The 57,671-nt window shown below is 33.9% G+C and carries 39 protein-coding genes (2 of these 39 only partly in view); 12 read left to right on the top strand and 27 right to left on the bottom strand.

Annotation, left to right across the window (positions count from 1 at the left end):
• The 5 genes from typA to HW275_RS09220 all read right to left on the bottom strand — a co-directional run.
• Nucleotides 1-1,325, bottom strand: the 5' portion of a protein-coding gene (gene typA / locus HW275_RS09240) for a translational GTPase TypA (protein WP_178936244.1). It extends 487 nt beyond the left edge of the window; 1,325 of the gene's 1,812 nt are visible here — the first part of the coding sequence; its start codon is at nucleotides 1,323-1,325; its stop codon lies beyond the left edge, outside the window.
• A gap of 337 nt (nucleotides 1,326-1,662) precedes the next feature.
• Nucleotides 1,663-2,649 carry a metallophosphoesterase gene (locus HW275_RS09235; RefSeq protein WP_178936243.1) on the bottom strand — a complete coding sequence of 329 codons (987 nt, stop codon included), beginning with the start codon at nucleotides 2,647-2,649 and terminating at the stop codon, nucleotides 1,663-1,665.
• 35 nt (nucleotides 2,650-2,684) lie between these two features.
• Entirely contained in the window at nucleotides 2,685-4,106 is a 1,422-nt protein-coding gene (locus HW275_RS09230; protein WP_178936242.1) for a phospholipase D-like domain-containing protein, read from the bottom strand.
• 11 nt (nucleotides 4,107-4,117) lie between these two features.
• The gene (locus tag HW275_RS09225; protein WP_178936241.1) at nucleotides 4,118-5,746 is read right to left on the bottom strand and encodes an AAA family ATPase; all 1,629 of its coding nucleotides are present in this window, start codon (nucleotides 5,744-5,746) and stop codon (nucleotides 4,118-4,120) included.
• Nucleotides 5,747-5,941: 195 nt separating this feature from the next.
• Complete coding sequence (locus HW275_RS09220; protein ID WP_178936240.1) at nucleotides 5,942-15,088, bottom strand: autotransporter-associated N-terminal domain-containing protein; 9,147 nt, start codon at nucleotides 15,086-15,088, stop codon at nucleotides 5,942-5,944.
• Between the two features lie 3,027 nt (nucleotides 15,089-18,115).
• Between HW275_RS09220 and HW275_RS09215 the strand changes: the two genes are divergently transcribed.
• Nucleotides 18,116-18,637: an autotransporter-associated N-terminal domain-containing protein gene (locus HW275_RS09215; RefSeq protein WP_178936239.1), complete on the top strand. Its 522-nt coding sequence runs from the start codon at nucleotides 18,116-18,118 to the stop codon at nucleotides 18,635-18,637.
• A 43-nt stretch (nucleotides 18,638-18,680) separates the two neighbouring features.
• Complete coding sequence (locus HW275_RS09210) at nucleotides 18,681-26,672, top strand: autotransporter outer membrane beta-barrel domain-containing protein (protein ID WP_178936238.1); 7,992 nt, start codon at nucleotides 18,681-18,683, stop codon at nucleotides 26,670-26,672.
• A gap of 218 nt (nucleotides 26,673-26,890) precedes the next feature.
• On the opposite strand, the gene HW275_RS09205 is transcribed toward HW275_RS09210, so the two are convergent.
• From HW275_RS09205 to HW275_RS09195, 3 genes are all read right to left on the bottom strand, one after another.
• Nucleotides 26,891-27,472: a hypothetical protein gene (locus HW275_RS09205; RefSeq protein WP_178936237.1), complete on the bottom strand. Its 582-nt coding sequence runs from the start codon at nucleotides 27,470-27,472 to the stop codon at nucleotides 26,891-26,893.
• A gap of 75 nt (nucleotides 27,473-27,547) precedes the next feature.
• Nucleotides 27,548-28,147 carry an ACP phosphodiesterase gene (locus HW275_RS09200; protein ID WP_178936236.1) on the bottom strand — a complete coding sequence of 200 codons (600 nt, stop codon included), beginning with the start codon at nucleotides 28,145-28,147 and terminating at the stop codon, nucleotides 27,548-27,550.
• A 270-nt stretch (nucleotides 28,148-28,417) separates the two neighbouring features.
• The gene (locus tag HW275_RS09195; protein ID WP_178936235.1) at nucleotides 28,418-29,170 is read right to left on the bottom strand and encodes a nitroreductase family protein; all 753 of its coding nucleotides are present in this window, start codon (nucleotides 29,168-29,170) and stop codon (nucleotides 28,418-28,420) included.
• Between the two features lie 255 nt (nucleotides 29,171-29,425).
• On the opposite strand from HW275_RS09195, the gene HW275_RS09190 reads away from it, so the two are divergent.
• From HW275_RS09190 to HW275_RS09180, 3 genes are all read left to right on the top strand, one after another.
• On the top strand, nucleotides 29,426-30,472 hold the full coding sequence (locus HW275_RS09190) for a phosphomevalonate kinase (protein WP_218975116.1): 1,047 nt from the start codon (nucleotides 29,426-29,428) through the stop codon (nucleotides 30,470-30,472).
• Nucleotides 30,473-30,572: 100 nt separating this feature from the next.
• On the top strand, nucleotides 30,573-31,580 hold the full coding sequence (fni, locus tag HW275_RS09185) for a type 2 isopentenyl-diphosphate Delta-isomerase (protein WP_178936234.1): 1,008 nt from the start codon (nucleotides 30,573-30,575) through the stop codon (nucleotides 31,578-31,580).
• 74 nt (nucleotides 31,581-31,654) lie between these two features.
• A complete protein-coding gene (locus tag HW275_RS09180; protein ID WP_178936233.1) occupies nucleotides 31,655-32,317 on the top strand; it encodes an HAD family phosphatase in 663 nt (220 codons plus the stop codon).
• A 359-nt stretch (nucleotides 32,318-32,676) separates the two neighbouring features.
• Here the strand turns inward: HW275_RS09180 and frr are convergent, their stop codons facing one another.
• From frr to recA, 19 genes are all read right to left on the bottom strand, one after another.
• Nucleotides 32,677-33,234 carry a ribosome recycling factor gene (frr, locus tag HW275_RS09175; protein ID WP_178936232.1) on the bottom strand — a complete coding sequence of 186 codons (558 nt, stop codon included), beginning with the start codon at nucleotides 33,232-33,234 and terminating at the stop codon, nucleotides 32,677-32,679.
• A 68-nt stretch (nucleotides 33,235-33,302) separates the two neighbouring features.
• Nucleotides 33,303-34,028 (bottom strand): UMP kinase, encoded by a 726-nt coding sequence (gene pyrH, locus HW275_RS09170; RefSeq protein ID WP_178936231.1) that lies wholly within the window; start codon nucleotides 34,026-34,028, stop codon nucleotides 33,303-33,305.
• A gap of 96 nt (nucleotides 34,029-34,124) precedes the next feature.
• Nucleotides 34,125-35,009, bottom strand: coding sequence for a translation elongation factor Ts (tsf, locus tag HW275_RS09165; RefSeq protein ID WP_178936230.1), 885 nt, complete (start codon nucleotides 35,007-35,009; stop codon nucleotides 34,125-34,127).
• A gap of 24 nt (nucleotides 35,010-35,033) precedes the next feature.
• Nucleotides 35,034-35,987: a lipopolysaccharide assembly protein LapB gene (locus HW275_RS09160; RefSeq protein WP_178936229.1), complete on the bottom strand. Its 954-nt coding sequence runs from the start codon at nucleotides 35,985-35,987 to the stop codon at nucleotides 35,034-35,036.
• A gap of 169 nt (nucleotides 35,988-36,156) precedes the next feature.
• Nucleotides 36,157-36,942 carry a 30S ribosomal protein S2 gene (rpsB, locus tag HW275_RS09155; protein WP_178936228.1) on the bottom strand — a complete coding sequence of 262 codons (786 nt, stop codon included), beginning with the start codon at nucleotides 36,940-36,942 and terminating at the stop codon, nucleotides 36,157-36,159.
• Nucleotides 36,943-37,177: 235 nt separating this feature from the next.
• A complete protein-coding gene (locus tag HW275_RS09150; RefSeq protein WP_178936227.1) occupies nucleotides 37,178-37,765 on the bottom strand; it encodes a viral A-type inclusion protein in 588 nt (195 codons plus the stop codon).
• Between the two features lie 29 nt (nucleotides 37,766-37,794).
• The gene (gene guaB, locus HW275_RS09145) at nucleotides 37,795-39,270 is read right to left on the bottom strand and encodes an IMP dehydrogenase (protein WP_178936226.1); all 1,476 of its coding nucleotides are present in this window, start codon (nucleotides 39,268-39,270) and stop codon (nucleotides 37,795-37,797) included.
• A gap of 224 nt (nucleotides 39,271-39,494) precedes the next feature.
• Nucleotides 39,495-40,244: a 3-oxoacyl-ACP reductase FabG gene (gene fabG, locus HW275_RS09140; protein WP_178936225.1), complete on the bottom strand. Its 750-nt coding sequence runs from the start codon at nucleotides 40,242-40,244 to the stop codon at nucleotides 39,495-39,497.
• Nucleotides 40,245-40,295: 51 nt separating this feature from the next.
• A complete protein-coding gene (locus HW275_RS09135) occupies nucleotides 40,296-41,306 on the bottom strand; it encodes a M48 family metallopeptidase (RefSeq protein ID WP_178936224.1) in 1,011 nt (336 codons plus the stop codon).
• Nucleotides 41,307-41,323: 17 nt separating this feature from the next.
• Nucleotides 41,324-41,836: a type IV pilus biogenesis/stability protein PilW gene (locus HW275_RS09130; protein WP_178936223.1), complete on the bottom strand. Its 513-nt coding sequence runs from the start codon at nucleotides 41,834-41,836 to the stop codon at nucleotides 41,324-41,326.
• A 3-nt stretch (nucleotides 41,837-41,839) separates the two neighbouring features.
• Nucleotides 41,840-43,081, bottom strand: coding sequence for a peptidase T (gene pepT, locus HW275_RS09125; RefSeq protein WP_178936222.1), 1,242 nt, complete (start codon nucleotides 43,079-43,081; stop codon nucleotides 41,840-41,842).
• A gap of 265 nt (nucleotides 43,082-43,346) precedes the next feature.
• A complete protein-coding gene (locus tag HW275_RS09120; RefSeq protein WP_178936221.1) occupies nucleotides 43,347-43,676 on the bottom strand; it encodes a DUF2628 domain-containing protein in 330 nt (109 codons plus the stop codon).
• Nucleotides 43,677-43,949: 273 nt separating this feature from the next.
• Nucleotides 43,950-45,116: an alanine racemase gene (gene alr, locus HW275_RS09115; protein ID WP_178936220.1), complete on the bottom strand. Its 1,167-nt coding sequence runs from the start codon at nucleotides 45,114-45,116 to the stop codon at nucleotides 43,950-43,952.
• 45 nt (nucleotides 45,117-45,161) lie between these two features.
• The gene (locus HW275_RS09110; RefSeq protein WP_178936219.1) at nucleotides 45,162-45,743 is read right to left on the bottom strand and encodes a hypothetical protein; all 582 of its coding nucleotides are present in this window, start codon (nucleotides 45,741-45,743) and stop codon (nucleotides 45,162-45,164) included.
• Between the two features lie 13 nt (nucleotides 45,744-45,756).
• A complete protein-coding gene (locus HW275_RS09105) occupies nucleotides 45,757-46,278 on the bottom strand; it encodes a hypothetical protein (RefSeq protein ID WP_178936218.1) in 522 nt (173 codons plus the stop codon).
• Between the two features lie 112 nt (nucleotides 46,279-46,390).
• Nucleotides 46,391-46,984, bottom strand: coding sequence for an XTP/dITP diphosphatase (locus HW275_RS09100; RefSeq protein WP_178936217.1), 594 nt, complete (start codon nucleotides 46,982-46,984; stop codon nucleotides 46,391-46,393).
• Between the two features lie 49 nt (nucleotides 46,985-47,033).
• On the bottom strand, nucleotides 47,034-47,780 hold the full coding sequence (locus HW275_RS09095; RefSeq protein WP_178936216.1) for a 1-acyl-sn-glycerol-3-phosphate acyltransferase: 747 nt from the start codon (nucleotides 47,778-47,780) through the stop codon (nucleotides 47,034-47,036).
• A 21-nt stretch (nucleotides 47,781-47,801) separates the two neighbouring features.
• On the bottom strand, nucleotides 47,802-48,410 hold the full coding sequence (locus tag HW275_RS09090; RefSeq protein WP_178936215.1) for a regulatory protein RecX: 609 nt from the start codon (nucleotides 48,408-48,410) through the stop codon (nucleotides 47,802-47,804).
• Nucleotides 48,400-49,554, bottom strand: a complete 1,155-nt coding sequence (gene recA, locus HW275_RS09085) for a recombinase RecA (RefSeq protein WP_178936214.1) — start codon at nucleotides 49,552-49,554, stop codon at nucleotides 48,400-48,402. Before recA ends, HW275_RS09090 begins: the two co-directional genes overlap by 11 nt.
• 273 nt (nucleotides 49,555-49,827) lie before the next feature.
• Between recA and HW275_RS09080 the strand changes: the two genes are divergently transcribed.
• From HW275_RS09080 to HW275_RS09050, 7 genes are all read left to right on the top strand, one after another.
• A complete protein-coding gene (locus HW275_RS09080; RefSeq protein WP_178936213.1) occupies nucleotides 49,828-52,293 on the top strand; it encodes a glycogen/starch/alpha-glucan phosphorylase in 2,466 nt (821 codons plus the stop codon).
• Nucleotides 52,294-53,123: 830 nt separating this feature from the next.
• A complete protein-coding gene (locus HW275_RS09075) occupies nucleotides 53,124-54,299 on the top strand; it encodes a chorismate mutase (protein WP_178936212.1) in 1,176 nt (391 codons plus the stop codon).
• Nucleotides 54,300-54,501: 202 nt separating this feature from the next.
• Nucleotides 54,502-55,317, top strand: coding sequence for a shikimate dehydrogenase (gene aroE, locus HW275_RS09070; RefSeq protein ID WP_178936211.1), 816 nt, complete (start codon nucleotides 54,502-54,504; stop codon nucleotides 55,315-55,317).
• Nucleotides 55,250-56,158, top strand: coding sequence for a hypothetical protein (locus tag HW275_RS09065; RefSeq protein WP_255460054.1), 909 nt, complete (start codon nucleotides 55,250-55,252; stop codon nucleotides 56,156-56,158). The genes aroE and HW275_RS09065 overlap by 68 nt, the downstream gene beginning before the upstream one ends.
• Before the next feature lie 32 nt (nucleotides 56,159-56,190).
• On the top strand, nucleotides 56,191-57,060 hold the full coding sequence (locus HW275_RS09060) for a hypothetical protein (RefSeq protein WP_255460053.1): 870 nt from the start codon (nucleotides 56,191-56,193) through the stop codon (nucleotides 57,058-57,060).
• Between the two features lie 14 nt (nucleotides 57,061-57,074).
• Complete coding sequence (locus tag HW275_RS09055; protein WP_178936210.1) at nucleotides 57,075-57,263, top strand: DUF4250 domain-containing protein; 189 nt, start codon at nucleotides 57,075-57,077, stop codon at nucleotides 57,261-57,263.
• Between the two features lie 54 nt (nucleotides 57,264-57,317).
• Nucleotides 57,318-57,671 carry the 5' portion of a shikimate kinase gene (locus tag HW275_RS09050; protein ID WP_178936209.1) on the top strand. It continues 141 nt past the right edge of the window, so the window shows 354 of its 495 coding nt (coding positions 1-354); it begins with the start codon at nucleotides 57,318-57,320; the stop codon falls past the right edge of the window.

The following is a 57,671-nucleotide window of genomic DNA, read 5'->3' as shown; positions in this document are numbered from 1 at the left end:
ACTTTAAATTCAAGTCTTGTGTAGCCATCGCTTCCTTGATTCATATTTACCATTTCACCTTTTCTGAGTCCTAACTTTTCAATTACAACTCCTACAAACTCATCAGCAACATCAATAATCGCAAGTTCAATTGGCTCCATTTTCTGTCCATTTTCTTCCTTGAAGATAACTTCCGGTTTTGAAACTGCCACTTCGTAGCCTTCCCTTCTCATATTTTCAAGCAAAATGGATAATTGAAGCTCTCCTCTTCCTTTTACAATAAAGGCATCTGGCGAATCTGTCATTTCAAGCCTCATGCTCACGTTATGATTTACTTCCTTTTGTAACCTTTCCAAAATATTTCTTGAAGTTACAAATTTCCCATCCTGCCCTGCAAACGGCGAATCATTTACCATAAAAGTCATCGCAAGCGTTGGCTCATCAATGTCAATTAACGGCAATGACTTAGGATTTTCCTTGCTTGCCACAGTTTCTCCTATGTCAATTTGTTCAATTCCTGCGATTGTTACAATGTCTCCAGCAAACGCTTCTTCCATTTCAACTTTTTTAAGCCCGTCGTATCCATAAATTCTAGTAACTTTCCCATTTACCAAGCTGCCATTTCTCTTAATCAATGTAATTTCCTGGTTTTTTTCAATTTTTCCGTTATAAATTCTTCCAGTTCCTAATTTTCCTACATATTCATCATATTTTGTATTTGTAATAAGCATTTGCAAAGGTTCATTTACATCCCCTTCAGGATCATCAACGTGCTTCATAATTTCATCATAAAGCGGTTTCATATCCTTGTCTTCATCTTCTAGTTCCAGTTTAGCATATCCATTTTTAGCCGATGCATAAACTACTGGGAAATCAAGCTGAATATCATTTGCCCCTAAATCCACAAATAAGTCAAAAACTGAATCCACAACCGCATCAGGATCTGAATTTGGTCTGTCAATCTTATTAACTACCACAATTGGACGAAGCCCATGCTCTAATGCCTGTTTCAATACATATTTAGTCTGTGGCATAACACCCTCAAATGCGTCTACCAAAAGTAAAACTGAATCCACCATTTTCAAGATTCTCTGCACTTCCCCACCAAAATCCGCATGGCCAGGAGTATCCACAATATTTATCTTATAACCATCATAATGAAATGAAGCATTTTTAGAAAAAATCGTAATCCCTCTTTCCTTCTCTAAATCATCACTATCCATAATTCTTTCATCTACTTTTTCATGTTCCCCAAATGTTCCTGCCTGTTTCAATAAAGCATCGACAAGAGTTGTTTTCCCGTGATCTACGTGTGCAATAATTGCAATGTTTTTAATTTTGCTCATTTTTTATTTTAACAAATTTTTTGTTAATTTTTCCTCCTTAAATTTAAAAGTTACTTATCCCCCTAAGGGGCGAGGAGTAGAGGTGAAATTCATGCCCTATCTATTCAAACTGTAATAAATAATTACAAAAAGAATAAATATCGCAATGAAATCTACCATCTCACTACCTCCTTTATATAACATTTTGTGAATTATGCCGAAATTCACCTAGATATTATAACAAAAAAGACTGGAAAAATCCAGTCTAATTTACGGCATATTTTTTTATTGTTATATAAAGTTCCCCTTAGAGGTTTGTTACACATTTATTATAACATATTTTATAAAAATGTCAATCCTAAAAAATTTTTTTACTTTGTAATTTCTTCTTTTTAATATAATTTGCAATATTCTTTCCAAACATTTTCTCATATTTTTTCCCAAAATCTGTTAAAACTTTTTTCTCTCTTCTATCTAATTTTTGTAAAATTATAATTTTCCCTTTTCCATTTTTAATTTTATACTTTTCAGAATTTAGAAATGGTTTAACTTCCTCATTCCAAAGTTCCAAAAATACCTTGCCTGAAACTTCACTAAACTGAATAAATTCATTTTCAAAAACATAAATTTTCTCTTTACTCTTCACTTCCACACAACCTAAAAAATGTGTAAAAAATGCCCCACAATCTATTCCGCTTATTTTATCAGTCTTTTGAGAAATCCTTCCATTTATATTAGGCGTATGACCAAAATATATGTTTTTACCCCTATATTCTTCAAGCTCCACATTTTCCATAAGCCAAAATTCTTCCCTAGTCCAAAGCACAGTTTCCCTTTCCTGTTCCACTAGAGCCGTCTGTAAATCAAGCCCTGCATGCACAAATATATTTTCATTTCCTAAAATTGCCAACGGACTATCTTCCAGCCATTTCACAAGCCATTCTATTTCCACCAAAAAATTCGCTTCGTGCCAGTCTTTTATACTTTTCTTTTTAAAATATTTAGAATTTCTATAAACTGAATATTCTGTTTCGTATCTAATTGGATAATCATTTTCCAAATCCTCAAGCAGCATATCCTCATGATTCCCCAAAATAAATTTCAAATTATACCCAAGTTTTATCATTTTCATACATTTCATATAAATTTCATACGACTTTTCCCCTCTATCACAAATATCCCCCATAATCACAAGCAAATCTTCCCTTTTCAAATCAATTTTCCCAAGCATTTTCAAAAACAAGTCATACTGTCCATGAATGTCCGACATTACAAAAATTCGATTATAATCGCTTTCATTTATTTTTTCTATCTTAATTTTATTTGTCTTAATTTCACTTTCCATAAAAATCACTCTTCTTTTTTTATATACAAATATTTTTAAAAAACTCCAAAGCCATTCATTTCGCTAAATCTAAATAACAGATCATTCATTAATTTCTCGTTTTTTTCCGTATCATAAGGTAATGTAAATTCTCCATCCCTGTTTGTCCACAGCCTGTCATAGTAGTTTAAAATATCCTTAGAAATTTGCTGATCGTATGCTGACATGATTTTTAGCTCGTTTTCCAGATTGAAGTTTCGCATATTTCTTCTTGTAAAGTTTGTGGAACCGCCGTAAGTTATCAGGTAGTCTTTTTTTAGGATGGAAAGCATTTTTACGTGGTACATTTCCTCGCCTTTGTTGTAAAACTTGACGTTTATGTCGTAATTGTGTTTTCTGGCGTATTTCATTAATTCTCCAGCTGATGCTTTGTTTGGGAAACCTGCTTTTGAATTATTCAGGATTATTTCAAATTTCACTCCACGTCTTGCCGCTTTTCTTATATCATTGATAATTCCCCTGTCTGCAAGGAAAAATTGGGCGATAATGACTTTTTCTCCAAACTGTGCATTTTTTAATTCTTCTGAAATATCCTTAGCAGTGGCTCCATTTGTAAAATATTGCAATTTTAGCTTGTCATTCGCTGAAAATGGGATTTTGCTGAAATCCTTGTCTGGAAGTTTTCGTCTTAGACTTCCGTCTTTTTTGGTAATTTTTGCAACTGGCTTTTCCCCTTCATAAATTTCCTTGATGATTGGAGATGAAAACTTAAATGCCACATTTGAGTGTTTTGAACCTTCTGCATGCGGATTTGCTGATGTCAGCATCGCTGTATTTTCATTCATAATCAATTTTCTATGATCGGCTTTTGCATTTAACGCCCTCAAAAGGCTGCGGATTGTAATTTTGTCAGTCCCTTCATAAAATGGATTTTTTATTTTCCCACGATTTTTTGGGTTTCCAAAAGGCTGGATAAACAGACGCCATGGAGCTGAATATACAAGCATAGGATCCCTTAATTTCGTCAAATCCACATACCCGATTTTTACACCAGCCTGCTCCAGCTTTTTATGAGTCTTATTGTCAAATGCCCCATAAAACGTATTACTTTCATCAAGTATCAAGTAAATTTCCACATTTGGATCCTTTTCCCTCTTCTCCAGTATCTTTTGTGCAAATTCCTCCGCAATTGGCAGCGGTTGCAACTTCTCCTTAACCCCTTTCCCAACATAGTCATTAAACACAAAAATATCCATCAGAAAAAAATCCTGTGCCTTATCCAGAATGTCATAAGCCTGCTCCCAAATCTGCCTCTCATACTGTGTTTCTCCGTCTTTCTTATACGTCAGATCATAATAAAAATCCACATTGTCTGCATTATAAACCTCACTTTTCATCGTTAGCCCTTCTGAAAGTGAAGTGCACGATACCGTTCCCAGCAGTAAAAATATAAATGTTAAAATAATTTTTTTATTCACACCAGCTCTCCTTAATAAGAAATTTTAACTCTCTTGCCACAAAAAGCCACCCCAATGAGAGTAATATCTTCAATGCCTCTTTCTCTCAAGACAACATCATATCTTTTTTCAATTATCTGTTCTATCGCCTCTCTTGAAACCTTTTCAAGAGTATTTTCATCCCTTGTAACTTTAAATTCCAATATAAAAGCCCTGTTATTTTTATTCTTTGGCTCTATCATAAGATCATATCTCCCAAGTCCCGATTCCTCATTGGATTTTACATAATAATGGTTGTCCAGATAAAACATCATTCCTAAAATTAGCCCTTGATAAAAATCCTCGTTTTTAGTATCATTGTAACTTGTCGATTTTAGCAAAATATCCTGAAGATATTTTTCAAAGTAATTAAATTTGAGCTTTTTAAGAGATTCCATCGCCTTTCTAAATAAACTTTCCCCAAAATTTACATCAATGAACTTCTGTCTGAAAAACTCCCTCACTTCCCTGTTTGGCAATCTTAAAGAATAGACATTCTCATAATCTTCCCCAATTTTCTCATCAATCGTTAAATATCCGCTAAATAAAAGCAGTTCCCAAATTTCTTCCTGATCAAGCAAGACAGACAAATCTGAATTTCCATTGATATTTTCCTCAACGCTTTCGCCCATAAATAATCTTTCCAAAGTTTCCATCGTATCTGTATCTATATTTTTCAAAATATCGTTAATTAGGAAATTCCCGGAAGTATCAACCCAATGTGAACCAATTTTTTTAGATTTCAAAAATTTTAAAATACTCCAAGGATTGTAAACCTCAGCATCACCAAATTTATATCCATTATACCAAGCCTTAACATCTGAAACTTCATATTTCACATCAAAATATTCAAGTATCTCTTCAACTTCATCCTGATTAAATCCAAAAAATTCAGCATAATCATTTTCTAAAATAGAATAAACGCTTAGATTATTCAAGTCAGAAAATATTCCAGCCTTAATAACTCTGATAATTCCAGTCATAACGCCCATTTTTAAATACTGATTAGTTTTCAATGCTTCTCCATAAAATATTTTAAAAAATGTAACAGCATCGTTATAATAGTGATGTTCATAAGCTGAAATCAAAGGACTGTCATACTCATCAATTAACAAAATAACTTCCTTTTTGTAATGCCGATACAAATAAGCTGTCAAATTCTGCAAAGCATTCTTATACTCGCCATCATCTTTTTTAAACCAGATTTTATTAAATTCTTTCAGCTCACTTTCATTCAAAGAAGCTCTGACAAATTCAAACTCGTTATAAAGATTACTAATTAAACTTCTCAAGTCAAACAAACATTCTTCCCAACAGTTACTTTTAATCCCCTTCAATGAAATGAAAATCACTGGATACTTTCCTTGTTCTGAAAAATATTCTGACTTTTCAATATCCAGTCCACTAAACAATTTCCTATTTTCCTCAGCATTATCAATATCAAAAAAATATTTAAGCATTGACATATTCAAAGTCTTCCCAAACCTTCTTGGACGTGTAAACAATTTCACTTCCGAAGCATCATCCAAAATCTCAGAAATAAATTCCGTTTTGTCAACATAGTATGCGTCGTTTTCCATTAATTTTTTAAAATCATCAATACCAATAGGAATCTTTTTCATCTGTTTTCCTCCTAAATAACTTATTACTGCTATTTTACCATTATTTTTATATTTATTCAATTTTAAATTATGATTCGTAATAAAATCTAAAAAAGAAGCAAAAAAAGAAAGACCGCCCGTAGGCAGCCTCCCCTTAAGTTTAAGCTGTTCTGCTCATCTCAAGCTTTCTTGAGCTCTTCAAGCCCGTACACTTTACTAGTACAGAACTCTCAGTCCCAGTCCGGCGTTGAAGTTGTGTCCCTTTGTTTCGTATCCTGTGTTTACTGTGAATCCCAGTCTTCCGTTATCCAGTCCTAGGTTAAGGTGCGACTTGAAGTTTCCTCTCTTGTCTTCCTTGTCCCCTCTGATTCCGAAGTAGTCTGTCCATGCTCCAACTATTCTTGCTTCATTTTCAACGTCGTTCAGTTTTCCGATTTCGTTTTCATAAGTGAAGCCCAGAACTGCTGTGAAGTTCGTATTCTTGAACACTGGCTGGCTGTATCTGAAGTCGATTCCTGCATTCGGTTTAACTGAGATGTAGTCGTCGCTCTTGACATTCAGCGCCATGTCCCCGTTTTCATGGATTGAAGAGAATCTTCCGTATTCAGCCTTGATTCCGATGTTTGGAACGATGCTGAAGCCGTCATTTATTACAAATGCCTTTTCAAGTCCAAGGTTTGCTCCCGCACCATAAGAATAGTAGTCAGCTTTTGCTCTGAATTCCTGATCTACTACCCAGAATCTACGCTTGATGTCGTTTCTTCCGAAGAATCCGTTTCCTCCTACATTAAGTACGAATGTTCCGTCACCGTCAAGAGGGATTGACTTGAACACTCCGACTTTGGCCATTGCCTGGTTTTCATAAGATTTAGACAGATCTTTGAATGTGTAGTAGTTGTTTACAACTCCCGCATACCATCCTGAAGCTTGTCCAAGTCTTACAGTCTCATCTTCGTGGACGTAGGCAAATCCACCTGAGTTGCTGTACCAGTCAGGTATTCCTGCAGTGTCAGTCTTGTACTCGTTTCTTTGTCCGAACGCCTTGAACTTGTTGGAATCCTTTGAAAGGTTGGTATCGCTTCTAAGCCCGTCAATCTCTCCGCCAAGGATATCAGATGTAGCCTTGATTCTTTGTTGGACTCCACCATAAATGTGCCCTCTCATCTGATCGAACGCCTGAGCCAGGATATGCCCTTCTCCGTTTCCTAGGCTGTTCAGTTTATTGAAGATAACTTTTTCAGCACTTTCCGGTCTTGCGATTTCATAGATGTTGTCCAGGTTGTTTGTGAAGTTTACAAGTGAAGTATCATCGTCATAGGCAAATGAGTGGTAAGGAACCTTACTCATATATACTTCTGACAATTGGTTATTTGCATCAAGTTTTGCTTTTACTTGCCAAGTTAAGCTTGCTGACAGCGGATTGACAATTGCCCCTCCTGCCAATTTAGCCAATGCATCGTTAAATGGTTTCAGGATATTGCTCTTAGTAACATTTCCGTTAACGTCAACTTTATCTCCAATTCTGATTGCCTTGGAGTTTGTATACAATGTAGCTTCCGGTCCGAAATACAAGTTTACTTCTGATAAATTAGGCAAGTATTGGATTCCGTCAATTGGGTTAGTATATCTGACTCCTGAAGTATCTACGTACATTCCGATGCTTGTAACTTCTGACAGCTGATCTTTGTAAGCGTGTTCCCATACAGGATTACCCCATTCATTTTTAGCGTGAAGATCAATTATTCTTGTTCCTCCAGTTTGAATGCTGCTTGAAACTGTTATTTTGTTAGCCCAGTCTCCTGTATTTGCCGCATCACTTTCAACATTGAATATTGGAGTGTCAATACCGTCTACAGTAATCTTAGTCATTGGCACAGCATCAGGCACTGTTATAGTTGTTCCTACACCTGTTGTTTTTACATTACCTGAAGCAACGTATTTGATGTTGGCTGTTACTCCTGATTCTGTTCCTTTATATGGGTTTGCACCAGAATCTTCGTTATCAGTCTTGACATCCATATTATCTGTAAGAATTCCTATTGAACCTGTTCCTGTAACTTTAATTGTACCATAGTTCTTGATGTATCCGTTATTGATTGCAACTACACCTTTGACGCTTTGTCCGTCTCCCATGATTGTACCGTAGTTTTCACCATGTGCTCCCTGATCCAGGTACATTCCTATCGAATTCTTACCTTGAAGATCGATAGTACCGTAGTTTACAGCCTTAGATCTTGCACCAGTTGCAAACATTCCGATACCTTCATCTTGTGATACTGTTATTGTACCTCTGTTTACAACGTATCCTTCATCCTCAGTTCTTACAAATTTTCCTTCATCGTTGTAAACGTTACGTCCTGCTGCCATACCTGCTGAGTATTTTTGATTTTCAGTATCTGACATTGATGTAATAATTGTTCCGTAGTTTGTTGATGCAACATTAGGGTTTGTTGAAACTATTCCCAAGTTTCCGTATCCTAGAGTCGAACTTGAAAGTCCATTTACAGTATTCAGGTTGTTTTGCGATCTCAAGTCGATTGTTCCAAAGTTGTCAACACTTCCTGCTGTGTAGTAAGCAGTATTGTAGTCACCGTTCATTGTTACGTTTGCAAATGAACTAGCCTTGGAGTTTTTATCAGCTGAGTAGTAATATACGGCATTTCCCTGTTCGTAAACTTCTTCCGGAATTCTTGGATTAGTTGGCGCTGTTGATGTAACAAGTCCACCTGCATTTTTATTAGCTGCCAGCACAATTGTTGGAGCATTAGTTGGTGTCAGGCTCGAAACTTTTCCGCTTGCATCAAGAGTATAGCTTCCATCTCCAATCTTAACAGTTGTTCCGTTAGTTCCGCCTGCTTCAGCATTTGCGTTTTTAGCCAGCACAATTCCGTAGGAGTATCTGTCAATATCCATATCTGCACTTACTTCTACATTTCTGCTTCCGCCGCTCATCAATGAGTTGTCTCCGATGTAAACCCCGTAAGCCGCATCAGTTGTTCTTCCTGGAAGCAGTTCTGAGGCTTGCGAATAAGCAGTCTGTCTATTAATTGGGTAACCTGACGGATTTGTTGTAATAGCTTTTCCTGTCGTAGTTTGAACATGTCCTAAAACAGTATCGTTACCTACCAGCAGTTTAGTTCCCTTCTGAACCTTAACTGTTCCGTCTCCCGAATAAATACCGTAGCTGTTGCTGTTTACAGTTATTGTGCTTGGTGTATGATCAGCTTTTTCGCCAGTTATAATGTTATATCCGTAAATTCCGAATCCACCGATATTTTTTCTTGAAGTAGTTCCTACTTTTATATCTCCATAGTTTTCAATCCAAGTATTTGCAGCTGTAGTGTGATCATTTGCCATGATACCTGCATTTACTTTCTTAAGATCAGCTTTTTCCACGCTTGAAGCATCTACATTTAATGAATCATTCAACTCAATATTTCCGTAGTTTACAAGTCTTCCCTTATTAACTACCGCACCGTAAGATCTTACGTTAGTCTTGGAAGTATCTTCCTTGATATCCCCATAGTTGTATACACTATCATTGGCATCAGTATTTACCAGCATTCCGGCAATACCTCTTGTAGTACCTTTACCTGCGGCAATTGTTCCTGGTGATGTCTGAGCTTTTTCTACAGCCAATGTCAGGTTAGTATCTCCATTATTGTTGAATTTAATATCCAAATAGTTTTTAGCAGTTGTACCGCCATATTTATTATTTGGATCTGTACTTCCAAAGATCATTCCAAATCCTTTTTTGTCATTGTAACCTTTGTAGTTATAGTTCAATGTTTTTGGAGTTCCTAAACGGTCAGCTTTTGATGAAACAATTGAATCATCAGTTACCCAGATTCCTGCCCCGTCACTTCCTGTATCTACTGTAAGCCCTGTGGAGTCAGTCTTGAATTTAATTTCTGCGCTTTCACCATAAATACCGATACCGTTTTGGTAAGTCAAGATGTCGGCAGTACCACCAATTCCATTGTTCTTAGTGTTCAATGTAATGACTCCACCTCTATTGGCAGCAGCTGTATCTTTATTTTTTTCAACTAATGCAATACCTACACCACGTAAATTTTTATTTTCCTGTGTAGTTGTGTTGGCAGTACCACCTGCTCCATGATTTACTCTGATTGCATCATCTTGAGAGGCGCTTTGGTTTTCATATAAGATATTTACATTTGATTTTTTGGCTGTCGCATTGTCAGTACTTCCGTTGTAGTATGTGGCAGCTCCACTTTGGTTAACATTTTCTGCATAAATACCAGTTGCCAGTTCCCCATCAACTTCAATAATACCATTTTTATTTTCAATATCTACTTTATTGTTTCCATATCTGTATCCGCCGTAACTTGCATGTTCTGTAACGTTGTTAGTAGAAATTCCTACAATACCGTAGTTTTTACCTGTTGGTGAAGATTCTACAGTAGTTTTTGCTTTTTTACTATTATTTAAACCTGTACCTGCAATTCCATCTTGTCCATTAGGATCATATTTACCAGTTACATAAATTGTACCTTCGTTATTTTTCAAAATACTGTCATCAGTTCCTGCGATACCAAATCCATGATCTACAACAACTTTAGCATTAGCCTTATTTTCAATTGTTCCATATGCCACATTGATACCTGTAATAGAATTAGTGTCGCTTCCTCCCCAAACACTTACAGTACCTTCATTAGTGTATCCTGATTGTGTATTGTCAGTTTTTACCCAATTTGAATTATCATCATTTAGTTTATCCCAACGATACAATGAGTTAGCCATATTCAGCCCTTGTCCAGCTAATAGAGATTTTCCATTCAGTGTTCCTATATCTCCATAAATTTTTACATTATTTTTGATATTTACTTTTGTACTTTCCATTTTGATATTATTAAATGGATCTACAGCTGTATCGTTTACAGACGTACCGCCATCTGCTTTTTCAGATTTTACACCGCTTACAGGATTTGAAAGTGCATAGTTTTCCAATTCTATCTTATCATTTTCTACATCCAATGTACTGTTAATTATAGTACTGCTAAATTTAGTTGCCTTTGATGTACTATCTTTATTTGTACTAGCTTTATTTACGATATTTGCCATTTCACCAGCATATTTGGCTATGCTACCTAAATATCCACCAGCAGATGTCTTGTCTTTATCACCATTCCATTTAAGTGTATTTTCAGCCTGATTGATTAATCCTAAGTCAATTTCTCCACCTTTAACAAGGTTTAAAGTAACTTCTGACATACCTCTATATCTTGCTCTATCCCAAGCTGTACCATTTGCTGCTGTACGTTGTTTGTCTTTGTAGTAATCAGAATATGAATTATTCCAATAATTGTTTATTGAACCTGTTCTATGCTGATATTCATTACCAGTTAGGAAATATCCATCATACATATCTATTTTAGTAGGATTATTGAATGTAATTCCTGCATCATCTGTTCCAGAAGTACGTTTTACATAGAATACTGGGACATTAGTATGGTCATTTGTTACACCCATTACAGCTCCTCTTCCACCTCTTGTTTCTCCAGCTCCTATTGTTGCTCCATCATTAGACGTTCCCGTTTTTACAGATGCACCTATATTATTTTGATGAACAATTTCTCCAGCAAATTCAATATATCCTCTATCTGTTGCAAACAATGCTCCATTTGTACCTGTAACTACTGTAGCAGCTGCACTACTATCTGAATCAAATATAACTACTGAACCATTATCATTACCAACAACTGGTCTTCCATTTCCTGAAGCATAAGCAGCCATTCCATAAATTAATGATTTTCCACCAGCATCAGCCACTAGTTTGTCTGAGCCTTCTTTAGTACTTTCATTAGCTGTTGTACCTTTTATAAGTACGTCTCCACCACCTACTGCATAGGCTCCGATATTTCCATAAGCTTTTTCAAAATCGATTGGATTTCTTCCAGAGGCTGGTCCATAAGGAACTGTTGTACCATTAATAGTTTGCGTATTAGTTGTGCTAAACAACATATTATCTGCTGCTGTAATTCCTTTAGTTACTTGGATTATTGAACCGATACTATCTTCTGTACCTTTCATAGATTTATATGTTACACCATTTGTTAATTGAGTTCTAGAAGCATCATCTTGAGAATAAGCAATTATTGATTGGTATCCTCCAGCCCTAGTTGTTCCATTTGCTACAACTTGTCCACCTTTGCTTGTTCTGTACGCAGTTCCTTGTTTAGAAACCATGTCTACAGGAGAATTGATTGTAATTTTAGTCGGTGCATTTCTATCAAATCCTGCATTAAAATTAGAACCAAATTTATGTTGACTATTATCAAAAATACCTTCAGAATAAGCTATGACAGTTCCTTTTGAAATATGACTATACGGTGTTGTATATCCCCAATAATTCACACCTTGAGTTGCTTTTGATTTTGCATAGTTAAATTCCCCGTCAGAAATTGTACTTCCTAAAATATTACCATTTGCCTGAGTTGTATTATTCGCAACTTTTACAGCCGAACCGTTAATTGCATACACAAGAGTTGTATTTTCTGCATTAGGTCCTACTCCTATATTAAGATTAGTAACATCTAAATCATCAAGTGTTGTTCCAGTTATTTCTCCAATTTGATCATGAGTATTTAACCCATTTCTTTGTCCTGAAGCAACATATACCCCAATATTACCTGTGGAATCATAATTATTTGAGTTACTATCTAAATTATTTCTTCCTATAATTCCTTGTACCGCTAAAGTTCCTCCAAAGAATCCTACATTTGCATTATTAGTTGGGTTACTAGATAAACCTGCGAAATAACCTCCATTTCCTGGTGCAAAATACGCAATTGTGTTATTATTCCCGTCAATTTCTATTTGTTTGAAATTAACTTCTCCTGCTTTTGCATAAGCAGTATTAGCAAATATAACATTATTATCATATCCTACAGCATTAGGGTCTATCTTACCTATTTTTACACGCCCGTATCCAGATGAACTATTTGTATTTATAGGATCGTTTCCGCTAAGAATAGTAAGTTTATCTGCATATCCTCTATTAAAATAACCAACATTATTATTAGATACAATTGTCATATCAAGCCCATATTTATCACTATTTCCAGGATGCAGATTTATTTCTCTAGTAACTACTCCACTATTCATTTGACCATTCATAATGTTAATTCCAACATTATAACCTCCACTTAAAGTCATATTTGTCCATTTAACAGGCGGATTAAGCGGATTACCTGTAAATTCAATTTCTTTATTGCTTGTTCCATTATTTACAATCTCAATACCAATTCCGTGTCCATTTACATTGAAGTCCGTATTTGGATCAACTGTTATCTTTTCTGCATTAATCATGTGAACACCTGCAGTTGTTCCATTTCCACCATTTACATTAAATGTTGAATTTCTGATAACTTCATTAGTAGAATGTGCATTATATGTAATACCTGTAGAACCAGCTCCGTTTACATGAAAAGTTGAACCTGATACAGTTGTATCATTAGTTGTATTTTTCAAAATACCATTACTGTTTTGTCCAGTTATTGTAAATCTTGAGCCACTTACTGTAGATAAAGTTGTTCCACTATGAGCATAAATTCCATTTCCACTACCTATAGTGAATATACTACCACTGACAGAACCTTTACCTTGTCGCAAATGAAATCCATCTCCACTAGTTATGTTAAAAATAGAATCTGTAACTGTATTTCCAGTTGCTGCAGAACTATCTACAAGAAGTCCATAACTTGAATTTTTTACATTAAATGTAGTAGATGTTACATTTGCATTTCCTGCTCCTGAAGCCATATAGATACCTGCAGTATAATTTCCATTTGCATTAAAAGTTGTCTTTCCATCTACTTTAACTTTTTTTCCTGAAGAAGTTACTAGAATTCCATTACTTCGATCCCCATTTATATTAAATGTTGTTCCTCTACCAGCATTTGATATATTAACATCTCCTCCAGTTCCTGAAACCAAAATAGCGTTACTGTAAGCTGGATTTATTGTAAAATTAGTTTCGTTATCTCTGTGCCCTATTTTAGGCGATGCTGTATCTAAATCATAGGCATACTCAGTTCCTGAACTTGTATTTTGTATACTTAAGTTTCCATTTGTAACTTTAACAACATTACGAGGTAACGTATAATTTCTAAACGTATCTATTGTAAAATTAGAATCAAATATAGTTAATCCAGCAGCATTATTAGCTAAAATCATATTAGAACGAAAAGTTGGGGTTTCATTACTAGGAGTTGCATCCCAGTGCCAGTTCCCATTTGCATCCTGAGACATATGTCCTCTTTGGTATGTCATATCACGTCCATGAAGTCCACTGCTAGAATTACTATTATAAGCAGCAGTAGACGTATCTCCATTTACAGTTACATAGTAATACCACGTATCTGAATAACTTGCATATCTGTTAAGGTATGGTGTATGAGCATCATAAGGACCATCATAGTGGTGGCCTTTTATCCCAGATTCAATATTCCCAGTAAAACTAGTTATATTGGGATGAAAACTTGGTGGTGATGTTTGCGGTAATTTTTCAACTTGTCCATGAGTATTATTATTCGCTCCATTATAGTAAGTATTATAGTAATCTGCTCCTGTAGTTGTAAATGTAGCACCGTCATTACTTCCACTCGTACCTTGACTAATAGTATTATAGCCTGTATTAGCATAAGCATCTGCTGTTGTTGGAGTAACACCTCTTGTAGTAAATGTTCTTCTATCTAAGTCATTTCTTGTAGTACCATAATTTCTTGCTGGTGGCGCCACAACATTTGGATTAAATGTCGGCGCATTTGGCAATGTCATCGCATCCATCTTAGTCACTTCAGTTGGCTCATAAGCCTTATAAACGTTAGCTGGATTAATAGTCAGAGCATCAGGCTCCTGATTTCTTGGAATATTCAAGTTAGTTGCCCCGTATAGATGCTTGCTTGGGTCAAACACATACTTGGTTAAATCGTTATCCCTTCTGTAGTATTCCAGGAACTTTCCTCCACGCCCCCTGTAGGTAGTTCCCCAGTCGTTGTTTGTATATCCTGTGCCGAACTGGAATGAAGCCCATGGGCTCTTGATAACCTGATCCCCCTGTTGAAGCAGTTTTGCAAGCTCACTCTCAGCACCTTTAAGAGATTTCTCATTCTCCTTTCTGGCACGTATGAAGGACTGACGCAGGTCAGTTATGGCATCATAGGTTGCAGCACTGACTTCCTGCTGCTCCGTAGCTGCATCGGCATTAAGCCTAGGCGCAAAAGTGAGAAGCCCGGTAACAAGGAAAGCGATTAGCAGGCTGTCAGAATAGTGCACGTCTTTACATCTTTTAACAAACGATCGCAAGTCTTTAGCAATCTGTCGTAAGTTATTACTCATATCTTCCTCCTTAAAATTATGAAAAATAGCCAGAAAACGACTATTAGTACAGTATAGTGTTTCATTCTGCCCCGAAAAGAATCTGATGGTGACAGAACAGCCTAGTAATGTTCAAAAACAGGGCATCAAAGCGGAAAGACAACTAGAAAAGCAGGCAAAAATGCAATGTGGCGGGCAAAAAGTCCTTAAGGGCGCCCATAAGTGATTTTTTTGCAGAAATAATTAATCTTTTGTTAAAATTGGTAAGTGAGTGATAGTGATTTCAACAAATAAAATATTAATTATTTTTTCATTTTTAAAAATTATACTCCTTATAATACTGGATATAAACTCTTAATTTGTCAAGAGAATGGTTAATATTACCAATTCGGCTTATATGCAATATTTTAAGTTCAAATAATTTTTAGATTCACGAATTTATTACCAAAAAAGCAACATTCAATTCGCTTACAACCCTTTTTTTACCTAATTTGCGATAAGAATTTTTCTAAAAAATAAATTTCTCATTTTTTAAATATCAAGTACGACAATTTAAAAATTTATATAGCAAAAGCAACATAATACATATTACAATAAGCAAAAACTTATTTTTTTATATCATGTTGAGTTAGTCCTCTTATTAATTTTTATAGTCATAAATGAAAAATGATAAAACTTAGTCCCTTTGTTTGAATAAAGTATGAAAATTCTTTATCTCAATATCATTTTTTCCAGTTTTCTAAATCTCTTCGCAAAGCCAATGTTTTTAACACAACGGATACAATAGCTCAACTTTACAAAACTTATTATTCCTCAAGATTTTCCTTTTTTTTATTTATAAGATTATTAAATCCGTATTATTTTACAAAGACTATTGAAACAATCTTAGTATACCCTATAAAAAAAAATATGTCAAGTTTTTTCGACAAAAAACACATTCTCAAAGCTGTCAATTAACCGAATGTTAATTTAAAATATCTCAATTTTCATTAGAAAATCATAATATTAAGTACAAAAAATAAGCATTTTTATTCAAAAAGTTAAAAAATAAAAACCAATTAAAACAATAATTTTAACAAAAATTAATAAAAAAATTTTTTATAAAATTGCATAAGAAAAATCAAAATTTGATGTTGACAATTTTGCGAAATATGATATAATATTTATGTATCAACCCTAAGGGTGAACTTATGATTATAAAATAAAAATTACTGACAAATTAAGCTAGATTTTCCTAGCTTTTTTTGTTATAATTAAAACTGAGTTTAATAAACTCATATTTTATCTATTAAAGAAAAACTTGTTGACAATTTTGCAAAATACGGTATAATATCATTGTAATAACCCTAAGGGTAACTTTGTATTTAAAATAAAAAATGTTGGCAAATCAGACTAGAATTTTCTAGTCTTTTTTGTTATAATAACAAAGAGTTCAGTAAACTCATATTTTATAATTGTAAGGAGGTTAGAGTAGTGAATAATGAAGATATTATCAGGCTTCTCATCATTCTATATATTATTTATAGAATAACTAGATAGCTAAAAAATCGGAATTTCACCTCTACCTCAGCCCCTAGGGCTTTGTCAAAAACTTATTGACAATTTTGTAAAATATGATATAATATTTATATAACAACCCTAAGGGTGAAACTTTTGTAAAAAAAGAAAAAATATCGGCAAATCAGGCTAGAATTTTCTAGCCTTTTTTGTTATAATAGTTTTGAGTTTCGATAAACTCACTTTTTTACAAAAGGAGGTTAGAGCAATGAACAACGATGATATAATCAGGCTTCTCATCATTCTATATATTATTTATAGAATAACTAGATAGCCAAAAAGTCGGAATTTCACCTCTGCCTCAGCCCCTAGGGCTTTGCCAAAAACTTATTGACAATTTTGTAAAATATGATATAATAAAAGTACCTTAAAACCCTAAGGGTAACTTGTAAATAAATAAAAATTATTGGCAAACTGAGCTAGATTTTTCTAGCTTTTTTTGTTATAATTAAACCTGAGTTCAATAAGCTCATATTTATTTGCAAGGAGGTACAGAGCAGTGAGTAATGATGACATTATTAGACTTCTTACAATACTTTATATCATCTACAGAATAACTAGATAGTCTAAAAAAATCAGAATTTCACCTCTAACTCACCCCCTTAGAGGCTTTGTCAAAAAAATGATTGACAATTTTATAAAATATGGTATAATAAAAGTACCTTAAAACCCTAAGGGTAAACTTAGATTGATTAAAAACTTGTAAATTAAGACTAGACTTTTCTAGTCTTTTTTAGTATAATTATTTTACTAGGATACAAGCCTAGAATCAATCTAAGGAGGTTAAGAGCAGTGAGTAATGATGACATTATTAGACTTCTTATAATACTTTATATCATCTACAGAATAACTAGATAGTCTAAAAAAATCAGAATTTCACCTCTACCTCACCCCTTAGGGGCTTTGTCAAAAAAATGATTGACAATTTTATAAAATATGATAATATAAAAATATCTAAAATCCTAAGGATAACTTTATAGATTAAGATAAAAATTATTGGCAAACTGAGCTAGATTTTTCTAGCTTTTTTTGTTATCAATAAAAATTAATACTAAACCTCATTAGAAACTTAAAGTTTTAATTCCTTGTTGAAATAGTATGTAATTCAAGAGTTATTAAATATTCGTTATGTAAATGAGGAATTGTATAATTTCTACATTATTTATATTTTTTTTATTTAAAATATCATTTCAAAACAGAACTCAAAAATCACTGACATTTCTAATCAAAAATATCTCTTTCTATTACCTTTACTTAATGTTTAGTTAATTATTTCTGAAAAAAAATCACTTATGGGCGCCCTTAAGGACTTTTTGCCCGCCACATTGCATTTTTGCCTGCTTTTCTAGATGTCCTTCCGCTTTGATGCCCTGTTTTTGAACATTACTAGGCTGTTCTGTCACCATCAGATTCTTTTCGGGGCAGAATGAAACACTATACTGTACTAATAGTCGTTTTCTGGCTATTTTTCATAATTTTAAGGAGGAAGATATGAGTAATAACTTACGACAGATTGCTAAAGACTTGCGATCGTTTGTTAAAAGATGTAAAGACGTGCACTATTCTGACAGCCTGCTAATCGCTTTCCTTGTTACCGGGCTTCTCACTTTTGCGCCTAGGCTTAATGCCGATGCAGCTACGGAGCAGCAGGAAGTCAGTGCCGCAACCTATGATGCCATAACTGACCTGCGTCAGTCCTTCATACGTGCCAGAAAGGAGAATGAACAGTCTCTTAAAGGTGCTGAGAGGGAACTTGCACAATTGCTTCAGCAGGGGGATCAGGTTATCAAGAGCCCATGGGCTTCATTCCAGTTCGGCACAGGATATACGAACAACGACTGGGGAACTACCTACAGGGGGCGTGGAGGAAAGTTCCTGGAATACTACAGAAGGGATAACGATTTAACTAAGTATGTGTTTGACCCAAGCAAGCATCTATACGGGGCTACTAACTTGAATATACCTCGTAATCAGGAGCCAAACTCACTGACTATCAATCCGGCTAATACATGAGCCTTATAAGAACTATACGCCTGAAAGACTGGATAATATTAAAATGCCGAATGCGGTAAGTTATAATCCTGTTATTTATACAAGTACTAGTTCAACATTAACTAGCTATGTTAAAGAGGCACCTAATGCTGGTTACACTTTGAATCTTCCAGATCCAAAAACTACTGTAACAAATGCTAAAAATTGGGGAAATATTGCAACTTTTGATAGAACGAATTCTACAATTCGTTCATACGATGGATGGGATTGGCAGACAAGAAACCGTCAACAAAGTAAATATGACACTGACTTGGAAGGACATTCAGCAACTAGTAGAGGACATATAGAAAATGGGAATATTGCTTCTGTTCCAGGAGAAGTCTATGGAGCATACCACGGTGTGACAAATTATACTTGGCTTCCTCAGACAAGTGGTAGTTCTGGTGTACAGTATTCCAATTTAAATAAACCAGCTCCAAATAACAATGCAGCAGGTTCTTCTTATAATAATTTAAATAATACTTATAATACACCGGGAAGTTGGCTTGATTCAAATGGAGGTACTCATTTAAGTAATGGTGATACTGGGTATGATGGAGTAGCTTCTACTTTTTCAGTTCCGTTTGCAGCCGAATGGAATGCACGTGGAGGCGGTGCAGGGACTATTGTAGAGGCTATTATAGATTATTATCACACTCATCCTAACTTAAATATAAACGCTGCTAATACAAATGTAGCTTATTATGGTAAGAAATATGATGATCAAACTGCAATTGCTCATGCAGCTGGTGTTGCAGCTGGTGGAGCACTTACTGGAACAGCTTACACAAATGCTTATAATACTGCATACAATGCTTCAATGGCTGGTGTTTTAGGAACTTCATACACCACATCTGGTACGGATACACCTATGACAAGAGCTGCTTATCTTAGACAACAAGTACACGATACAGCTGGAAATTTAACTGCAAATGCATGGACATTGTTTACGCAGGCTCTTGATGCTCATGGTGGTGGCACTTATGATTTACACAAAAATGCTGCAACTTCTGGAGGAGTATCTGCACGTAGTGAAGTATTATTAACTAATAAAACAATGAATACCAAATATCTAGATGTACATATTGGACATACTCCTTCTCTTGCAGGAAATTCATATTTAAAAGCTATTGATGGTGCTAATGTAACTTCTGAAGATGTTGATGTTTCAATTTATAATGGAAATGGAGCAGCTTATGTTACAAGTCTTGGACGTACTGGAAAGGCTACAATTACTTTTAGTAATGATAATACAAACTCAATAGCTAACTTTGATACTACAAATAGTGTTCAAGATAATGGTGGATTAACTGGGGAAGAAAAAAACGTTGCTTTTAATTTTCAGGATGGATTTAGTAATGAATCAAAATTGGTTAGCAGTGAAGTTACAGTAGCAGGTCCTGTAAATGTAAGATTTAGAGGAAATAATAATGTTGTGTATAATGTTATTTCTGCTCTTGGTAAAGCTACTATTATAAATGGTAAGGGTGCTACTGCTAGTGATACTGCTTTAAAAACTGATGATTTAATGCAGTGGGGAACACAAACAGGTGGACGTATATTTACAGCAGGAAATAACAATGTTGTGTATAATGGATATGCCGGTGTTGTAGATGCTGCTTCAAAACTTTATTTATCTGATGTGCAAATGCAAGGTAATAATAATATTATGGTTAATTTGCAAGGGCCAACTACACAACCTTATAATATCGGAAAAGCAGGATTCTTTAACGGAGAAATTCGATTACAAGGAGCATTCGGAGGAACTAATGCTGCCACTAACTCAGTAGCTGTTTATGCTGCAAGTGGACAAAATGCAGAAGGACTTGATATTGGAAGCCATATTTCTGGTGGAGGAGGAACTGCTTCAAAAGATGTTACAGTTCAAACTCTTAATGTTGCATATCAAAATAATGCTACAGGAGTATCTGTCTATACAATTAATGGTACAGGAGTATCTGTTGGAGATGCATCAAATACTAACAATATTACTGATGGTTTACATGGAACCACACCTACTCAAAGAGAGTATAATAAAATCAAACTTACAGATGTAAGTACAAATCATATAATGGGATATGCTGGTGGTGAGACAGATGATATTAAAGGCTCGTTAATTCAAGGAAAATTTGTTAACAAGGCTTCCAGAATCACTTTCTTAAAAGATGTTGATTCAATGTCTAAAGCTGGACGTGTATTTGTTGCACAAGATGGTGGTGAAATCAAAGCTGGTACTACAACGGCTAAAGTAATGGTAAGAGCTGCTGGTTCTGAGGCAGTTGTTGCTTATGCTGATGGTTATCAATCAGATCTTGGACGAAAAAACAGTGCATTTGATTCAAAAATAACTACTGTAGGAAAAATTGTTGCAGCAGACTGGCTGACATTAAATAATACAGATTACAATAAAAATTCTGCTGATGCAAATGCACGTGCATATAAGAATATCGCCGCATATGCAGTAAATGGTGGACAAATTGATATGGATGGAGAAGCCGCAAGCACTACATTTGCTGAAACAGGAGCAGATATTAATGCAGATAATTCATTAATTTTTGGTATTGGAGCTGTTGCTAAAAACAGAGGTAATGTAAAATTAAAAAATGTAACTATTGTTGATAATGAATATGGTGCTCTTTATGCAAGAAAAAATAGTACAATCGAATTTGAAGGAAACATTGTAAACCAAAATAACAATAGTACAACTGGTACAATTTCTGCAAGTGGAGATGGTACAGTAAATACTGGTACTAGACATGCACAATCAATAAGTACAGTAAATACACATACAAATGTTTCACCATTCTATGTGTATAGAGAAGATGATAGCGATCAATCAAATATAACATTTACTGGAACTACTAATATTGATATGTATGATGGTGTTCTATTGACTGGTAATAATTATGGAAATATTCGTAAACCAGGGGATTCTATCGTTAGAGAATGGGATTATGCGAAAGATATTACACGTCCAACTGACGTAACAGAAGCTAATATTTGGGATAAAGCTAAATACAGAGGTATGGGACAAGTAACTACTAATATCCTAACTGGTAATGTAACTATCGGAATAATTAATCAAGCAACAGAAGAACTAAAATGGGATAGTAATAAAATAGGAACTTCTGGTACTCCTAATAGTAGTTTCTTACAAGGAATTGGTAACTATGCGGGCGGAATGACAATAAATAACAAAGGTAGCCATTTAATAGATGTTACTTTAATCAATGATAAATTACAAATTGATGAAGATGTTAATGTAGAAGATATTGAAAAAACAGGAGCAACAGCTACACCAGCTACTGATAAAAATGATACTTTCAATGATATTAAGATGGAAAGTACATACTTGACAATAAATAACGGTAAAAAAGTTACAGGGGATGTACGTGAAAGAGATTTGAAAGATTCTAAAGGAAAAACTAATTATCAAGTTAAAAATGTTGGACTTGCAATGGGTAACTCGTTAAGCAGATGGAATGATGTTAAAAATGCTAATGATCCGATATGGAGAAAAACAAGAAAAGGTGAATCAGGATTTACTAACTTAGGAACAGTAAATTTCTGGGGAGGTTCTAAAGACACTACTGCTTCGTCAGCACCGATAACAGGACTTCTTGTAAACTTTGGAACTATCGTAAATGGTGATGGAAACAAAGTCGCTACTGTAAAAGTAGATCATGGTAATGCTATCGTTGGAACCGACGGAAGTATTCTTAAAAACCTTAAAAACTCTGAAATTATTGTAACAGGTAAATATGAACAACCTTCTCATGTTGCGACAAATGGGGATAACAGAAACAGATCTGCCGAAAACACTGCTACTGGTGAAAACTATGGTATTGTAGGTATTTCAGATACAAATGAAGTAACTTATAACTATGCTGATGAAATTAACCATAGAGGTGTGGACAACTCTGTTGCAATTAGACATGAAGATGCAAAAATCTATGTTGCAGGAGAAAAAGCAACTGGTATTTATGCAGAAAATAGAAATGATGGATTGGCAAGTGGTGTAACAATTGATTATATCAATACTACTGCTGGATCGACTGGTATTGATGTTTCAAATGCAGATGTAACAGCTCCTGATGCAAGAGGAGTAGGTATCGCATTAGTAAACAGCAATACAAACTATGCTAACGGATCTGCTAATGCTGGTGGAGTAATCAACCTTACAGGTGGAAGCAATGGAGCATTTACTGCATGGGGAACTAAAGCAACAACATTCACTCCAGGTGGACTTACTACTAATCTAGGTGGAAATGATATTTTCACAGGTAAAAATGGTGTAGGTATTTATGCTGAAAGTGCTGAAATTAACTTACTTTCTGATAAATTCACTGTAGAAACTGCTGATGATGGAGTAGGATTATGGGGAATGGATGACACTCATGTTGCAACAGGCGCAAACCACTTGAAGACATTCCAATACAACTATAATGGTGCAAACAATAAAAATGGATTTGCAATGGTATTTGGCGGAAGAAATACACAAGTTACAACAGCTTCTAATGACTTAGATATTAAATTTACTAATAGAGGTGACACTAAGGTAGACTTGGCATATGAACTGGCTGAATCTAAACTGACAACACCGACAGCAGGACGTGGAACTTACAAAGGGATTGCAGGTATCCTGGTAAATACTAACGATGCTGGAGATACTGTAATTAACAGAGGTAACATCGAGGAAGACAAGTCATCCGTTACCAATGTAAGGGCTTACGGTGCCATAGTCAACAAAGGTACATTTGTAAACTACGGTAACATCAAGCTTAACGACTCATTGAATGCGCAGGCTAACACGATCACTTCCGAAGATATGAAGAAAGTGAACGTAGGTATCTTTGCAAACTCTGCCAACGGCAATGCAGGCGGAACTTATACAACTATTGAAAACCACGGGGACATTACAATCGGGGATTCCACAAACGACAAGAACATAGGAAGCTGGGCTATCTACGGATATAACGTAAACACTGGCGCCAAGGCTGACGGAAGCAAGTCTCAGATTACAGTTAACAAGAACAACTACGGAATCTATTCCGGAGATGGAAACGTAAATATCCAACAAACTAAGATCTTGGTTGGAAATGACACTGTAATGGGACATGTTCAGACAACGTCGGGAGTTTCAACTGCACCAGGGGCATACCCAATCAGCAGACAGACTCAATATGCCAACCCTAACAACCTGTTGTCAAAACTGGACGCTCCAAGGGAAAGGGATTCAGTAATCGGAGTATACATTGACAACAACCAGACTAGAACAAATACCGCAAGGGACATCAATGTCAGCGCCGACATGGACATCGACAGATTCTCATACGGTATCGTGATGGCTGAAAAGAACGGAGGGGCTCCGACAAATGTAACAATCGGTTCGCCTACAGACCAGCCGACAATCAGACTGGCATACTCCACAAACAGCAATGCAGGTGGACATGTCAAGTCAACAAAACCTACAAACCCTAAAGTTCCGGAAGAAGTTTACGAACAGGGAAATTCTGTATACTACTACTCACTGGACACTGAGTCAAGAGGAAAATCTTTTGCCAACATAACAATGGACGGGGACTACAATACAGCTTATTACACTAAAGGTTCGATAGACAACTACGGAACAATTGACCTAAGATCCAAATACGATGTTGACAACCAGAACAATGATACGCTAGGATTTGGAAACGTCGGAGTGTTCTCAAGCAACATCAATGCGCCGTCAACTAACTACGGAACAATCACGACTGGTATGTCAGATACAATTAACATGAGATATTCAGCAGCGATGGCCGCAGGACGTAATGTCTATAAAACTGATGGCTCATTCGACAGAACACAGGAAGAAGGATATGTTGTAAACAGGGGAACAATCAACGTCAAGGAAAAAGAAGGTATCGGAATGTTCGCAACTGGACATGGATCTAAAGCCCTTAACTATGGAACAATTAATTTGCAAGGTGAAAGCTCAATCGGTATGTACCTAGATCACGGGGCAATTGGGGAAAACCACGGAACAATCACCGGTAATGCCAACAACTTGTCAGGAGTGGTTGCAATCAACGGTGGATACATCAAGAACTACGGAACAATCAACGTAACAGGAACAGGTTCCTACGGAATCGTAACTGACGGTTCAAGATTTATCGTTGATGCAAGCGGAAACCCTACAGAAGTTCTTAAATCAACAGATCCGAGATACACTTCGGCATCTGCGGTAACGGCAGGACAGACTAACGGAAAAGGTGGAACAGACCTTTACGGAGGAACTGAAAGCTCAATAGAGGAAGGAACAACAGGAAATCCTAAGACAACAGGAGTAGGAACAACAATAACTGCTCCGGACATCGTGCCATTGACTAAGATAAGCGTTGACGGCATTGACACTCCAATCTTCAATGTTGAAAGTGATGCGGCGACTCCAGGATCTTCAGCTAAGAACATAACTGTTACAAGCAGCATTCAGACTGGAGGAACAAGAATAATCGACCTTTCAGCTAAGAACGAATGGGGTAACCCGGTATGGGAACATGCCTACAGGGATCAACGGTCAGAAGTTACAAGCATCGGAATGTACGTAGATACTTCGGGAGTTAGATATACTAACCCGATCAACGGTATTGAAAACCTTCCTAAGCTGTCGAAAGTTAACCTGTACTTCGGACCGGAAGCTACATTGTATACAAACTCCAAGGCAATCAGAATCGGAGATAAATACGATGAAAATGGAAACCTCGTTGCGAAGAGCAATATCCTGAAACCGTTCAACGATGCGCTGAACAAGCTGCCGGGAGGAGCGAAGGTTAATGCATTGTCAGCAAGCTTAACTTGGCAAGTATTGGCAAAAATATCTGATGACAACCAATTGTCAGAAGTGTACATGAGTAAGGTTCCTTACCACTCATTCGCCTATGACAACGATACTTCGCTTGTAAACTTCACAAACAACCTGGACAACATCTATGAAATCGCAAGACCGGAAAGTGCTGAAAAAGTTATCTTCAATAAACTGAACAGCTTAGGAAACGGAGAAGGGCACATCCTGGCTCAGGCGTTCGATCAGATGAGAGGGCACATTTATGGTGGAGTCCAACAAAGAATCAAGGCTACATCTGATATTATAGGTGGAGAAATTGACGGACTTAGAAAAGACAACAATCTTTCTAAAGATTCCAACAAGTTCAAGGCGTTCGGACAAAGAAATGAGTACAAGACTGACACTGCAGGAATACCTGACTGGTACAGCAACTCAGGCGGATTTGCCTATGTCCATGAAGATGAGACTGTAAGACTTGGACAAGCTTCAGGATGGTATGCGGGAGTTGTAAACAACTACTACACATTCAAAGATCTGTCTAAATCTTATGAAAACCAGGCAATGGCCAAAGTCGGAGTGTTCAAGTCAATCCCTCTTGACGGTGACGGAACATTCGTACTTAATGTAGGAGGAAACGGATTCTTCGGAAGAAACGACATCAAGCGTAGATTCTGGGTAGTAGATCAGGAATTCAGAGCAAAAGCTGACTACTATTCTTATGGTGCAGGGGCAACCCTTGGACTTGAAAAGGCATTTGTAATAAATGACGGCTTCAGCATCGTTCCAAACATCGGAATCAAGGCTGAATACGGAAGATTCTCTTCAATCCATGAAAACGGGGACATGGCGCTGAATGTCAAGAGCGACGACTACATCTCAGTTAAACCGAATGCAGGAATCGACTTCAGATACAGCCAGCCAGTATTCAAGAATACAAACTTCACAGCAGTTCTGGGCTTCACTTATGAAAACGAAATCGGAAAACTGAACGACGTTGAAAATGAAGCAAGAATAGTTGGAGCATGGACAGACTACTTCGGAATCAGAGGGGACAAGGAAGACAAGAGAGGAAACTTCAAGTCGCACCTTAACCTAGGACTGGATAACGGAAGACTAGGATTCACAGTAAACACAGGATACGAAACAAAGGGACACAACTTCAACGCTGGACTGGGACTGAGAGTTCTGTACTAGTAAGAGGTACGGGCTTGAAGGGCTCAAGAAAGCTTGAGATGAGCAGAACAGCTTAAACTTAAGGGGGAGGCTGCCTACGGGCGGCCTTTCTTTTATAATGAAAAATTTTAACAAAAAAAAACTTATAAAATATTAAATTCTATAAGTTCCATAAATTATTTTTATTTTTTTATTAGACTTGTTCGGCAGCTTAGTATTCTTTATCTTTAAAAAGTTATTTATTTAGCAACTTGCCATTTATTATCGCTGCCTTTTTTAAATTTAACTGTTGAAGTGGCTAAATTAACCTTTTTAGTTTTTGACAGATAATCATACTGCAATTTTATATACTTATCAATATTAACTTCAATTTCATCCTTTGAATTATCAACTTTTGTCACATATTTACTGGCATTATCTCCCAAATATTTATCCAGAGCCTTTTCATCATATCCTTTTATCAAAAATACAACTTCACCTTCATTTCCATTTTCATTCACTTTGTAGACAGATACGTCAAACTGCTCAATAAGCATTGTATTTGAATCTTCCCATTGTTTCTTCAATGTTGCATTATTCATTTTAGCGACATATTTATCCACATCAGGATTTATAGATTTCAACATCTTTCTTGAACCGTAATTTGATATTTCCTGCAAGACTTTTGCATAATCTTTTGCAGCCGCATTTAATGAATCATATTTTTTTACTTCCACAGACTCTTTTGACGGCGCCGCATTCGCTATAACCGGTACAGCTGCCAATTGCCCCAGAACCATTAATCCCATTAAAATTTTTCTTGCTTTTGTAAACTTTATCATTTTTCTTCTTCCTCCAATTTTATTTAATCATATAAAAATCAAAATTATTATTTTAAAATAAACCAAGCCCAGCCTTTAACTATTCATCAAAAAATTTTTTATACTTTTCTCTTTTACATAAAAAAATTCTTTTATAGATTTTTCTTCAAAAGTGCTGTAATTTTTTTCCAGCTCCTTTACAGCCAACCTTAAAATTTCTCCCTTTCTGACTCTTTGAGAAATCCCATAAAATGCTCGCTCCAGAAAATCTATATTTTTGTAACTGGACATCACGTTCTCACTTTTAATCCATTTGAATGTTCCTGCGAATTTTTTTGGAAAAAAACTTTGATTCTCAGATATATTATACAATATTTTATTTTCAATATTATTAATATTTTCATTGAATAACCTATCAAAATTTTTGGCTAAAAAATGATCAATATACATATCCGACACAATCCCCTTAAAAATTCCAAATTTTTTCATAAGCAGCTTATTCAGAAAATTCTCATTCCTGTCAGAAATTCCGTCAATTATCCGATGTAAAACAATCCCCTCTTTCAATTTTTCAGGAAGCTCTATCTTATCAACCAGCCCCTTGTAAAAATCTCCAGCAAAATTCCCGTATAACGTCTTTTTGTTTTCCCGCTCATCAATTTCCAGCGAAATTAGTGAATGTGCTAAAAAATTCATAATTTCTATCTCTTTTCCCATTTACTTTTAAAAATATTCTAATCTGGTAATTTCATACTAAGCCCCATTTAAATAACAAATTTATTACAAACTTTTCTAATAAAGGATATAAACCTAATATTTTCAAATAATTAAAATATCTAACAAAATAATAAAAAATAATTTAGTTGAATTATTATGAATTAACTATCAAACAACTTTATTATAAAAATTTATACCTATTTTTAAACGGGGTTTAGCATCAGTTTTAAAAAATTCCATTAATTATTTTTAGTCCAATTCATCAGCAAATTTGAATCCTTGATCTTCCAAGTCCTGTTTTGATTTATTATAGAAATTTTCATAGATTCTTACAATCATTTCCTTGTATGATGGTAATTGTGGTGTTCCATTTTCTTCACGCCAAGCGACCGTATCTTTTTCGTGAAATTCTACACCTTCCTCCACTTTTTTTGCATCATAAGTATCTTCAAATACAAATGTGTCTAATGGAACTCTTGGTTTTACCCTAGTTAATTTTCTTTCCACAGGCACTCCAAGCGTGCTTCCTACTATCGGGAATACATATTCTGGTAACCCAAGCATTTTTATAAATTCCTTTGTTTCCTTTCTTATTGCCCCAATTACCGTACTTCCATATCCAAGAGCAAAAGCCGCTGTCTGCAACGCATTTACAATAATTCCCGCATCTACTGCGCCAACCAGAATTCCATCCGCAGATTTTGGAGCAATATTTCTCTTTCCAACAGAATTTGCCGCATAAACTCCACGATGAAAGTCAATTAATACAAATACAAAAGCGTCAGCCTCTGCAATATGCTTTTGCCCTCCACAAAGCTCCGCAATTTTTGCCAATTTTTCCTTATCTCTTATAACAATCAATGAAGTCTGCTGTCCATTAACTGAATTTGCCGCCCTTTGAGCAGTCGCAAGTATAGTCTGCAAATCTTCTTCCTTTATCTTTTCCCCTGTAAACTCCCTTACAGAACGTCTATTTTGCAATTGTCTTATCAATCCATTCATTTAAATCACTTCCCTTTTTCTAGTTTATTTAATTAATGTTATCACATTATATTTGTATTGTCAAACCATTTAAAATCATTCCATCCCTTTAAAATTGGAGTGATATAAACTAGGTAAAATCAGCATTTTGACATAATGACTATAATTTAAAAATTTAGCTTCAAATTGGTTTTACTATGACGTTTTTTATGGTATAATTGATTATTATAAGCATTTTTAATGCCTTACTTTTTATAAAAAATGAAAGAGAAAAAAATGTCAAAAAATAAAATAATAACCAACGAAACCTGCGGAAAACTCTATATCGCTGGAGAATATTCAATTCTAACAACTGGACAAAGCGCAGTCATAAAAAATATAAATATTTTTATGAATTCAAAAATAAGTTTTGCTAATAAATATACAATTTTTTCAGATATGTTTGATTACTCCATAACTCTTGAAAAAACGGCTTTTGATAAAAAAACTTTACAAAATTTTGATAAGAATTATTCGCTCATCTGCGAAACAGTATCTGTTATGAATGAATACTTAAAATTAAACAGCTTAGAAATAAAGCCTTTTAATCTTGAAATCACTGGAAAAATGGAAAAGGATGGAAAAAAATTTGGAATCGGCTCAAGCGGAAGCGTCGTAATTTTAACAATAAAATCTATCTTAAGCCTCTATAATCTCAAAATTTCAAAAGATATGATTTTCAAGCTGTCCTCCTATGTGTTGCTAAAACGTGGAGATAACGGCTCTATGGGTGATATAGCCTGCATTTCCTACGAAAGCCTGATTTTTTATAAATCTTTTGACAGAAAAAAAATTAGTGAACTAATAAAAAAAGAAACTTTAGACAAAGTGCTAAAAGCTGACTGGAACTATGAAATTTCCAAACTGAATTTTAACAAAAATAATTTAAATTGTGAATTTCTAGTTGGCTGGACAAAGAAGCCTGCTATTTCTGGCGACTTAGTAAATATTGTAAAAAGTTCAATTAATGAAAACTTTTTGAAAAACGTAGAAAATATTGTAAAAAAATTGAGGGAAGCTATAAAAAATGGTGATAAAGTAACAATAAGAAAATGTATCAGCGAAAACGGAATATTGCTTGAAAATTTAAATAAAAATATTTATAATAAAAAATTAAAAGATTTGGTAAACTCCACACAAAATCTCGATATCTGTGCCAAAAGCAGCGGTGCCGGCGGTGGGGATTGCGGAATTGCCCTTTCATTTAATGAAAACGATACAAAAACTATTATTGACAGATGGGAAAAATGCGGAATTGAATTGCTATATGCTGAAAAGTTATAAAAAATTTATTATTTAAATGGAGTTCAATTTACTAATCCCTTTACGTGTCAAAAAAGAAAAAATATATAATATATTAATTAAAAATAAAAATAGGAGAAATATGAAAAATAGAAAAGATGAGCATATTAAGTATGCGCTGGAACATAGGAGCGATTATAACAGCTTTGACGATGTCGAGCTTATTCATAGTTCCATTCCAAAATACAATCTGGATGAAATTGACTTGTCAACTAATTTCGCAAGCCATGATTTTGAATTTCCATTTTTTATCAATGCAATTACAGGTGGAAGTGAAAATGCGAAAAAAATTAACCAAAAACTGGCAAAAGTCGCAAATGAATGCAATTTACTATTTGTAACAGGCTCGTATAGTGCCGCTCTAAAAAATTCTGATGATGATTCATTTAAGATTGTAAAAAAGGAAAATCCAGATTTACAGCTTGCCACAAATATTGGAATTGATAAAGATTACATAGCTGGAATTACCGCTATAAAAGCTCTAAATCCGCTATTTTTACAAGTTCACGTAAATCTGATGCAAGAGTTAATTATGCCGGAAGGTAGCCGAAACTTTAGCGAGTGGGAAAACAATTTAAAGGAATTTGTTCAAAATATAAAAATTCCAGTTATTTTAAAAGAAGTTGGGTTTGGAATGACTGAAAATACTATAAAACAGGGAATTAAGCTGGGAATAAAAACTTTTGACATAAGCGGACGTGGCGGCACAAGCTTTGCCTTTATTGAAAATATGCGACGTGAAAATAGCCTTGATTACCTGAATAACTGGGGACAGACTACTGTTTCCTGCCTTTTAAATCTAAAAAATTACACAAACAAAGTGGAAATTATCGCAAGTGGCGGGGTACGAAATCCGCTGGATATGATAAAATGCTTAGTTTTGGGAGCAAAAGCCGTCGGTATTTCCAGAACGATTTTAGAATTGGCTGTAAAATATGATGTTGAAAACATAATCAAAATTGTGGAAAACTGGAAAATCGAATGTAAAATGATAATGTGTGCCTTAAATGCGAAAAATATTAATGAATTGCAAAATACAAAATATGTCTTGTATGGAAAAACATTGGAATTTTCTATGCAAAAATTTTAATAAATTTATTATAACCTAACTGTATATCAAAAATTAGTTTTAAGCTAATATAATTAAAGAAAGAGAGCTAATTAATGAAAAAGAAAATTATAGTTTATGATTTTGACAAAACAATCTATGATGGGGAAACTGGTGTTAATTTTTCCACATTTTATTTAAAAAAATATCCATTAAAGTCCATTTTATTTTTAATAAAATATTCAAAGGATTTGCTTTTTTATCTAATAAAAATAATAAATTTAACGACTCTGAAAGAAAGATATTTTGAATTTCTAGAAACCCATTCCACAGAAGAAATTGAAAAATTAGTTGCAGATTTCTGGGAAACTAAAAAACATAAAATTTACCCATGGATAAAAGGCGAGCTGGAAAAAAACAAAAAAGAATGTGAAATGGTTATTGTGTCTTCTGCGAGCCCACTATTTCTGATAGAAAAATTTTTATTGTCACTTGGCTACGACAAAGTCTTTGGCACAAATTTTGTAAACGATAATAAGAAAACCTTTATTGCCAAAATTGACGGAGAAAATAATAAGGGCGATGAAAAAGTAAAGAAACTGAATGAATGGGCAAAACAAAATAATTTTGAGTATGAAATTACACAATTTTATTCTGACAGCCTAGCAGACAAGCCACTTTACGATATTTCCAAAAAGACATATTGGATTAAGAATGGAGTTAAACTGGAGGGAATGCCACCTCGAAAAACATTATTCGATAAATTATTTTGGAAATAATCATTATTTATACTATTCCTATTCAAATAATAGAAATCAAAAAATTCATGAAATTAAAGTTGTTTTTTACAAGATTGTTATATTTAAGTTTTAGGCTTTTACATTTGGAAAATATTAAATAAGCAAAATTTCGTTAAAGGAAAAATAACTAAATACGAATGTATTTCTTTCGCCACAACTTTTATAATAATAAAACTTATTTATGTAAAAATAACTTTTATTTGCGAAAGTGAGCGTAGTTTTACGAAGCGAGTTTTATTTTTTCTTTATAAGAAAGTTTTGCGTAAGCGGAGTTGTAAGGGCATGGCGTCTGATGCCCTTACGTTATTTTTATTCATTTCTAAATTCTATCCTAAAAATTAAACTGTCAATAATTCTTTTTCTTTTTTATTCAAAGCCTCATCAACTTGTGCGATAAATTTATCAGTTAATTTTTGTACTTTTTCTTCACTTGATTTTAGTTCATCTTCTGTGATTTCACTGTCTTTTTCAAGTTTTCTTAATTTATTGTTTACTTCTTTTCGTACATTTCTGACTGCAACTTTTCCTTCCTCAGCTTCTTTTTTTACCATTTTTACATATTCTTTCCTACGATCTTCTGTAAGTTCCGGCACAACAAGTCTGATGATTCTTCCATCATTTGACGGGTTAAATCCTAAATTTGCCTGTAAAATAGTTTTTTCAATCGCTGGAATCAATGATTTGTCCCAAGGGTCAATTACCAGCAATCTCGCTTCTGGAGCTGAAACTGTTCCAACTTGATTAAGCGGAGTCGGAGCGCCATAAGCTTCCACTGTTACTCCGTCAAGCATCGAAACGCTTGCACGTCCTGCTCTTACGTGGGAAAATTTATCTTTTGTATTTTCCACAGATTTTTGCATTTTCTCTTCAACTTCTTTTAAAATTGCGTCTAACATTCTTACCACCTTTTTATTTTTTATTAAAATATTTTATAACAAATTCTATTTTTTATATTTTCTGTCAATTATTTTTTTACAGTCGTTCCTATATTTTCGCCTTGAGCCATTTTTAAGATATTTCCTTCCTCCAAAGCGTTAAATACTACTATTGGCATTTGATTTTCCCTGCATAGTGAAAGTGCCGCCGTATCCATTACTCCCAGATTTTTTGAAATGGCTTCATCAAATGTTACTGTATCGTATCTCATAGCGTCGTCAAACTTCATCGGATCCTTGTCATAAATTCCATCAACTTTTGTCCCTTTCGCAAGCACATCCGCCTGAATTTCCACAGCTCTCAATGCTCCCGAAGAATCTGTTGTAAAATAAGGATTGCTTGTTCCTCCTGCAAAAATAACAACTCTTCCCTTTTCCAGATGTCTTATTGCCTTACGTCTGATATAAAGCTCGGCTACTTGTGGCATTTGAAGCGCTGTCATGACTCTTGTCGGTACTCCTATGCTTTCGATTGCATTTTGCAGTGCAAGTCCATTCATAATAGTTGCAAGCATTCCCATCGTATCTCCAGTTACCCTGTCAAATCCTTTTTCCATTCCACTTATTCCACGGAAAATATTTCCTCCACCGATAACAATAGCTATTTGTACACCTTTTTCATGTACATCCTTTATTTGTTTTGCAAAACTTTCAAGCACTTCATTTGAAAAACCAAATTCCTTGTTCCCCGCAAGTGCTTCTCCACTTAGTTTTAATAATATTCTTTTATATTTAAACATTATAGGAGCCTCCATAAATTTTTTAAATTAAATAAAATCTTCAAACATAATCAGCTTAAAAAGATTTATTTAAAAATTTGCGAAAAAATAAGGGGATAATTCCCCTTATAACTAATTTCCAGAAATTTGTGCAGCTACCTCAGCAGCAAAATCTACTTCTTCCTTTTCGATTCCTTCTCCAACTTTAAATCTGTCAAATGAATTTATTGTACAAGGGGCAATAAATTTTTCGATAGTTAAACTGTCATCTCTAACGTATTTTTGTTGCACTAAGCAGTTTTCTTCGTAGAATTTTCTCATTTTTCCTTCTAATATTTTTTCAATTATATTAGCTGGTTTTCCTTCTGCAGTCAATTGATGTCTTGCAATTTCTTTTTCTCTTTCTAAATCATCAGCTGTAACTTCTGATTTATCCAAGTATTTTGGATCCATTGCCGCAATGTGCATTGCAACACCTCTTGCTTTTTCAATATTTTCAGGAGTAGCTTCCCCATTGACATTTAATAGTACGCCGATTTTTCCACCTAAGTGAATATAAGTTTCAACAAATCCATTAGTCACAACAACTTTTAATCTTCTGATATTCATATTTTCACCGATTTTAACAATTAATTCTGTCAGGTGAGTTTCAACAGTTTTCCCTTCAAGTTCAAACGCCTTTAATTCATCTTCACTTGTCAAGTCATGGTTTAAAGATAACTCTACTAATTTTTCCCCAAAAGATTTAAATTCATCATTTTTAGCAACAAAATCAGTTTCAGAGTTAAATTCCAAGATAGCCCCTTTTTTTCTGTCTTCAGAAATTGCTGCAAATACTAGTCCTTCCGCTGCAATTCTTCCAGATTTTTTAGCCGCCTTAGCAATCCCTTTTTCTCTTAACCAGTCAATTGCCTTTTCAATATCCCCGTCATTTTCTTGTAAAGCTTTTTTACAGTCAAGCATTCCTGCTCCTGTTCTTTCTCTTAATTCTTTAATAAGTGCTGTTGTAATTGCCACTTTATTTTCCTCCTATATTTTTAATTATTTTTTATTTTGCATTTTTGATTTTGAATTTATTAGACTCAATAATTCTTTTACTGCTTTAGTATTATCTGAATGTTTTCTTTTTTCAGCTTCTGCCAATGCTTTTTTCGCCCAGCTTTCCGCTTGTCTAAGATTTTCAGTATAATAATACCCAAGCGCTAAAAGGTATTGTGCCTGTGCATTTCCTTTTTGAGCAAGTGGTAAAAAGAATTTTTCGGCTTCTGCATATTTTTTCTGAGCAATATATGCTTCATTCAATATGTTCAAGTTTTGAACATTTTCCTTGTCAAATTCCAAAAACTCTGTTGCATATTTTTCAGCAGGCTTATGATTTCCATAGTTATTATAAAAAGCTGCTAATCTTAATATTGCATAGGCATTTCCCACTAATGCTAAATTTTTAGTATTTCTAAGATCTTTAAGGCTGTAATGCGATTTAAATCCTTCATTTTCCAATTCCTTGATGTATTTCTCACCAAGTTCTATTTTTTTCTTATCTTTATTTAAATCTCCATCAGTATATAAAAGAGCCAAAGAATATTTACCTGTATCAGTATCACCAAGCTCGATAGCTTTTAAATAATACTTTTCTGCTTCATTAAAATTATCCATTGACGCATATGTCGTACCTAAAGTTTCATAACCAAAAGCATCATCTGGATATTTTTCAATATATTTTTTGAATAGTTCGACTAAACTTTTATAGTCTTGTTTCTTCATATAAGTTATTGACTTATCTTTAAACTCTTTTTTTTCTTTTGAGTACACATTTTCATATTCAGGATCTATTTCATAATGCCCTTCTACATAAGTTATTTCATGATCTATAGGATATTTTTCATGTTTTGCAGTATTTGCATTTGCAATATTCGCTGTATTCTGTTTTTTTGCATTTGCACCTAGAACACTTAAACTTGCTACCAAAAATAATCCGATTAAAACTTTCTTCATCATTTCCCATCCTTTTTTTTATTTCTTAACCAATAGAAATATGAGTTTATTCTTTTAATTTTTTAATTACTATTTTTACGAGAACAGGGGAATGGTTTTATTCCCCTATTGTTTTTATTTGATTATTTTCCTTACTTTATCTCTAAACTCCAACACAATTTAAATTCAATTATGCTTCTGGAGTTTCTTCGATAACTTCTTCTACTACTTCCTCAACGATTTCTTCATTTGCAGGAACTTCTACTTCTGCTCCTTCAACAACATTTTCAATTCCACCGTTTCCTTCAATTGCTGCATTTGCAATAACTTGTGCAAATAATTTTACTGATCTTATAGCATCATCATTTGCTGGAATTTTGTAAGTTACTAAATCAGGATCTACGTTTGTATCAATTAATGCGATTACAGGAATTCCTAATTTTTTAGCTTCTTCCAATGCTAAGAATTCTTTTTTGATGTCAACTACGAACACTGCAGCTGGCAAAGTGTTCATTTCTTTGATTCCACCGATATTTTTAGAAAGTTTTGCCATTTCTTTTCTTAATAATCCAGCTTCTTTTTTAGTATATGCTTCGTCTAAAGTTCCGTCAGCGTCCATTTCTTCAAGTTCTTTTAATCTTTTTACTCTTTTTTTGATTGTTTCCAAGTTAGTTAAAAGTCCACCTAGCCATCTGTGGTTTACATAAAATCCTCCAGCTCTTTCTGCTTCTTCTTTGATTGCTTCCTGAGCTTGTTTTTTAGTTCCTACAAATAATATTTTCCCACCTTCTTCAGAAATTTGTCTTACAAATTCGTAAGCCTCTTCAGTTGCTCCTAAAGTTTGGTGTAAATCCAAGATGTGGATTCCGTTTCTTTCTGTAAAAATATAAGGTTTCATTTTAGGGTTCCATCTTTTTGCCTGATGTCCAAAATGTGCTCCTACTTCTAATAATTGTTTCATTGTAATTACTGCCATTACGTTTTTCCTCCTAAATTTTTTTGGTTTTTCTCCCACTTTTCTTTAAAAGACAGATTGTAATTTTCACTTTTTATTTCAGTTAGTCTTTTTATTTATTTTTCCAATTTAATTCAATTAAATAAAAAAATTTTTTGAAAAATAAACTGTAAAATTGCAACACCCTATCTCTAAACAATACAAAGTGTGATTAATCGTTGTATTTTAACATTTTTTTATAACTTTTGTCAATACTCTAAAAATTTTCTATCAGCTTTACCTGATCATCCAGCAGAACTGTACGCATTTTCTCGTTTCTTTCCTGCTGCAATTCCTGATATTTTGCAATAAAATTTTCTTCTGTCAGTCTTTGATTCTTTAATTTATCAACTTCCCTTTTAAAATCCCGCTCATATTTCAAGATACGTGATTTCTGCTCATTTGATAAATCCATGCTGTCAATAAAGTTTTTAACTTTATCATTTTTTTCGTTAAACAAGTTCTTTTGGGAATTTATATAAGAATTATAGGCTTCCAGCTGTTCATTTGACAAGACTCTTGCAATTGCCCTGTATCTATCTTCTTCTATTTTACCAATTTTAGCTTTTTTCCCTTCAAACTGGACTAAGTCCTTTTCTACTCCTTCAGCTTTTTTCTGATATTCATCAAATATTTTTGACAATTTTTTCTGCTGATTTTTAGTCGCATTTACAATTTTGAACAAGTCATTTTTAGAGATTTTTACTGTATAAATTTTTTGATAATAATCTTCATAGGAATAGGACAAAACACTTATTCCCAACACCAATACTGATAAAAGTGCTATTCTTTTTACTTTATTCATTCTCATTTCTTCACCAATTCCTTTTATTTTTAATTATTTGAATTATTGTAATTAGGCGCTTCCTTTGTAATTATAACATCATGCGGATGACTTTCCTTAAGCCCTGCCCCTGTTATTTTTACAAATTTTCCATTTTCCTTCAAATCTTCTATTGTAGGCGTTCCGCAGTATCCCATTCCAGAACGGAGTCCACCGCAAATTTGATAAACTGTGTCCTTTAATGCGCCTTTGTGGGGAACCATTGATTCTATTCCTTCTGGAACTAATTTCTCTGTTGCCGCTTCAAGCTGAAAATATCTATCACTGCTTCCTCTCTTCATTGCCGCAAGCGAACCCATTCCTGCATAAGTCTTGAACTTTCTTCCGTTATACAAAATTTCTTCTCCTGGCGCCTCGTCAGTTCCCGCAAGCATTCCGCCAAGCATAACACAGTCCGCTCCAGCCGCAATCGCTTTTACAACATCTCCAGACAGTTTTATTCCACCATCGGCAATAAGTCCAATTCCTTTGCCTTTACAAACTTCCGCAATATTCATCACAGCTGTAATTTGTGGCACTCCAACTCCTGACACAACTCTGGTTGTACAGATTGAACCTGGCCCTACTCCAACTTTAACTGCATTTACTCCTGCCTCTATCAAGTCAAGCGCCGCCTCTGGGGTTACGATGTTTCCTCCAATAATGTCAAGTTCAGGAAAAGCCTCCCTAATTTCCTTTATTTTCCTGATAACTCCAATTGAATGCCCATGCGCTGAATCAACAGCGATAATGTCAACTCCTGCTTCTACTAATGCTGCAACCCTTCTCACTGTATCAGTTCCAATTCCAACTCCTGCCCCTACTCGAAGTCTGCCATGCTCATCCTTTGCGGCATTAGGATAATTTATAACATTGTCAATATCCTTAATTGTAATCAAGCCTTTTAATTTAGTGCCTTCCACGATTGGCAACTTTTCAATTCTATTTTCCAAAAGAATGGATTTTGCACCTTCAAGAGTTGTTCCGACAGGCGCTGTTACCAAATTTTCCTTTGTCATAATATCTGTAACTTTTAATGATAAGTCTTCCCTATATTTCAAGTCACGGTTAGTAATAATTCCCTTTAAGTTCCCTTCGTCATCAACCACAGGAAGTCCCGAAACTTTATACTTTTTCATCAAGTCATTTGCATCTTTTAAAATAGCATCTTCCTTCAATGTAATCGGATTTGTAATCATGCCGCTTTCATACCTTTTTACCTTTGATACTTCCTCAGCCTGTCTATCGATAGTCATATTTTTATGAATAAATCCAATTCCACCTTCTCTTGCAAGTGCAATTGCAAGTTTTGATTCTGTGACTGTGTCCATTGCGGCACTAAGTATTGGTATGTTTAACACCAATTTTTTAGTTAAATTTGTTTTTAACGATACTTCGTGCGGTACTACGTTTGATGCTTGCGGAATTAGCAGCACGTCATCAAAAGTTAATCCTTCAGAAATTACAATTTTGTCTTTTTGACTCATTTTCAATATCCTCCTTATTTTATTCTCAAGTTCACGGTTCTGGAAATTTAGCAAATCAAGAGAAAATTTTATAAAACTAAGCTCTTCTGTATTGCTTTTTTCATTTTTAAATTATATTATTTTATCACAAAACAAGTCATAATTTCAATACCTTTTTTTAAAGATTTTTTTATAATTCTTCCAAATATAAACTAAGTATAATCATATGAAAATTTTTAAATTTTCTACATATCCGGTGTTTCAGGCAATACCTGCCCTCCATCCACGATTATTGTCTGCCCTGTAATAAAGCCCGCTTCACGACTTGCCAGAAAAACAGCCGCATATCCAATATCTTCAGGCTTTCCTAAAGTGTAAACAGGGATTATCTCCTTCATTTTTCTCATATATTCCTCTCCAGCCTGTATTAATCCTTCTGTCAGTATATTTCCTGGCTGAATGGCATTAACTGTAATTCCATATTTTGCATATTCCAATGCCGCACTTCGCATAAATCCCAGCTGTCCAGCCTTGCTGGCTCCATAATGCGCCCATCCTGAAAAACCTGTAATAGGCCCTGTAATCGAAGAAGTCAGTATTACCCGCCCATAACTCTGCTTTTTCATATATTTAAGCGCCGCCTGTGCCACAAAAAATGTCCCTTTCAGATTTATATTCTGAACTTTGTCCCAATCCTCCTCTGTCATATTTTCAATACTTGCTTGCGGAAAAATTCCCGCATTTGAACAGAGAATGCTTAATTTCCCATATTTTTCATAAATACTTTGAACAATATACTGAACCTGATCTCTATCTGTAATGTCAAGATAGTAAAATTCCCCATCCAGTTCACTTGCCGTCGCTTTTCCTTTTTCCTTGTCAATATCTCCAATAAGAACTTTTGCCCTTGCCTGTTTCAACGCTTTTGCAATTCCTTTTCCAATACCTTTTGCTCCGCCTGTAACAAGCGCAACTTCCCCAGCTAAATCAAACATTCCAACCATCACCTTTCTTATTTTTTTATTTTATATATTTTATTTTTAAATCTAATCTGCCTTTAAAGGACTGAATTTTATAACTTTATTGCTAGTTTTTCCACTTTTTATTTCATTATGCGCTTTTACCAGCTCTTCTGCAAATCTTAATCCATTTAAATTTGAAATATATTTCTTATATTTCGCCTTATCCTTCATCTCTTCTGTAATATCAACAAGCATGTTATAAATTTGAAATCTCAAGTCATTATCATGCTGCGCCATAAAAATATACGCTTCCTTAGAACCTTCAAATGCCTCGTCATACTTTTTCATTTGAATATAATTTAAAAATACAAGATAATAGGCATCCGCTTTGTATCTGTTTTTTGCCGATTCTGTCACATAAGAATAATCCATTTTCTTCATTTTATCATATTTTTCTATCGCCAGTTCTGCATATTTTATCGAATCCGAGTAATTTTTATTTTGAAAATCTATTGCAGCTATTGAATAATATCCTTCTGGAAACTCTGGAAACAACGTTATCATTTTCTTAGCAAGCTCCAGTTGCTCCTTTTTCATCCCTGCCTGTCCATATCTTGCCACAAGATTGGTATAAGCCATCGGATTTTTCGGATTAGCCTTAATCGCATCCTTATAATATTCCATCGCAACTTTGATATTATCCGCCTCCTGTGCTAAATAATAATATGGCAAATAATTTTTCTTGTCTTCCTCTATTGCCTGCAAAAACAGTTTCCTTCTTTTTTCATAGTCTTTTTCTTCTTCCATCGCCTTAAACGTAGTTTCAATGGATTTCTTATTAATCCCAAGTTCAGTCAGTTCCTTCAAAGTCAAATCCATAATTTCCTTCTTCTCTTTTTTTTCCAAATCCATCTCTTCAAATCTTTTTCCATCATTTTCACTAATTTCCTTAATCGTATCTTTTATAGTCATTTCCCCAATATTTTTCCCAGCTTTATTTTCACTTTTTAAACTGCTGCTCCTCTGAACGCTCGCTTTTGCTGAAAATCCATAAAAACTGCATAAAACAAAACTCACCAATAAAATTTTTTTCATTCTCATCACTCCTTCTATTAACTTAGTTCCAAAATTTTCTCCTGTGCAACTTTCCCCATATAAAGTTTATTCCCTTTTTCAGCTACTTCTTTATAAAATTCGATTGCTTTTTCAAAGTTCCCAGTCTCTTCATACGCCTTAGCTAAATTGAACTTTATTATTGGCAACGTTAATCTAGTTATTTTTATTTCATTTAAATACTTTAATGCTTTTTCTTTCTCGTTTAGCAGCCAATAACAAACTGATAAATTATTTCTGTTAAAATCTTTCATAATATTAATTTTAAAAATTTTGTACATTTTTTCTACTATTAAAATATACTTTTCAGGATCTAATTTAACAAATAAATAATGATTTCCTATCAAAAATAGTATTAAATACGGAAATAAATATATCATTATTATTACTAACAATATCCATAATAAAAAATATACAAAATAAGACACTCTCAAAAATATGTCCATACTTAATTTATAAACTAATATAAAAATTATTTCATACAGATAAGTTTTTAGTGCTGCCTTCCGCATTTCTTACTCTCCTTTGGCATTCAATCTCACTATTTCCACAATTACATCAGTTGCCAGAATCATACTTTCCAACGCCACAAATTCGTATTTTCCGTGAAAATTTTCTCCACCTGCGAAAATGTTTGGTGTTGGAAGTCCCATAAAGGAGATTTTTGAGCCGTCTGTTCCACCACGGATTGGCTTGATTATTGGCTTTATTTCAAGGTTTTCCATCGCTTTTTTGGCTATTTCTACGATTTCCATGTGATCTTTTATAATTTCGCCCATGTTGTAATATTGATCTTTTATTTCAACTGTTACTAATTCTTTTTTGTATTTTTCATTAATTTTTTTTGCAATATTTTCAGCAAATTTCTTTTTTTCTTCGAACTTCTGTTTGTCGTGATCTCTTAAAATATATGATAATTCAGCATCTTCACAATTTGCACGGATTTTTTCAAGAAAATAAAATCCTTCATATCCTTCTGTCTTTTCAGGCACTTCATCTGCTGGAAAACTGTTTATAATTTCTGCCGCTATTAAGCTTGCATTTATCATTTTTCCTTTGGCTGTTCCTGGATGAACGCTTTTACCTTTTATTTTAAATACAGCTCCAGCCGCATTAAAACTCTCATATTCAAGCTCTCCAACAGGTCCGCCATCCATTGTATAAGCAAAATCCGCCCCAAATTCATCCACATTAAAGTTATCCGCTCCACGCCCAATTTCCTCATCAGGCCCAAACGCTATTTTTACTGTCCCATGCTTAATTTCTGGATGGTTAATCAGATATTTCATAGCCTCAATAATTTCCACAACTCCAGCCTTGTCATCAGCTCCCAGAAGTGTTGTTCCATCAGTAGTAATTACAGTTTTCCCAACATAATCCTTTAAATTAGGAAATTCGTCCACAGAAAGCACAATATTTTGCTCCCTATTCAAAACAATATCTTTCCCATCATAGTTTTCCACAATCTGTGGATTTACATTAACTGCATTAAAATCAGCAGTATCCATATGTGCAATAAATCCAACAGTTTTCACATCTTTCTCAACATTACTTTTCAAAGTAGCATTAACAAAGCAATTTTCATTTACATACACATTTTCCAGTCCAATTTCTTCCAGCTCTTTTACAAGCATCTTGGCAAATTCAAGCTGTGTCGGTGTTGATGGGATACTCTCACTTTTCTCATCCGATCTAGTTTCAATTTTAACATATTTCAAAAATCTCTCTTTAAGTGCTTCATATTTGTTTAAATCCATTTACTTTCCCTACTTTCTCTATATTTTTTTACTTATAATTTATTTTACAATTTTTTACAGTTTTTTTCAATGTTCTAGTTAAAGAATTTACGAATATATCTAATTTTTTTAATATTTATACGTATAATATTAAACAACCAGCTAAATTATCACTAACTTTTGATATTATTTTACTAATTTTATTAACTTTATAATAAATAAAAAACTCAAGTAATTATAAGTTAATACAATTTCTTGAGTCATATTTTTATTATTTGTAATAATATTATTCGTTGCTGCTAGTCATAATTACACCATTTGAAATCAATAGCTGTTTATCACTTTCGCTTGCTGGTTCCCATCCTTTTTCAATTAGAGTTTTTGCATACATTCGATTATATTTTAATCCAATAAGAACACGATATCCGATTGTTGCAAGTCCAAAAGTAAAGCTACCAATAATTCCCGCTAAAAATCCAGTTATCAAAAACATAATCGCCTCCTCCTTATCACCTCTAAATAAAGGCACAAACCATCCAAAAAAAAATGTCGTCCATGAGAATCCTAATTTTACTTCTTTTCTCAAGCCATTATTTTCTACAATCGCTATTGCCATAAAAATAGCCTCCATTTTTTAGATTATTTTATTAATTAAATCATATTTTTATTAAAATTGCAAATTTTCATTAACTTCATTTATAGTTTTATTATAGTAGCTCACTTATTCCCAATTTGAAAAATGGAAATAAAATTCTATAATAATTAATTTAATAATCTTGTAAAAAACGGCTTTAATTTCATGATTTTTTTTGTTTTGATTTCCACTATTTAAACAGAAAATAGTATAAAATGCGATAAAACAGTAAAAAGATTTAACTTTCAAATCAATCTACTGTTTTTTTATTGCCGAAAACTTAGTCAGCACATCGTCCTGTATTGTCCCAGCCCACTTTGCCACTTGCCTCAATGTTATTTTTTCAGTAATTTCATTTTCAATATTTTTCTGACTTCCAATAATTACAACTTCATCGTTCACTTTCACATTTTCTATATCTGTCAAGTCAACAAAAATCATATCCATACAAATTTCTCCGATAATTTTTGCCTTCTTCCCATTTACCAAAACATACGCTTGCAATGAATTTTCAATCTGCTTTTGAAATCCATGTGCATAACCCACTGATACAATGCCTATTTTAGAGTCCCTTTTCACAATGCCTTTGCTTCCGTAGGAAATTTTATCATTTTTTTTCACATTTCTTATGTTTATAATTTGCGATTTTACTGTTATCACATCCGCTAATCCTGTATCATAAGACAAAGGCTCCATTCCGTAAAGTGCCATTCCTACACGTGCAAAATCATAGTTGTACTTTTCTTTATATTTAAAAAGTAATGGACTTGCCTGTAAATGCTTGTATTGATATTTCACATCACTTTTGTCAAATATTTTTATAATTTTTTCGTATTTTTCAACTTGCGTTTCTGTTTCAATTTGATTTTCTGCATCTGAAACATGAGAAAAAATCGAGATTATTTCCAATTTATTGTTTTTATGATTTTTTTCATATTTTTTTATTACCTCAATTAATTTCAAAATTTCACTTTCATTGAATCCAAGCCGATTCATTCCGCTGTTTACTTTTATATGAATTTTTAACGCTGTGTTTTCAAAAGATTTATCAAGAATTTTTAGATAGTCATATAATTGCAAGAAATTAAAAACTGTCACTTCAACATTATTTTCTATCACATATTTAAAGTTTTCAGGCTCAATATAGTTAAGTGCCATTATTTTTATTTGTCTATTTTTCAAAAAATCCAGTTTTTTTTCTTTTTCAAAATTTTTTAGAATTTCACGAATTTTTATCGCTTCCTCAATATACGCAACCGCAAAATAATTACAGCTATTTTCAAGCAATATAGGAAAAATATTTTCAATTCCGAGTCCGTAAGCGTTGTCCTTGATTACACAAATGATATTTTTATTTATGGAACGGATTTTTCCCAGATTTTTTTCCAGATTTTTCCTGTTTATTTCCAGATTTACCAGCATTTTTTAATTTTATTCTCCTTATCTTTGTAATAACAGGATGGATTATTACCATATTATGCCGTCAACTAGCCATTTTCCCTTTACTTTTAACATTTTCAGAGTAATTTCCTGTCCACCCTGATGTCCTTTATTTCCTGTCCCTGTTAAAAATTCTTTTTCCCATTTGTCTTTTAAAACAATAATTCCTGTTTTACTGTCAAAGCTTTTTACTTTAAATTCACTTTCTTCTTTCCTTAAGTCTAAAATTATCAAACCTAATACAGGATCGTATTCGACTCCTCCATATTTTTTCAAGAGCTTCTTGTCTTTCGCACTTAAATCTTCCATTTTTATTCTTTCTCCAAGCAATAGTTCTGATATGCTTAGTACATGAGAACGTTCCTTAATTTCATTTCTAAACCTGGACGTGACTGGAGCATTTTTTAGCCATTTATCAAAGTCTTCTGAAGCAAGATATTTATTAATGAACTTTTCTGCGGCTTCGGCGGCTCCATTGTCAATCTGAGATGCTTTTTTTTGACTATAAGAAGCAGCAGCTTTGCCATTATCGTTATCAGATGGATATGCTATTACCCCTAAACTTGCTATAATCAGCACAACGCTTGCTTTCACCATTTTTCTTAACATATTTACAAACCTCCTAAACTGTTATTATTAATGGAGCCATTATTCCCAAAATGATAACTAATCTTAAAAGCAGGATTTTACGATAAATTTTTTGGTACTGTATTTCAGGTATTCCCTTTTCCTTCAGGAAAAATCCTATTGCTGTGATTTTATTTGAAGTGTCGCTTCTGCTGTAACGGTTTACATACGGTTCAAATAAAATTTTTTCTCCATTTAATGTCAAGTGCAGTCTTGGTGTACCCACATATTTATCCATATATCCTGTCGTATTTTTACCATCTATATTTTCTCCATTCAATGAAACTGTTCCATTTTCAACTTTTAACTTGTCAATTCTCAAAAAAATAAACAGAATCCAGGCAACAATGGCAGCAACTGGCAGAAATGCTGAAATAGTCCTTACAACTTGAATTTTTTCCAGCAAAGTAAACGCTACTCCATAAACAATAGACAATATCGCCATTAATATCAGAATTTTATCCACTCCCTTGTGAATTAATCCGTTAAGTTCAATTTTTTCATTAGTAATTTCCATGATAAACAGCTCCTTTCTAGCCTTTTTTAAATTTAACAAACAATATTAAAAACTGAAATCAAAATTTATAATTTACCTAAATCTATTTTTTAGTCTGAAAAACAATTAATATTCACTTTTCTTCCAAAAGCCCTGACGCAATGAGCTTTCTAAATGCCCTTGCCCTATGGCTCACACTTTTTCTTTCCTCGTCATCTGCTTCTCCAAACGATTTTTCTAATTCATATGAATAAAAAATTGGATTGTAGCCAAATCCATTGTTACCTCGTGCTTCAAATAAGATTTCACCTTCTATTTCTCCACGAAACGAATGAATTTCACCATTTGGAAAGGCAATACTTACAACAGACACAAAATGTGCTTTTCTATTTTCTTTTTTCACGTCCTTCAGAAGTTCCAACATTTTCTGGTTCTTTTCGCCGTCAGTCGCATTCTCTCCTCCAAATCTTGCCGAATAAACTCCTGGCGCTCCATCCAGAGCATCTACGCAAAGCCCTGAATCATCTGAAACAGTTACAATATTTGTGTAGTCTGCAATTTCCTTTGCCTTTTTCTGCGAATTTTCCTCAAAAGTTTTCCCATCCTCCACAACATCAGGAATATCCAGCCCATCCAAAATTGTTACAACTTCCAAGTCCATTCCTTCCGTCAGCTTTTCAAAATCTTTTATTTTCCCCTTATTCTTCGTCGCTAAAAATACTTTCATCGCATCACTTCCCTTTCCTACGCAAAATAGGGGTATATTTTACCCCCACCTAAAGATTTTTTTCTTTTTTATAATTTTCTTTTATAATTCTATTTACAATATTGTGAACATCTTTTTTTTCTTCCCTTGACATTTCCTTCAAATCCACAGGTTTATCCACAATAATTTTTATATTTTTGTTTGAAGTTACTTTCAGGCTTTTTCTGCTTTGCACCTCATAAGTTCCTACAATTGTAATAGGCACAATTCTTGCATCTGTATCAGTTGCAAGTTTGAAGCTTCCTTTTTTAAATTCTCCAATCGTACCGTCTTCGCTTCTGCTGCCTTCTGGGAAAATTACGTAGGAATGTCCTTTTTTTATTTTACTTATCGCATCTTTCATATCCTTCATCCCCTGTCTTGCATTTTTCCTATCCAGAAATATGCAATCAAAGGAACGCATCCAACGTCCAATTGCAGGCCATCTTTTCATTTCCTTCTTTGCAATGAATGAAAAATCAAGCGGAAAATACCCAAGTAATGCAGGAATATCCACGTTGCTCTGATGATTTGAAATTAATATGACTGCCTCGTTTGTTTCCCGTATTTTTTTTATTTCTTCTTCGCTACCATTTTTGTAAATAACGTTTACTTTGCTTCCAGCTCCCCAGATTAGATTTTTCCCCCAGTTTTTGGCTACTCTGCACACATATCGGTATCTTTTTTCACCTTTATTGAATATTAAATACCATATGTGGACAACACTCCCATAAATAAAAGTTCCTACTAACACAAGATGGTAAAATATGGTTCTCATGCTTTTTTCCTCCCTTGCTATTTATTCATAATTCTCCTTGTACTCTTTTAATTTTTTAAAGATTTTATCTAGAGAAAAACCTTGTCTTGCCAGATATTGTATAAGTTTCTGCTCTTCCTTCATTTTTTTTTCGTCCCGTCTGTTACTCACATTGATTTTTTTACTGTTTTTTTCAATCAGTTTTTCCAGCTTTGTATCGTCAACATTTTCTTCCTTTTCCTCATCCAAAGCCAAATACGCTTTTTCAACTGTACTTCTGTCAATTCCCTTTTGAAAAAGGTTGTAGGAGATACGGTTCTTGCCATAAGTCCTGCTTTCAATATACGACATCGCATAGTTCAAGTCATTCAGATATCCAAATTCCTCCAGTTTTTCTATCGCTCGTAAAATGGCTGATTTATTTCGATATTTTTCTTCCAGCTTTAACCGCACTTCCTTTTTTGTCCTGTCTTTTAATGAAATTAAAAAAATACCTTTTTCAAGAGAGGCTTCATACGAAATCTCATCATAAAACCTCTCAATGTCATCATTTACCTTCAAATCATATTTTTGCCTTATAAGCGGGCTTATATCCATAATTTCCCCAGTATCAAGATATATTTTATTTCGATAAATTTTATTAATCTTCATTATTTTCCGCTACTTCTTCATTTTCATTACTCGCATCATTTTCTACCGGTTCCTCAGACTTGTCAGATTTTTTACCTTTAGATGATTTTTTTTCAGTAGTCCCTCCATTTGCAGCAATTGCTTCAAGCACCTGCTTTTCAAGCCTTCCGTATAATTCTGCATTTTCCTTAAGCATATTCTCCACGTTGACACGCCCTTGCCCAAGCCTCTCATCTCCATAGCTGAACCATGCTCCGCTCTTTGAGGCAATTCCAAGATTGATTGCCGCATCCAGCACTTCCCCAACTCTCGAAATCCCAGTTCCATACATAACACTGAACTTAGCTTCCTTAAATGGCGGCGCAACTTTGTTTTTAGTAACCTTCACTACAACTTCACTTCCAACAACGTCATCGCCCTGCTTAACAGAACCTACCCTTTTCACTTCCATTCTAACAGTTGAGAAAAATTTTAACGCACGCCCTCCGGAAGTCGTTGTCTGCACTCCAGGAACGAATGAAAATCCACCAATTTTTTCTCTTATTTGGTTAATAAAGATCATAACTGTATCAGATTTTGAAATGTTTCCAGTCAGTTTTCTAAGCGCTTTTGACATAAGCCTTGCTTGAAGCCCCATTTGCTGATCTCCCATTTCTCCTTCAATTTCAGCTTTTGGAACAAGCGCTGCAACCGAATCCACAACAATTACATCCATCGCCCCGCTTCTTACAAGCATATCGGAAATTTCCAGTGCCTGCTCCCCTGTATCAGGCTGTGAAATTAAAAGTTCATCAATATTTACTCCAAGAGCCTTTGCATAAACTGGATCCAGAGCGTGCTCCGCATCAATAAATGCCACAGTTCCTCCAGCCTTCTGCGCTTCTGCAATAATATGAAGTGCAAGCGTTGTTTTCCCGGAAGACTCCGCCCCATAAATCTCAACAATTCTTCCTCTCGGCACTCCACCAATTCCAAGTGCTATATCCAGATTCAAGCTTCCTGTAGAAATAGCCCTAATATTCATTTTCTGATTTTCTCCAAGCTTCATTATAGCACCTTCACCGTAATCCTTTTCAATCTGCTTCAGTGCCAAGTTAAGCATTTTCTCCTTTTCGCTTAGCCCCTTATCATCTTTTTCTTTTTCTTCTGCTTTTTTTCTAGCCATTATACCCTCTCCTTATTTGTTGTTTTATTCCAAACATTATTATATCACAATTTGATTTCTTTTTATATATTTTATTTTACATCTTCCATATTATTTTTGCTTTTTAGCGCACTCGGCTTGATAATATGTCGTCTGACATCAAAAAAATTCCTGTATATTTTATTATACAAAATTAAAATAATGGATAAATGATATTAATTTTAGCAAAAAAGTATTGAAATAATGCTAAAAAAGTGATACAGTTGAAGTGAAAAAAAATATTTAGGAGGAAATATGAAAATTGATAAAGCTGAATTAAAGGGAAGTATTCTTAGGAAACTGAGAAGACAATATGGAAAAACCCTTGAGGAAGCCCATGAATTTGAACTATACTATGCAATTTCAAGGGCAGCTTTAGATTATGCAGTGGAAAAATGGTATAATACTAAAAAAACTTACGCTAAAAAACAGGTAAAACAAATATATTATTTCTCAGCGGAATTTCTAATGGGAAGATTTATGGGAAATAATCTGATTAATTTGCAAATTAACGACATTATTAAGGAAACATTGAATGAACTAGGTGTAGATATCAACAAAATCGAAGATCGTGAAATGGACGCAGGGCTTGGAAACGGCGGGCTTGGAAGACTTGCGGCATGCTTTCTTGATTCACTTGCAACATTGGCATTACCAGGACTTGGATACGGACTTAGATACAAATACGGAATGTTTGAGCAAAAAATTGAAAACGGGTTCCAGATAGAATATCCTGACGACTGGACAAAATACGGAGATCCTTGGTCAATCAAAAGAATGGACAGAATTTTTGAAGTAAAATTTGGAGGACAAATTGAAGTTCATCGTGATGAATTTGGAAAAGAATACTTTAAACGTGTAAATACTGAAACAGTTCACGCTGTGGCTTACGATGTGCCAATTATCGGTTATGGAAACGATACTGTAAACACGCTAAGATTATGGGAAGCAAGATCGCCTGAAGGATTTGACTTGAAATTATTTAATGAGCAGACTTATTTGCAGGCTTCTGCAAAAGCGGTTCAAGCTGAAGATATTTCAAGAGTATTGTATCCAAACGACACTGAAAAAGATGGAAAACAGTTAAGACTAAAACAGCAGTTCTTCTTTACATCAGCCTCATTACAGGATATTATCAGAAGATACAAATCTGTATTCGGAAATGATTTTTCTAAATTTGCAGACAAAGTTGCAATTCAGTTAAATGACACTCACCCAGTAGTTGCAATTCCTGAATTGATGAGAATCTTCCTAGATAAGGAAAAATTAGGATGGGATGAATCTTGGAACATTTGTAAAAACGTATTTGCCTACACAAACCATACAATTTTATCAGAAGCTCTGGAAAAATGGGATATTTCACTATTCCAGCCACTACTTCCAAGAACTTACCAAATTATCGAAGAAATTAACAGAAGATTTATTGCAGATCTGCAGCAAAAATATCCAGGAGACTGGGAAAGAATAAACAAAATGTCAATCATTGGAAACGGACAAGTTAGAATGGCATGGCTTGCAATCGTAGGTTCACACAAAGTAAACGGAGTTGCAAAATTACATACAGAAATTCTTAAAAACAGCGAATTAAAGGAATGGAACGAATTGTATCCTGAAAAATTCCTAAACAAAACAAACGGAATTACTCAAAGACGATGGCTATTAAAAGCAAATCCGGAGTTAGCCGCATTAATTACAGAATTAATCGGAGACAAATGGATTACAGACTTGTACGAACTCAAAAAATTGGAGCAGTACCTGGATGACGACAACATTTTAAACAGAGTTTCTGAAATTAAGCTACATAACAAGAAAAAATTGGCTAAATATATAAAAGATACGACAGGAATCGAAGTAAATCCTAATTCCATCTTTGATATTCAAGTTAAAAGATTGCACGAATATAAAAGACAGCTATTAAATGTGCTTCATATTATGGACTTGTACAACAAATTAAAAGAAAATCCATATTTGGATGTTGAGCCAAGAACATTTATCTTCGGAGCAAAATCAGCTGCCGGATACAGACGTGCAAAAGGAATCATCAAATTAATCAACTCTGTTGCGGAAAAAGTAAACAACGACAGCGACATTAACGGAAAAATCAAAGTTGTATTCCTTGAAAACTACAGAGTATCGCTTGCAGAAAAAATATTCCCATCAGCAGATGTGTCAGAACAAATTTCTACAGCAAGTAAAGAGGCATCTGGAACCGGTAATATGAAATTTATGCTAAACGGCGCATTAACTCTTGGAACAATGGACGGAGCAAATGTGGAAATTGTTGAAGAAGTCGGGTTAGAAAATGCGTTTATTTTTGGACTTTCTGCACAGGAAGTTGAAAATTATCAGGCAAATGGCGGATATAATCCATTTGATGAATATAACAATGTGGAAGGGCTCAAGAAAGTTGTAGATCAGTTAGGTGACGGAACTTATGACGATAACCACACAGGAATCTTTAGAGAGCTGCAAAATTCATTGCTATACGGAGTAGACGGTTCCCGTCCAGATGTGTACTTCCTATTAAAAGACTTCGCAGCATACAGAGAAGCTCAGGACAAACTTCAAAATGCCTTCAAGGACAGAAGGGAATGGACTAGAAAAGCTCTTAAAAATATTGCAAATGCAGGTAAATTCAGTTCAGACAGAACAATTGCCGAATATGCAAAAGAAATTTGGAATATTGAGCCAGTTAAAATTCAAGATTATATAGAAGATTAATAAAAAACATTGTCTAAATAAAAAGGAGTTATTTTTAATTTAATTTAGAAGTAATTCCTTTTTTTATTTTTCTTGATTTTTCTTGTTTATTCTAGTATAATTTATACTAAGTTACATTTGTTAAAATATAAAGAAAGGAAAGTTTCTTTATTAACTGTAATAAATATTTTATAGCAATTCCAGTCTAAGATAAGAGCAGAAGATTGTACCTCCAATTTTTGAATGGATTGACTATAATTTCTAATACTAAATCCCATTTAAAAAAATAGAAGTAAAATTCTATAATAATTAATTTGATAACTTTGTTAAAAAAATCAAATTTAATTCTTAAGTATCCATCTTAAAGACTTTTGTAATTTTATTTATAAATGTTATGATTAATAAATGCTTTTTCTTATTTCATTTATATGTTTTTTTAACGTAAGGGCATCAGACGCCATGCCCTTACAACCCCGCTTTACGCAAAACTTTCTTATAAAGAAAAAATAAAACTCGCTTCGTAAAACTACGCTCAAACAGTTATTTTTCCTTTAACGAAATTTTGCTTATTTAATATTTTTAAAATGTAAAAGCCTAAAACTTAAATATAATAATCTTTATAAAAAAAACATAAAAACTATAGGAAAAATATTTATTATAAGCAGTTTTTTTAAACAAAAATCCCTTATATGGATACTAAACGATCAAATTTAATTAAAGGATATTTTAATAGTTACATAGGTTATATGATAACATAACCCTATAAAAAATGACTTAATTTCATAAATTTTTTGATTTCTACTATTTAAATGGGAAATAGTATAAATTATCTAAAGAAAAAGGTATGATGAATGGATATAAATAAAAATTTGGATTTGAAAGAAATCCGGGAAAGAATTGATAAACTGGACAGCCAGCTCGTAGAATTGCTGGAGGAAAGGTTGACAATTGTACAGGAAGTTGCACAATTTAAGAAGCAGACTGGAAAAAAGATTTTTGATCAGGAACGGGAAAAGGAAGTCGTCAAAAAAAATCTGGAAAGAGTGAAAAATAGCGAACTGAAGCATTATATTGAACTTATCTTAAAGGATATTATGAATTCCAGCAAAGAATATCAGAAATTTAAAATTGGGATTTCAACTAAATATGTGAATGATCTGGAACTGGGAAATAAAAGGCTGGGATATACTGGAGTGCCAGGTTCCTATGCCTATGAAGTGCTTATGAACCTGCTTAAAAATAACAGAAATTTAAATGTTTATAATATTGAAGAGAATAAAAATATTTTTCATTTTAATTCGCATAGGGACTTGGTGGAGGCTGTGCATACTGATCAAATTGACATTGCAATATTGCCGATAGAAAATTCCATTGTGGGAGAAGTGCGGGACAGCATTGACTTGATTAATACGAAAAATATTCATATAATAGGGGAAGTTAGGCATAAGATTTCACATAACTTGCTTGGCATAAAAGGAAGCAGGATCGAGGATATAAAAAATATTTATTCTCACGAGCAGGCTTTTATGCAGTGTTCGGAATTTCTATCAAAGCACGAATGGCATCTTAACCGGATGACAAATACTGCAATTAGCGGAAAATATATTGCGTCAAAAAATAAAAAGGAAAACGCCTGCATTGCAAATATGAAGACAAAAGAAGTATACGACTTGGAATTACTGAAAGAAAATATTAATAACGAAGAGGAAAATTATACAAGATTTTTTATCATTTCTAATGAAGATGCTGTAATCAGCGGAAGTGATAAAATAAGCATCATAACCAGCGCTAATAATGAATCAGGAGCATTAATCGAATTATTGCAGATTTTTTATAAGTATGGGCTGAATATGGTAAATCTGAAATCACGTCCGAGAGCAAATAAACCTTGGGAATATTATTTTTACATTGACTTTGAGGGAAATATGTCCAGCGGAAAGGTAAAAATGGCACTGGAGGAAATGAGAGAAAAATCAAATTATTTACAAATTTTGGGAAATTATAAATTGTATAATTTAAAAATATAAAAAATGGTGTAATAAATTAAGATTGAACGTAAAAGTTGAATTGCTTAGCTCAAAATATGTGTTCATTTAAATTTTCAGGTTAAGATTAATTTTGAAGGAATCTGTGTGAAATGAGATTAGATAAATTTTGGACAAATTCAGGAATTGACAGAAGAAGTAGTAGATAGTTTAAACGTTTAATTTTGCAGAAAGAGGGAAAAATATGGAAAAATATGGATTATTAGGGGAAAAATTGGGACATAGCTATTCAAAGGAGATTCATGAGATTTTTTTTGAGCTGACTGGGAAAAAAGCCAGCTATAAAATGATTGAAAAGGAAATTAATGAGATTGGGGAACTGATGGAAAGTGTGAGAAATGGGGAGTTTAACGGGATAAATGTTACAATTCCCTATAAACTGGAAGTTATTAAATATCTGGATGAAGTGTCGGAAACTGCTAAAAAAATTGGGGCAGTGAATACGGTAACGTTAAAAGACGGAAAGCTGGTTGGAGATAATTCCGATTATTTTGGATTTTTGAGAACCCTAGAGTTAAATAATATTGACGTGAATGGTAAAAAAGTGCTTGTGCTGGGAACTGGCGGGGCTTCAAAGGCAATTTACAATGCACTGGTTGATAACGGGGCAGAAAATATTTATTTCGCTACAATTATTGAAAACGATCCGTTCAAGGTGAGAACGCAGGATAGGCTGCTTCATTATTCAGCGATTTCATCATTAAGGGACATTGAATTAATTGTGAACTGTACACCAGTTGGCATGTACCCCGCCATTGATAACTGCCCGCTTGATAAGAAAAATCTAATTGATGCGAATGCAGTAGTTGACATTGTGTACAATCCCGAAGAAACAGTTCTTATGACAAAATATAAATTAAAGGGCGTAAAAGTTGTAAACGGACTTACAATGCTCATTTCGCAAGCAATAAAATCAGAAGAGATTTGGCACAATGAAAAATATGGAACAGAAATTCTGGAAGAAATACACAAAAGATTATCAAAAAAACTATATAAATAAAAAAGATGAGAAGAAAGGAAATTTGATGTTAAAAAAAGTAATATTTGGAATACTGGTTCTTACAAGTTTTAATTTTGCACGGACAAACAAGGAAATTATTGATGCAGGAAATGAAAGACAGAAGGCAGTTTTTGATAAAAACTTTAAGTCTGCCAAAGATAGGACGGCTGTTGCAAATTCAACTTACACGGAAGTAATGTCAACTTTGTATAATGAAAACCGAGCATATTTTGACAGGGAGTTTGCAAGGCTTTCAGGAAACCGGCGTTCCAACTTTAGGACAATGTATGCATACTACAGCGATTATGTCGTGGAATACCGGAAATTTTTACAAAATGCATTTGGAGCGTTTCTGGCTGATACGGGAGAATTTCAGTCGTATGCCTATACTAATAATTACTTGCTGCTGGAAACATTTAACCTAAATATGAATACTTATCTTGAAGCTGAAAAAGATGCGAAAACTGTGGATGAAAATATAAATGCAATTTATGATTATCTGTACAGTTCAGGAGATAAAATTGATAAAGAAGATTATAAAAAAATGCCAGCCAGCAAAATGCAGTCAATTGTAAATGAGGAATACGATAAGCTGGAAAGGCTGCTGGATGTAAGAGGAAATGAAGGAAAAGGAATGAAAAAAGCGGCAGCCGCCTCAAAATCAAGCCTAAAAAAAATTAGAAAGTCATATAACAATTACGATAAGTGGTTTGACAACTATGTGGATACATCTTCATTGTCATATGAAAATAAGGAAAAATTGAAAAAAATAGTAAAATTTGAAACTATTTCCAATATTAGATTTATAATTCAGGCAATCGAAAAAAAGACAGATAATTAACAAATAAAAGTTAGAAAACGAAAGGAGCCAAAATGAGTGAAAATAATTTTAACAGCAATGAAGATTTCAAAAATGTAACTGAGGAAAAAGATGAGAAAGTTTATACTTTGGAAAACCCAATAAAAGAGGAAAAAGAAATTTCAAGGGATAGAAAATATATAAATTTAACTGACAGAAGTAAGCACCTTGATCTGTCTGTTTACAACGAACTTGATGATTTTGCCGCAGAAGTATTAAATTCAGATAACTTTTTGAAATATGTGGAAGCTAGAAGGGAATATTTATTTGAGCCAGAAGAAACTGTAAAAAAATATTTTGGTGAAGAATTTTTAAATGATGAAAACATTAACAATAAAATCGCAACTTTTTCAGATTTTTATTACCAATATTTAATAAAATATTCAGACACCTATCTTTACGACTTTATGGCAAAAGGCTATACTGACGGGTTTAGAAGCCTGCTCACAAGAAAAGGGATAAATCCCGATGACTTGAACGTAAACTGGGAAAGCATCCGCTCAAAGGAACTGGAATACGATGAATCGCTTGTGGATATTTTGTATTCAATTATAAATTACGAGTTGGAGCACCGTGGATATTCTATTTTCGGAATAAATATGGGATATGAATCAACATTATACTTCATTCTTCCTGAAAAAGCATTTCTTAGAATAGACAATGAGCCACAATTATTCACAATTTTTGACATTGGCTTTCTGGAAACAATCTATAATGAAATTTATGAAGTTGCCGGAAATCTTGGCACTGAAAACGTCAGAATCGGGGATTTTATAGAAAAACGTGGAAATGAATACTATACTCTATTTGCAGATGCAAGTAAAAATGTTGTAATTGAAAATATTGATGAAAATGACGAGTCAAAAGTAAAAATAATTTTGTAAAAAAGGAGCAAAAAATGATAAATTTTGAAACAAAGGATACAATGCTGCTTTACAGCCTTGTAAATATGAAATTGCGGGATGAATTTCTAAATTTAAATGACTTGGTGAATTACTACGGTATTGATAAAAATGAGCTTTTAAACAGATTTAGTGAGGCGGGATACGAGTATGTGGAAAGTGAAAATCAGTTTAAAAGAATGTAATGTTTAAAAAAACGTAATTCTGAAAATAAAAAACATAGAAAAGGTAAATAGTTTATGAAAAATATTGTATTAATTGGAATGCCCGCCTGCGGGAAAAGCACGGTTGGATATTGGCTCTCAAAGAAGACAGGGTATCCGCTTTTAGATATTGATAAATATTTGGAAGAAAAGGAAGACAGAATTATTTCGGATATTTTTTCAAACGAAGGGGAAGAATATTTCAGGGAACTTGAAACAAAGTATTTGAAGGAATTGTCGGAAAAAGAGGGGATTATTATTTCGACAGGCGGCGGAGCCGTTAAAAAGAAGGAAAATATTGATATTTTGAAGCAAAATGGAATCGTAATATTTTTAAATAGGGCAATTGCCGATATTTCCAAGGAAAATCACGAAAATCGCCCTCTTTTG

It is taken from the genome of Leptotrichia sp. oral taxon 223 (assembly GCF_013394795.1).
Taxonomy (GTDB): Bacteria; Fusobacteriota; Fusobacteriia; order Fusobacteriales; family Leptotrichiaceae; genus Leptotrichia.
This window is presented reverse-complemented; position numbering and strand designations above follow the sequence as displayed.

Bases quoted from the DNA above. Each gene is read 5' to 3' on its own strand.
- HW275_RS09075 (WP_178936212.1), top strand. From the start codon at position 53,124: ATGGATATAAATAAAAATTTGGATTTGAAAGAAATCCGGGAAAGAATT.
- aroE (WP_178936211.1), top strand. From the start codon at position 54,502: ATGGAAAAATATGGATTATTAGGGGAAAAATTGGGACATAGCTATTCA.
- HW275_RS09120 (WP_178936221.1), bottom strand. From the start codon at position 43,676: ATGGCAATAGCGATTGTAGAAAATAATGGCTTGAGAAAAGAAGTAAAA.
- HW275_RS09110 (WP_178936219.1), bottom strand. From the start codon at position 45,743: ATGTTAAGAAAAATGGTGAAAGCAAGCGTTGTGCTGATTATAGCAAGT.
- HW275_RS09150 (WP_178936227.1), bottom strand. From the start codon at position 37,765: ATGAATAAAGTAAAAAGAATAGCACTTTTATCAGTATTGGTGTTGGGA.
- fabG (WP_178936225.1), bottom strand. From the start codon at position 40,244: ATGTTTGATTTAGCTGGGGAAGTTGCGCTTGTTACAGGCGGAGCAAAA.
- HW275_RS09095 (WP_178936216.1), bottom strand. From the start codon at position 47,780: ATGAGAACCATATTTTACCATCTTGTGTTAGTAGGAACTTTTATTTAT.
- fni (WP_178936234.1), top strand. From the start codon at position 30,573: ATGAAAAATAGAAAAGATGAGCATATTAAGTATGCGCTGGAACATAGG.
- HW275_RS09195 (WP_178936235.1), bottom strand. From the start codon at position 29,170: ATGAATGGATTGATAAGACAATTGCAAAATAGACGTTCTGTAAGGGAG.
- HW275_RS09060 (WP_255460053.1), top strand. From the start codon at position 56,191: ATGAGTGAAAATAATTTTAACAGCAATGAAGATTTCAAAAATGTAACT.
- HW275_RS09225 (WP_178936241.1), bottom strand. From the start codon at position 5,746: ATGAAAAAGATTCCTATTGGTATTGATGATTTTAAAAAATTAATGGAA.
- HW275_RS09205 (WP_178936237.1), bottom strand. From the start codon at position 27,472: ATGATAAAGTTTACAAAAGCAAGAAAAATTTTAATGGGATTAATGGTT.
- HW275_RS09080 (WP_178936213.1), top strand. From the start codon at position 49,828: ATGAAAATTGATAAAGCTGAATTAAAGGGAAGTATTCTTAGGAAACTG.
- HW275_RS09090 (WP_178936215.1), bottom strand. From the start codon at position 48,410: ATGAAGATTAATAAAATTTATCGAAATAAAATATATCTTGATACTGGG.
- HW275_RS09210 (WP_178936238.1), top strand. From the start codon at position 18,681: ATGCCGAATGCGGTAAGTTATAATCCTGTTATTTATACAAGTACTAGT.
- HW275_RS09220 (WP_178936240.1), bottom strand. From the start codon at position 15,088: ATGAGTAATAACTTACGACAGATTGCTAAAGACTTGCGATCGTTTGTT.
- alr (WP_178936220.1), bottom strand. From the start codon at position 45,116: ATGCTGGTAAATCTGGAAATAAACAGGAAAAATCTGGAAAAAAATCTG.
- guaB (WP_178936226.1), bottom strand. From the start codon at position 39,270: ATGAGTCAAAAAGACAAAATTGTAATTTCTGAAGGATTAACTTTTGAT.
- frr (WP_178936232.1), bottom strand. From the start codon at position 33,234: ATGTTAGACGCAATTTTAAAAGAAGTTGAAGAGAAAATGCAAAAATCT.
- HW275_RS09055 (WP_178936210.1), top strand. From the start codon at position 57,075: ATGATAAATTTTGAAACAAAGGATACAATGCTGCTTTACAGCCTTGTA.
- HW275_RS09105 (WP_178936218.1), bottom strand. From the start codon at position 46,278: ATGGAAATTACTAATGAAAAAATTGAACTTAACGGATTAATTCACAAG.
- rpsB (WP_178936228.1), bottom strand. From the start codon at position 36,942: ATGGCAGTAATTACAATGAAACAATTATTAGAAGTAGGAGCACATTTT.
- HW275_RS09135 (WP_178936224.1), bottom strand. From the start codon at position 41,306: ATGAAAAAAATTTTATTGGTGAGTTTTGTTTTATGCAGTTTTTATGGA.
- HW275_RS09130 (WP_178936223.1), bottom strand. From the start codon at position 41,836: ATGCGGAAGGCAGCACTAAAAACTTATCTGTATGAAATAATTTTTATA.
- HW275_RS09180 (WP_178936233.1), top strand. From the start codon at position 31,655: ATGAAAAAGAAAATTATAGTTTATGATTTTGACAAAACAATCTATGAT.
- pepT (WP_178936222.1), bottom strand. From the start codon at position 43,081: ATGGATTTAAACAAATATGAAGCACTTAAAGAGAGATTTTTGAAATAT.
- HW275_RS09065 (WP_255460054.1), top strand. From the start codon at position 55,250: ATGAAAAATATGGAACAGAAATTCTGGAAGAAATACACAAAAGATTAT.
- HW275_RS09200 (WP_178936236.1), bottom strand. From the start codon at position 28,147: ATGAATTTTTTAGCACATTCACTAATTTCGCTGGAAATTGATGAGCGG.
- HW275_RS09235 (WP_178936243.1), bottom strand. From the start codon at position 2,649: ATGGAAAGTGAAATTAAGACAAATAAAATTAAGATAGAAAAAATAAAT.
- HW275_RS09100 (WP_178936217.1), bottom strand. From the start codon at position 46,984: ATGAAAGTATTTTTAGCGACGAAGAATAAGGGGAAAATAAAAGATTTT.
- HW275_RS09215 (WP_178936239.1), top strand. From the start codon at position 18,116: ATGAGTAATAACTTACGACAGATTGCTAAAGACTTGCGATCGTTTGTT.
- pyrH (WP_178936231.1), bottom strand. From the start codon at position 34,028: ATGGAGGCTCCTATAATGTTTAAATATAAAAGAATATTATTAAAACTA.
- recA (WP_178936214.1), bottom strand. From the start codon at position 49,554: ATGGCTAGAAAAAAAGCAGAAGAAAAAGAAAAAGATGATAAGGGGCTA.
- HW275_RS09190 (WP_218975116.1), top strand. From the start codon at position 29,426: ATGTCAAAAAATAAAATAATAACCAACGAAACCTGCGGAAAACTCTAT.
- HW275_RS09160 (WP_178936229.1), bottom strand. From the start codon at position 35,987: ATGAAGAAAGTTTTAATCGGATTATTTTTGGTAGCAAGTTTAAGTGTT.